Origin of the sequence: Amycolatopsis panacis, assembly GCF_003600245.1 — a bacterium.
In the GTDB taxonomy this organism is placed as follows: domain Bacteria; phylum Actinomycetota; class Actinomycetes; order Mycobacteriales; family Pseudonocardiaceae; genus Amycolatopsis; species Amycolatopsis sulphurea.
The window spans coordinates 1-45033 of the sequence record NZ_QZFV01000103.1 but is presented as its reverse complement, the minus strand read 5'-3'; the positions used below and the strand labels follow the sequence as shown (position 1 = coordinate 45033).

Here is a 45033-nt window from a genome sequence, read left to right as displayed (position 1 = left end):
TCACGGACTCTGAGTCTGTGAAGGGTCCCTTCACAGACCCGAAACCGGTCCGGCGCACGCCACGAGGCGGTCGCACACACCTCCGCATCGCCCACTGCCGGGTCCCCGACCAACTTTGCCGACACCCTGCGGTACGACGACGTGCGCGAGGTGCTCACGAACCCGCACGTGAGTGCGGACACCGAAAACGCGGGGTACCCGGCCCAATCGGCCGGGCTCAAGGCGCGGCGGAATCGCGCCAAAGCGTTCATCAGCATGGACGATCCCGCGCACGCCGCCCAGCGCAGGTTGCTGACCGGCGACTTCATGGTGAAGAAGGTCGAGCGGCTGCGGCCCCGGATCCAGCGGATCGTCGACGAGCTGATCGACGACCTGCTGGCCGGCCCGAAACCGGCCGATCTGGTGCAGGCCTTCGCACTCCCGGTGCCCTCGCTGGTGATCTGCGAGCTGCTCGGCGTGCCATACGCCGACCGCGTGTTCTTCCACCGGGTCAGCAAGATCCTGGTCGCCAAGGACGTGACGGCCGAGCAGTCTCTCGCCGCGATGGAGGAACTGCTCGCCTACCTCGGTGATCTGGTCGAGAAGAAGCTCGCCGACCCGGGCGACGACGTGTTCAGCAGGCTCGCCGCGGAGCAGGTGGCCACCGGTGGGATGACCGTCGGGGAAGTCGCCGCGATGGGCCAGCTGCTGCTGGTCGCGGGGCACGAGACCACGGCCAACATGATCGCGCTCGGTACCGCCGCGCTGCTGCAGAACCCGGACCAGCTCGCCGCGGTGCGCGAAGGTGACGACAAGCTCGTGGCCAACGCGGTCGAGGAGCTGTTGCGCTACCTCACCATCGTGCACACCGGACGGCGGCGGGTCGCGCTGCAAGACTTCGAGGTCGGCGGAACCCATATCCGCAAGGGCGAGGGCCTGATCGCCGCGAGCGACGCCGCGAACCGGGACGCGACCCGGTTCCCCGAGCCGGACAAGCTCGACGTGACCCGCAAGGCGCGCCACCACGTCGCGTTCGGCTACGGCGTGCACCAATGCCTCGGCCAGCCGCTCGCGCGCGTCGAGCTGCAGGTCGTCTACCGCACGCTCTACCGGCGGATCCCCACCCTCGCGCTGGCGATTCCGCTCGACGAAGTGAAGTTCAAGCACGACATGCTGGTCTACGGGGTCCATGAACTCCCGGTGACCTGGTGAACGGAGGGAGCACGATGAAGGTGGTCGTTGATCAGTCCCGATGTGTCGGGGCGGGACAGTGTGTGCTGGTCGCGCCGGAGGTGTTCGATCAGCGCGAGGAGGACGGGATCGTGCTGCTGCTGGAGGAGAATCCGCCGGCGCAGCTGCACGACCGGGTGCGCGAGGCGGCGCGGATCTGCCCGGCGCTGGCCATCGAGCTGGCCGGCTGAGCAGCCGGCGGATGTCGCTCCATTGTGGACTCCCGTGCCCGCTCGGGTTTCGCCGCGGTGGGGTGCCCTCCGCCCGGCCCGGTGCTTTAAGGCTGTACGGAGTTGGTCCGGACGGTCTGCGAGGAGCCGCCAGTGGTCGTGTTCGCCGGTCAGGGTGATGCCCGTCGTTCGCTGGAATTGTTGTGGCGCGCGGGAACCGGGCCACGCACCGCGCCGGGGCCGAAGCCGGGGCTCAGTGTCGATCGCATCGTCGCCGCGGCCGTGGAGATCGCGGACGTGGACGGGATGTCCGCGTTGTCCATGCGCACGGTGGGGCAGCGGCTCGGGCGCACCGCGATGGCGCCCTACACCTACGTGCCCAGCAAGGCCGAGCTGATCGACTTCATGTACGACAAGGTGCTCGGCGAGTTGCGCGCGGAGTACGACCTCGGTGCGGGCTGGCGTCCGGCGATGACCGAGCTGGCGCACGAGCTGTGGACATTCCACTTGCGACACCAGTGGCTGCTGCAGGTTGGGCGAGGATGCCGTACCGCCGCCGGTGGGTGTCCTATTTGGAGCATGAAGCGCGGCGCAGCCTGAACGCCGGAGTCGAGCTGCTCGCGGACGGCGTCGAGGCCGCGCTCAGCCGCCGGGCTTCCGCGCCTCGATGAGGATCCGGGTGGTGGTGGCGACGAACGGGCCGTCCTGCAGGAGCCGGTGCAGGTCCAGAAGGCGCGGCAGGTAAGCATCCACAGTGAACCCTGGAACCATCCAGATCACCTTGCGCAGGAAGTAGATCACCGCGCCGACGTCGAAGAACTCGGTGCGCAGCTTCTCGAACCGCAGGTCGGTCACTTCGAGTCCGGCGCGCTCGGCGTCCGCGCGGGCCTGCTCGGGACTCCGCTTGCCGCGCACCTCGGCGGGCTGCTCGCCGAGGAAGTACTCGACCAGCTCGAACACGCTCGCGGGGCCGACCTGCTGGGACAGGTAACCGCCGCCGGGGCGCAGGACACGGGCGATCTCCGCCCACCACACGGTGACCGGATGCCGGCTTGACACCAGGTCGAACGCGTTGTCCCGGAACGGCAGCGGCGGCTTGCCGGTGTCCGCGACGACCGTCGCGCCGCGGGGCCGGAGGATGGCGGCGGCCTTCGGCACGTTCGGCGGCCACGATTCGGTGGCGACCATGCGCGAGGGCAGCACCGCAACCCCGGCCAGCACCTCGCCACCGCCGGTCTGGACGTCCAGCGCGGACTCGGCTCGGGCCAGACGCGAGCCGAGCAACCGCTGGTAGCCCCAGGATGGCCGTTGCTCGGTCGCCCGGCCCGCCAGCCACGAGAAATCCCAGCCGGTCACCGGAACCGAGGCGGCCTCGGCAACCAGATCGTCGAAAGAGCGGGCCATACGCCCGATCGTCACAGGTTCCGGCGCGCGGTGCGAGCCGTTTTGCCCGGTGGCGGCGGAACCGGCTTCGCGGCGACCACGGCGTCGAGTGGAACCACCACCAGCCCTCGCTTGGTCTCCACGGTGCACGTGGTCGCGTCGCGTTCGCGCAAAGGGCCGAGGGCGTCGGTGAATCCGCCCTCGACGCGGTAACGCACCACGACCCGGGTGCCCAGCGGCAGTTCGGTCAGCCCCTTCAGCGGAAACGGTGTGCTCATGAAGCGACCTCCGAAGGGACGGCAGGGGACGTGTCCTCGGTCGCGCCGGGCTCCGGGTGGCCGAGGAAGGTGAGCGGGCGAGCGGCCCGATCCACCGGGTGAGTACCGGATCCAGTGCGCACGACCCGGCCGCCCAGCTTCGCCCGCGCGGTCGCGTGCCCGAGGAAGTGCAGGTTCACAACGCTCATCCCACGAGTATCGCCGCAGGGGCGGGCGTCGTTCGGCGGAGTGGCGGGTCGCACCCGCCGGGTGACGGTCGGGCCAGGGCTGGTGCGACCGGATGTGGTGCCGGGCGGGGTGCGGATGCCGTGGCGGGTTGCCGGATGGGTGTGGTGTGCGGTGGTGCGGGATTTCGGGTAGGGATCTGGTCAGGGGGCAGGGGTGTGGATCCGCAACGCCGTCGTGCCGAGGCCGGTCGGTCCGGTCGGGAGGGTGACTGGTGTGGCTGACGAGGCCGGTGGTGTGTCGCTGGGTGAGGTTGTGGTTGCCGGTGATGTGGCAGTGGGCGGTGTGACGTCCGGCAAGGCTGCGACTTGTGGTGCAGCATTCAATGGTGCGGCAGCGGGCAGCGTGACGCCCGGTGCGGCTGAGGCGTGTGGTGCGGCTGTGACTGCGGCCGGTATCAGGCTCGCAGCCGGTGTGCCGATCACAGAGATGGCCGCCAGTGGCGAGCCCATCGACGATGTGGCGCCGACCGGCAAGCCGAGACCGGAGGCGCCGGGGACCGCCGGCATCCCGATCACCGGTGCGCCGGAAGAGGCTGTGGCGGAAGCAAAGGGTTCGGCCAGCCGGTCCAGCTCCGCGTCGGTGTAGCGCACGCATTCGCGGTGCCAGTTGACCACTCCGGCGATCCAGTTCCGCAGGTCTTCCGCGTACGCGGTGAGCGTGCGGCGAGCCGCCTCGTCCAGGTTGTGGTCGGTGAACAGGCCGGGCAGGCCGATCTCCGTCGCGTGCCGGAATTCGGCCAGCCGGGCGTGGAGCAGGTCGGTGACAATGCCGAACGCGCGGTCCTGGTCCACGTCGAGGAACGCGCGGACCACGAGCACCGCGTTGTGCAGCTCGCCCTCGTACTCGATTTCCTTGCGGTAGGAGAAGATGTCGTTGACCAGGCCGCCGAAATCGGCCGCGGAGTGTTCGATCGCCTGGATCACCCGGGTCCGGTGCAGATCCGGCGGGACCGTCTCGGCCTGCGTGATCCGGTTGAGGGCCATGGTGAGGTCGGCGCCGAAGGTCCGGCGGCGCATCTCCACGTAGTCGATCGGGTCCGGGATGCGGTTCTGCGCCTGGTTGGCCAGCTCCCACAGCCAGGCTTCGAGCATCACCTCGACGGTGCGGCGGAAGGTCTCCCGCCCCTCGGCGTCCATCGAGCCGGTGGTGCGCGGCCACAGGTCGGCCAGCCCGGCCTCCAGCGGATTCTCCGCGGCCGGTACGGACTCGCCGCGCGTCGGCAGGAACAGTTTGAGCCGTTCGGTCATCGCCTTGGCCGCGGGCAGATCCCGCGTGGCGCCGAAGACCACCGGGTAGTAGTCGTCGCCGTAGGTGCCCCAGGCGAGCCAGCCGCTGGTGAGGTCGAGCTGCTCGGCCGAGGCGTCCGGGTGGATGCCGGCGGCGCACAGCGGCAGGTCGATCCCGCGCATCCGCCGCTCGTCCCAGACCAGGTCGTCGATGATGCCGGTGCGCCGGCACCAGCCGACGAGGTTCTCCCTGGCCTCGGCCAGCCCCGGGTTGAGCCGCAGCGGGAAGGGGATCGCGATCTCCGGCAGGTCGATCGGGCCGACCCGCTCGTAGGGCTGATGCGTGAACGACCGTGCCCGTCGCGGGGCGGTGGCGAGCATCGAGGAGAAGATCCGCGCGGCCGACGTGCCCAGCCCGGTCGGTTCGCCGAACGGGTCCGGCCCGCCGCGGGCGTCGAGCGCGCCTTCGTTCATGTAACGGCTGGAGCGCAGGTGCCATTCGTGCCCGCCGGATTGCCAGTCCTGCAGGCCCTTGACGTAGGCGAAGGTCTCCATCCGCCCCGCCGGATCCACCGCGTGCTCGTCGAACAGCGCGGGAACCTCGGTGAGCGCGGTGTGCTCGAACTGGTGCAGCCGTGAGGTGAGCAGGTCGTTCACCGCGTCCGCGGCCTCCTGCGTACCGCAGCCGAGGAACTTCTCGAACACCAGCACACCGTTGGACAGCTCGCCCTCGTCCTCCACCTCGCGCTGGTAGGAGAACAGGTCGTTACGCAGGTGCACGGCGTCGGCGAAACAGTCCCGCAGCACCTCCATCGGGCGCATCGCGGCGATCTCGTCCGGCACCTCGGCGTGCACCGAATGCTCGATCAGGTTCGCCGACCACGGTGCGCCACCGACCTTCCGGCGCATCTCGATGTACTCGACCGGGTTCGACACCCGGCCCTCGTTGATGTTCGCCAGTTCCCACAACGATTCGTCGAGCAGGTTGCGGGTGCTCTCCCGGAATCGCCGCCGCCAGCCCGCGCTGCGCTGCGGCACCGTGCGGTTCCACAGATCCGCCAGCCCGCGTTCCACCGGATTCCCCGGGATCTCGGTGATCTCGCCGGTAGCGGGCATGAACCGGCCGATCCGGTCGAGGTACCCGCGGGCCTGCTCGATGTCCCCGGTGCGCTTGAACAGTTCGAGGAAGTGATCGTCGAAGTAGAACACCCACACGTACCAGTCGGTGACCAGATCGAGTTCCGCGGCACCGGCGTCCGGATGGGTATAGGCGCACAGCAAGGCGTAGTCGTGCGCGTCGAGATCCCGCTCGGTCCAGATCACCGTGCCGTGCTGGGGCACGTCGATCATGTCCATCTGATAGGCCCACTGCTTGCAATGCGCCCGCGCGCCCGCGAGATGCGGGTTCAGCCGGGCGGGATGGGGCAGATAGAACTCGGGCAGGACGAACGGCTGCACGCGCGGTCCCTTGCCTTCCGGATCGGTGCTCGACGGACCCCATGAGGCAAACAGACCGGGGGCGGACCGGGAAGAGCCCGGACGCCGTGCCACCCCAACGATGCCGAGGCTCGCCCGGCCGGCCCAGCCGGCGCCTGCGAAGGGACCACTCGGCGTGCTGCCGCATCGCTCGTCGGTGTCGGTCAAGCCGACATCCGGGAGGCCTGCGGTGGCCGGATGTGGTGTGCTGGGTGCCCGAACGCGAGGAGCGGTGATGAGCGAAGAGAACCACGTGGTCCGCAATGACGAGAAGAACCGCTACGAGCTCTACACCGGCGGCGAACTCGCCGGCTTCGCCGAATTCTCCCCGCGGGAACGCGAGATCGTGTTCACCCACACCGAGATCGGCGACGAGTTCGGCGGCCGCGGGCTGGCCAAGGTGCTCGCCTCGGCGGCGCTCGACGACGTGGTGTCGCGCGGCAAGACGATCGTGCCGGTCTGTCCGTTCATCGCGGGATACCTGCGGAAGAACGATGGGTACGCCGGACATGTGCGGTGGCCGGGGGAGTGAAACGGGGCATTCACGGGGTGGCGTTGGCCATTCGGTCGGCCAGGATTCCACCGCGAGCGAGCTGAACCTCGCGGGCGCGCGTCGCGGCGAAGCGCAGCAGGCCGAACGGTGCGTGCAGGTGCAGGGTGTCGGTCACGTCGGTGCCGGTGTCGTTCGGACGCAGGGCGAAGCGGTAATCGATCCGGACGCCGCCGGGGGAGACGACCCGGCCGTGCAAGGCTTCGCTGCCGTCGACGTTCAGCGTGACCGCGATCCGGTTGTCGTAGCGAAGAAAACCCAGGAAGCGAAACCGTTCCACCGCGACGTACCGGGTCGGCCCGGGACCGTGCGTCATCTGCCGCACGGCCACCACGAGCGGGGAGAGCCCGACGTAGTTGTCCGGATCCGACAGGTGTGCGGCGACGGCCGCGGGCGGGGCGGCGACCGGGAATTCGTGGCGCAACAGGATTTCGGGCACAGCCGAGGGTAACCGGGATCCGCCCGGCCCAGTTCCGTTGCGCCGGACGGGTGGCCGGGCGCCTGATATGTCCGGAGAATGGTTATTAACCAACCTTAGTCGGTGGTGTAGTGGTTGCCGGGCAACAACAGTGGGAAGTATCCACCCCCGGTGCGCGGCGCGGGCCGCGCGGGGTCGGTCCCCCACCCAGAGAGCACGACTGGAGGAAGATTCGATGACTTCCCGGAAGACGCTCCTCGCCGGATTCACGGCGTTCTCGGCCGCGGCACTGACCGCCGGCCTGTGCATCAATTCCGCCTCGGCCGGCCCGCTCGCCTTCGCGCAGATGCAAGCGCAGGCCGTCACACAGGCCAACAAGGTCGCCGACACGCTTGGCGTGGCCAACGGCGGGATCTACCTCGATCGCGGCAAGGCGGTCGTGAACGTGACCGACGCGGCGGCCAAGGACAAGGCCGAGGCCGCCGGTTTCGCCACCAAGACGGTCAAGTACAGCTTCGCGGCGCTGACCAACGCGAAGAACAGCATGGACTCGGTCAAGAACGTGCCACAGACCGCCTGGGGTATCGACACCAAGTCCAACCAGGTCGTGGTGAAGATCTACGACGCGGCTTCGCAGGCGGTCAAGGACAAGGTCACCGCGGCGGCGGCGAAGCTCGGCGACGCCGCCCGTATCGAGCACCGCAGCGGCAAGCTGGCCACCTACATCGCCGACGGCGACTCGATCACCAACAACCAGGTCATCTGCTCGCTGGGCTTCAACGTGACCAAGGACGGCCAGCCGATGATGCTCACCGCCGGCCACTGCACCAACGAGGGCGGCACCTGGTCCGGCGGCGACGTCTCCGGCGCCGAGATCGTGCAGAGCGACTGCCCCGGTGCGGACTCCGGCCTGCTGACTCGCCCGAACGGTACCGGCGACGGCGCGATCAACACCGGTCAGAGGATCACCAGCGCGGGTGAGCCGACGGTCGGCGAGAAGATCCAGAAGCAGGGCCAGACCACCGGTGGCGGCAGCGGCGAGGTCACCTCGGTCGACGAGTCGGTCAACTTCGACGTGGGCGTGCTGAACCACGAATTCGGCACCACCGCGCACACCGACCACGGCGACTCGGGCGGCCCGGCCTACGACGGTGAGAAGGGCCTGGGCACGCTGTCCGGCGGTGACACCCAGACCAGCTACTTCTACCCGTTGACCCTGGAGTTACAGGCCTACGGCCTCACGCTCGCCTGAGCACGAAGTCCTTCCGGCGGCCCGTCGTCCCTTCCCCGGGACGGCGGGCCGCTGTCGCGAAGCGGGCCTAGAGTCACCTCCATGGAGCCGAATCCGAGCCCGGCACGGCAGTTCTGGACGGCGCTGGAGCCGATGCACGCCGTGGTCTACTTCGCGGCCGAGCCCGCCCAGGCCGCGAAAACGGCTGGACTGCGCGGGTTCTGGATGGGCTACTTCGCCGGCCGCGCCGCACCCCTGGGACCGATCGGCCCGGAGCCGGTCACCGCGATGTTCTTCGGCTTCGCCCCGCGGATGGTCGCCCGTGCGTTGCCCGACGCGTGGGGCTTCGCCGCCCCGGAACACGTGCTGCGTACGCGAATCGAGGCTGTCGAGGCGACGTTGACCCGGTTACTCGGCCCAGCCGATGTCGACGAACTGGTGGAGCTGCTGGAGAAGGCTGTGGCTGGATGCCGCTTCGCGGGCCGTCCCCTCGCTGCGTCGTGGGCGGCGGTGCCACGTCCGGACCGTCCGCTGGCCCGGCTGTGGCTGGCCATCAGCGCGTTGCGTGAGCACCGTGGGGACGGGCACGTGCTCGCGTCTGTGGCTGTCGGGCTTACGGGCCTCGAAGCAAGCCTTACGCACATCGCCACTGGAGCGACTACGCGAGAGTCGGTGCAGCGCGCCCGCGGCTGGACCGATGAGGAGTGGGAGGCAGCGACTGCGCGACTGGTATGTCGTGGGCTGCTCGACGGAGACGGCAGGCTGACTGTCGCGGGTGAAGACGTGCGACGCACTGTCGAAGAGACCACTGACCGCCTTGCGGCCGACCCACTTGAAGCGCTTGGTGCGACTGCCGTGGCACGCGTATGCGAGCTGGCTGTGCCGTTGAGCCGCGCGGTCGTCGACGGGGGCGGCCTGCCTGCGCCGAACCCCATGGGGGTCGTGCGGCCGTGAGAGCCGCGTACGGCTCGATGTCGAGCCCGCCGTACGCCGTTCGACGTAGGGGTGAGAGAAGGGAATCGACATGTTGCTTGAAGGCAAGAACGCGGTGGTCTACGGCGGGGGCGGCTCGATCGGCGGGGCCATCGCCAGGGCGTTCGCCGAGGAGGGTGCTCGCGTCTTCCTGGCCGGGCGAAGCCACGACAAACTGGACCGAGTCGCCGCGGACATCCGCACCGCCGGTGGGGCCGCCGAAGTCGCGGTGTTCGACGCGCTGGACGAGGCGGCCGTGGACAGCCACGCGGACGCCGTCGTCGCCACCGGCGGCAGCCTCGACATCTCGGTCAACGTGATCACCCACGGCGACGTTCAAGGCACGCCGATGATCGAGATGTCGCTTGCCGACTACGAGCAGCCAGTGCTGAATGGCGTGCGTACGACGTTCCTCACGATGCGGGCCGCCGGACGGCACATGAAGCGGCAGGGCTCCGGCGTCGTACTCGTCTTCGGCGGTGACGGCGACCCGGTGCGCGGGCATTCGGTGGGTGGCCTACAGGTCGGCTTCGCGGCGCTGGAGGCCATGCGCCGTCAGCTCGCGGCCGAACTGGGCCGAGACGGCGTACGCACGGTCACGTTGCGCACCGGCGGTATCCCGGAAACGATCCCGGCGGATTTCCCTGGCGGCGCACAACTGGCCGAGGAACTCGCGAAGCCCACCATGCTCGGCCGCACCGCCACCCTCGCCGACGTGGGCGCGGCGGCCGCGTTCGCCGCCTCCGACAAGGCCCGCACCCTGACCGCCGCGACGGTGAACATCAGCTGCGGGGCACTGGTCGATTAGCTTGTGCCTCGGGGCGACCTCTGGTACAGACCATGTGAAGATCATTTTTCCGGATGTGGTCACCGGGTGTTGATCAGCCCGCTACGGTAATCCGTGGCTGACAGTCTGGGCTGCTTCGGCAGTGTTAACGGTGTTATCAGAGGGGTGGATCAGTGTCTCAACCTGCATCGGGGCCGAGTTGGCTCGAGGGGCTCGGTTTCGCGATTACGGACCAGCCTGGCGGGGGAGGCGCCTCCGGCGGGGGTGCCGCGCCGGCGGGGCCTGGCTTCAGTCTGAGCAGTGCGGATGCTCGGAGCATGCTCAACCAGGCCAGGAGCATGCACAGCGACATTGCCAACATGGTGCCTGACGCGGAAGGCCTGACCAGACTCACGCCGCCGGCGGACGACCCGGGGAGTATCGGATACAACAAGCTCTTGGTGGGTGATGGGCAGAATCGTGGCGCGTTCGGCAGCGGTGCGGATCAGGTCAAGTTGTACCGTGACTACCTCGCGGAATTGGTAGCGCGGTTGGAGAAGGCTTTGGGGATTACTGAAGCGTCGGATGCGCAGGCGGGCGCAGATGTCAGGAATGTCTCGTCGGAGGGGGAAGGCAAGGGGTTCGCGTGACGATGCGCAGGTCATTTCTCGCGTTGTCCGGCGCCGTTGTGGCCATTCTCGTGGCCGCGGGATGCTCCGGGAGTGCGCCTGGTGCCGCGGTCAGTTCTCCGATCTCATCGCCGACGGCTGGGGCGTTGCCGCACAGTGGTGCTCCCAAGGTCGAACATCCGTTACCGGCGTCGGTGCTTTCCGGAGATCCGTGCCAGGAAGCGCTGAAGCCGGATCAGGTCGAACAGATCCTCGGTATCGCGCCTGAGGGAAAACGTCACGACAATCCTGCCCTTGGTACGGCATGTGACTGGAATAACGACACAACTGGGGCCGCCGCAACAGTCGGTTATGTGACCCAAGTGCACGACGGTCTCAGCGCGGTGTACAAGAACACCAAGCCACTGAGTTCGGTATGGCGCGAGTTTCCCTCTATTCAAGGGTTTCCCGCTGCTGCGCACACGACAATCAGCTCGGGCACTCAGGGCGGTTTTTGTCAGGTCAGTATAGGCATTTCTGACAGTCTGTCGGTGGATGCCTCGTTGACTGTCCGTCGCGCCAAAATAGGCAAGGCGGACGCGTGTGAGCTGGCTCCGCGGGTGGCCGACATGGTGGTCACCAATCTGCGGAAAAAAGCGGGTATGTGATGGGCTTGTTCGATGGGGTCGGCGAAAGCGTCAACTCAGTCAATGTGAATCGCTCACGGCGACGTCCGGGGGTACGTCGATGATCGGCCTCGTCAGTGGTCCACTGTGGATAGTCAAGGAGCTGGTGCGGTCGGGAGTGGTCGCCGGTGGGCTCGGCTCTGGTCGCATCGAGGGGTGAAGATCATTTTCCCGGATGTGGTCACCGCTTGTTGATCAAGTCCGCTAGTGTAATCCGTGGCTGACAGTCTGGGCTGCTTCGGCAGTGTTAACGGTGTTATCAGAGGGGTGGATCAATGTCTCAACCTGCATCGGGGTCGAGCTGGCTTGAGGGGCTCGGTTTCGCGATCACTGATGGGCCTGGCGGCGGTGGGGCCGCTCCGGGAGGGGGTGCCGTACCGGAGGGGCCTGGTTTCAGTCTGAGTAGTGCGGATGCCCGGATCATGCTCGACCAGGCCAGGAGCATGCACAGCGACATTGCCAACATGGGACCTGAAGCGACAGCGTTGACTCAGCTCAGGCCTCCGGCGGACGACCCGGGGAGTAACGGATACAACAAGCTCCTGGTGGGTGATGGGCAGAATCGAGGCGCGTTCGGCGAGGGCGCGTATCAGGTCAAGTTGTACCGCGACTACCTCGCTGAATTGGTAGCGCGGTTGGAGAAAGCTTTGGGGATCACTGAAGCGTCGGATGCGCAGGCGAGCGCAGATGTCAGGAATGTCTCGTCGGAGGGGGAAGGCAAGGGGTTTGCGTGACTATGCGCAGGTCATTTCTCGCGTTGTCCGGCGCCGTGGTGGCCATTCTCGTGGCCGGAGGATGCTCGGGGGCCGTGCCGGGTGCCTCGGTCGGTCCGCCAGTTTCCTCGCCGACGGCTACAGTGTTGCCGCACAGTGGTGCTCCCAAGGTCGAGCATCCGTTACCGGCGTCGGTGCTTTCCGGAGATCCGTGCCGGGAGGCGCTGAAGCCGGATCAGGTCGAACAGATCCTCGGTATCGCGCCTGAGGGAAAACGTCACGACAATCCTGCCCTTGGTACGGCATGTGACTGGAATAACGACACGACTGGCGCCGCCGCAACCGTCGGTTACGTGACTCAGGTGGGCGAGGGTCTCAGTGCGGTGTATCAGAACACGAAGCCGCAGAGTTCGGTGTGGCGGGTTCTTCCCCTCGTGCAGGGGTTCCCCGCTGTCGGGTACGAGGTAACCAGTGCAGGTACGAAGAGTGGTTTTTGTCAGGTCGCTGTAGGCATTTCTGACAGTTTGTCGGTGGATGCCTCGTTGACTGTCCGTCGCGCCAAAGTAGGCAAGGCGGACGCGTGTGAGCTGGCTCCTCGGGTGGCCGACATGGTGGTCACCAACCTGCGGAAAAAAGCGGGTATGTGATGGGGTTGTTCGATTGGGTCGGCGAAGGTGCCAAGTGGTTGAACGATCGGTTCGACGATGTCGAGCACTGGGTCTCGGACGTATGGCACGGGAATATCGGTGATCAAGCGGTTCCGGCGCCGGAGCTGGTCCAGAAGGTGCTGGCCAGTCAGGGTGCCCAGGATTGGCATCAGGGTGCGGGCCGGGCGACGATGCTGGCGCGGCAGAACGACGAGATGAGTGCCCGGGCGCAGCAGTTGAGTGCCGGATTGGAGTCGGCCTGGACCGGCGGTGGGGCGGAGGTGGCGCGGGCAAGGATAAAGCCGCTGACGGACGCGACGTCGGCCGCTGCTCAGACCTACACCAGCAACGGGCAGAACCTGACGGATCTGGCGCATGGGTTCGACGAGATGAAGGCGACGCTCCAGCCGATGCCGAAAACGCCGCCGCACAAGGATTTCTTCGATACGGCCACGCCGTGGGACACCGACACCGAAGATCAGATCAACACCTACAACCGGATCGCGCGGGAGAATCTGGATCGCTACAACGGATACCAGCAGCAGGCGCAGACCAGCGGCCAGGGTTTGAAGACCGACTACGGGCAGCTGAACAAGTTCGACGGCGAGGTGTCGATCGCTCCGCCGGCCCCCGCTTCGCCCTCGCGGCACACGCCGACCGGTGGGACGAGTAGGCATTCGTCGGCGCGGTCGGAGTTCACCGGTCCTGGCGGCGCCGGGCACACGTCACCGCGATCGGTCGATGGCTCGGTGCCGAATGTGCACACTCTTCCGGCCGGACACCCGCTGCCGGGTGAGAATCCCGGGCCGGGCACTCAATCCGGTGGGGGTGGTACCCGGACTGCGGGTTACGTTCCTCCGTCTCTGCCGGACATGCGGTCTGGTTCGGTGCCGCCGTTTCCGGTCCCGGCTGCTGGGGGTGGTGGTTCGTCGTGGTCGGGTAGTGCGTTCGTGCCGGGTGGGTTCGGCCCCGGTGGCTCGTCATCCGGAGCACCCGGAGCACCACCCGGAGCAGGCGGATCGGTCGGCCGGGGGCTGTCGGGCGGGCCGGGCGGAGTTGACGGGCCGGCGGGTCGTGGGCTGCCCAACGGCCCGGGTGGCGGTGCGCGGTCGGGTACCGGTGCGGGTGTCGGCGTCGGCGAAGAGGGCGCCGTACGAGGGTCGGGAAGTTCAGCCGCGCCGCGCGGTACCACCGGTGCTCGCGGCGGAGCCGGCGTGTCCGGCATGGGCGCTCCTGGTGGCAAGGGCAAGGCGGAGGAAGACAAGGAACACCAGCGCAAATACGGCGTGGACGACGATTCCGCGTTCAGCCTCACCGACGACGACGGTGACCGGCTGGTGGATCCGCGGACCGGCTTGCCGCCCACGCCGCCGACCATCGGAGGCTGAACCGCGCCGATGAACGTCCTCGACAGGCCGGTGCGGGTGCCCCGGCCGGTGTTCCTTGTGTCCTGGGAGCTGGCCGGGCTCGGCGCGCTTCCCGTCGTTCTCGAGCCGGACCAGAACCACCGGACCGAAGACGGCACCACCGTTTTCCGGCAACGTGCGCTCAGCGAACTGGCCCGCCTCGGGTTGACCGGTCCGGACGGCGGGCTCGTTCCGCGGTATCGGGCCACGCTCCGGGTGCTCGCGACCGCTCGGCGCGAGGTGTACCTCTGGAGCAATCTGCGCCGGGCAAGCGTCCGGGCCGCGGCGATGCTGACGGCCGAGTCCGGGCGGGACGCGGTGCGGTTGATCACCGATCACCAGGTCGTCCAGCTCGACCCCATCCGGCCACGGGACCTGGTGACGAGCTTGGTGGGCGCGCTTCCTGATGCTCGCGTGGCGCGGATCAGGCCGTTGTGCGTGCCGAAGGCCCAGTACGAAGACGCCGGCCGGGACTATGGTGGCGACGACCCGCTCACCGAAGCCTCCGCGCAGGTCGACGAGCTGCGCCGCCTGATGCGTGCCGATCGGGACGCGATGCATCAGCTCTACGCCGCGACCCGCGACAGTGCTGGTCAGCGCACGCGCTCCACTCCGTTGTCCGCCATCGACCTCACCCGCGAGGGCCGGGTCCTGAGCTTCGTCAACGACGGCCCCGGTGGTGACCCGCAGATCAACCTGTATCCGGGCGACCGCGCCCTTGTCGCCGACGCACTCGCACTTACGCTCGGAGCGCTCGAATAGGCACGGGAACAGCGCTCTAACCCCGCGCGGAAATCTGTTGCACCGACCAGGTGTTCCCATCCGGGTCGGCGAAGTGCACGAACCCGATGTTGTCCAGATCCTCCGGCCGTCCGGTGCCCGGATCCGGGCCGTACCGCTGGATTTCGCTGACGTCGACGCCGGCTGTCACGAGTGTTTCCCGCGCCCGTGGCAGATCGGCGACGACCAGCTGCAGGCCTCGCAGCGAACCGGGTGGCATGTCCGGCACCATGCCCTTGCCGAGCACGATGGAGCAGCCCGAACCGGGCGGGGTCAGCTGCACCAGGCGCAGGCCAGGGCCGGGTGTGATGTCGTGGTCGAGGTGAAAGCCGACTTGCCCGGCATAGAACGCCTTCGCTCGGTCCACATCGGACACTGGGACGACGACCACCTCGAGAGTCCAGTCCACGCGCACACCACCGATCAAGAACCGTCGAGCAATCGGGACAACGCTTCGCGCGCTTTCGCGTCCCGGCCGGCGAGTGCCTGCAGCTCGTTGGCGAGCACCGTAAGCCATTCCTCCAGCTCCGCGCTACGCCGGCTGATGACCACACCGCGTACGACTTGGCGGATTTCGGCGACGACGCTGCCGTCTCCGGTGGCGGTGAGCACGAGCTGCTGCTGCGGAGTGGACACGCGCACCTCGACCGGTTGCCCGAGCCGCCCGGCGACGCGGTCGGCGAAGCTGCGACGGCGCTCTATCTCGACCATGCCCGGCGGTAGTGCGTCGCCGAGGGTTTCCGACAGCACGCGGCTGTAGGACGCGACGTCTGCGCGGTCTGTGCGTAATGCGGCGAGCAGCAGGTGGAATTCACCGGTCGGGCCGCTCAGCTCCGAGCCGGCCATCAGTCGGTGAGGGGCAGCACGAGCTGCGGCTTGGTGATGTGGTGGTCGGCTCGAAGTGGCTTCACCGCCGTGCCGATCGCGAAGAACTCCGTGGTGTGCCCTCCCCAGCGGTGCGCCAGCGAAAGCAGCTGCACCCCGACGATGCCTTCCGCGTGCAGCTGTTCGGCTTCCGCCTGCATCCGGGACATGGCCAGTTCACGAGCGTCGTAGAGCGCTTCGGTGTACTGCGGGATTTCCACGTTCTGGCCGATATTGCCCAGCGCTTGGCGGAATCGCTGATGCGCGATGTGGTAGACGCACGAACCCATCACCATGCCCAGCGGCGCGTAACCGGCCTGCACGAGCGTCCAGAAATCCTGTCCGGACAGATCGCTGGTGAACGGCTTTCCGGTGTTGTTGCGCCATTCGCCGGGCTGCTCGGCCTGCACGGCGGTGCCCACGGCGATGAACTCGGCCAGGTCGTTGCCGAACTCCTTGAACTCGATTTCCAGCCGGACCGCGACGACGCCGTCCGCGCCGAGCATGTCGGCCTCCGCCTCCATTCGTGACATGGCCAGCTCGCGAGCGTGGTACATCGCCTGGGAAAGCCGGTCCAGCTCCTGATTCTGGCTCCACCGGCCCATCTGGAATCCGACGTGGTAGATGCTGGAGCCGAGCACCAGCCCGAGCGGGCGGAACCCGGCCTCGCGCACCAGCAGGAACTCGTTCACACTCAGATCCGAGGTGAACAGGCTGGTCGGCTGGCCTGGCCGCATTTCGGCGAGCCTGCGCATGGCGTCGTCGGGGAGGTGCTGCGCAGTGGGATCCGCAGTGCTCACGACGTCTCCTTCACGATCGGTTCAGCGGCAGGAGGGTCACTGCCGAGGTCGGTGCGGCCACCCCGGAGTGGAAGCGTGCGATCGCGGTGCCGAACACGCTCGCGACCCCGGACACGCCCACCTCGCCGAGACGCCAGGTGTCCAGCGTCATCCGGGAGACGATCGCGCCGTCGGCACCCGCTGTGCGCACGCCCTCGGCGAACTCGGCCCGCGCCGCGGAGCGGATCGCGGTGACCAGCTCGGTATGCGCGTCGACCTCGGTGTTGCCCGCCCAGGTGTTGGTCTGGAACTGCATGTTGTAGTCGTAGAGCGCGTGCGCGCCGAATCCGGTGATCACCTTCGCGGGCACCCAGCCTGCCTGCACCAGCTTGCCCACGTCGGGCCCGGACAGCTCGGTGGTGAACACGAACCCCGGCCGCTGCGCCGATTGCGCCCGCACCGCGGTGCCCAGCGCGACGAACTCGTGCATCACCTCGTCGAGTGGAGTGATCGAGAGCGCGATGCCGAGCACCCCGTCGGCGCGGATCGCGGCGGCCTCCCGGCGCAGCCGCGCCAGGGCTAGCCGGTAGCCCTCGCGCAGGAACGCGGCCTGCGTCGAGATCTGCTGCCCGGGGGTGGTGGCGATCATGGACGTCCAGCCGATGCGCTGCACGACGCAGCCCATCACCTCACCCGCCGGCTGGAAACCCGCCGCCTCGGCCCCGACCGCGCCCGGCACGCTCAGCAGCGAGGTCCGCAACCCCGATTCGGTGAACCGCTCGACCCGGGCCTGCGCGACCGGCGGCAGCCCCCGCCCATCCCATTCGGGCACCCGGACCACCTCGCCTCCGTCACTTCCATCGTGACACGAGAATCGCCGCCGGTCGCCCGGTCCGGGCCACGGCCGGGGGGTATGCCCGGAGAATCCCGGTTCAGCGGGTGGCCAGCTCGACCCGGTTGCGGCCGGCCTGCTTCGCCCGGTAGAGCGCGGTGTCACTGGCCACGAGCACGTCGTCGATGCCGGTGAGGTGCTCGGCCGGGTAGAGCGCGCAGCCGATGGACACGGTCAGGTCGCTGATCACCGTGTCCCGGTCCGGCAGCGCCACCGAGACCAGCGGAACCCGGCTGCGGATCCGGTCGGCCAGCTGGCCGAGGTGTTCCTCGGTGGGCACGTTCGGCAGCACGACGGCGAATTCCTCGCCGCCCCAGCGCCCGCAGACGTCCTGCTCGCGCACCTCCCCGCGCACCGCGATGGCGATCTCGCGCAGCACCAGGTCGCCGATCGGGTGGCCGTAGGTGTCGTTGATGGCCTTGAAGTGGTCCAGGTCGAGCAGCAGGACACCGACCGTGCCGCCGCCGGTGCGCGCGCGGTCCAGGTACTGCTCGGCGATGGTGCGCCACCACCGTTTGGTGGCCAGGCCGGTGGTCAGATCGGTGCGCGCGTCCCGCTGGAACTGGGTCAGCAGCAGCCCGCGGTGCAACGCCACCAGCGCCAGCACCACGCCGACCAGCACCAGCGGGTTGGCCAGCAGCAGGAGCGCCGCGGTGACCAGGCCGAGGCCGATCGCACCCGCCTCCAGCAGCTGATCCCCGAATCCGGAGAACAGCTCGGACAGCGTGCGCGGCGCACCGGACAGCGCGATCGCGGCCATCACCAGTGCGGTGTTGATCGCCCAGCGCAGTGCGGCGGCGAACACGATGATCACCAGGTCTGCCAGTCCCGGCAGGAAACCGGCGGACGGGATGCCGGGGTAGTGGTGCATGCCCAGCGCGAGCACCACGACCGCGGCCTGCGTGCCGCACAGCACGGTCGCCGCGGAGAAGATCCAGCGGTGCGGCAGCACCGGCCGCTCCCGGGGCCAGATCCGCCACCACGCCACGGCGTAGGTGACCACGACCATCGCGGTGGCCAGCACCGGCGGGAGGGCGATCACCGCCGCGATGCTCCAGACGGCCTTGGTGTCCACGTACGCGACCGTGGGGGCGCGGTTGTATTCGCGCTGCCGCTCGATCCGGCGGGTGGCCTCGATCGCGACCGCGGCGCACACCGTCAGCACGCCGAACCGCACGAGGTCGGTCCGGTCGACCGGCACCAGCCACGCGGTGCTCACCGAAGCGGCGACCGCGACGACGTTGACGAGCAGCACGTAGAGGCGCACGTGGGAAGGCAACCGCCAAAGGCGCCAGCCCGTGAACCACCCGGCAAATCGTCCGCGCACTCTTCACCTCACCCGATTGGCTTCTACCGTAAACGATGAGGCGCTCCAGGTACGGCCCGCTGCCCGCACTCTGGGAGTTGCCAGGGATTTTCGCCCGGACAGCCCAGTGCCGGGCAGGTTGCAGGGGGAGGTGACCACTGTGGGTAAGTGCAATCCCTTTCGAACGTGTGAGTTACCAGCGTGACGGTCCCTTCGACTGGTCCGTTTGGCCCACGCGCTGTCGACACTGTCCGTTATGTAGATCGAGGTAAATCACTCGTAAGTGCAGGTGGAGGGAAGGGGGTGACGACTGTGCGCGACAAGCACTCGGGCCTCGGGCCGTGACCGGCGGGTGACCAGAGCCTCAATCTCGGGTTGAGGCTTGCGTCTTCGCTGGTGAGGGGCGTGTCCCACGCAGCGGGACGGCGTCCGGTGACCGAATCGAGGCGTACCGCACGCCCGAACGTCACCGGAAGCAGGCGAAATGGACTTGCCGGGCGGCGATCGGCCGCGCCGGGCCGGGCGGGTGGCCCGAGAGAGGTGAGCACTCCATGCGTGACAACAACCGGACGGCCTGAGCCACGGTGGTGACTTTCGGCTGCGCGACGGCGACCGGGCGTGCTGAGCCCGGGGCGGCCGGTTTCCTGGGAGGGAGGTGTTCGGGGTGCGGGACAACAACTGGGTGCGGTGAGCCGATCCGGCGTGGGCCGGTTTCGGGTGGTTTCGGCGGGTCTGGTGGGAGAGGAGGTGGCTTGGCGTGCGGGACAACAACTGGAGCCGGTGAGTCGGCTTGGACCGGGTGGTTCGGCGAGATGAGGAGGTGCGTGGTGCAGGACAACAACTGGGCTCGGTGAGGCGGCCGTGGTCGGCAGGTTCTTCGGGAAGGGAGGTGCGTGATGCGGGACAACAACTGGATCCGTTGATCTTGGTTCGTGCCGGGTGGTCCGGCGAGATGAGGAGGTGCCTGATGCGTGACAACAACTGGGCTCGGTGAGTTCGGCTTGGACCAGGTGGTTCGCCCAGGAGAGGAGGTGCTCGATGCCGGACAACAACTGGGCTCGGTGACGCCCGCTCGGATCAGTCGGTACGGCGAGGTTTCGGCGAAGTGAGGAGGTGGCTTGGCGTGCGCGACAACAACTGGGCTCGGTGATCTCGGTCCGTGTCAGTCGGTTTGACCTGGTGAGGAGGTGTGTGCGGTGCGGGACAACAACTGGATTCGCTGACCCGGCACGTGTCAGTCGGCTTGCCGGCGAGAGGAGGTGCCTGATGCGCGACAACAACTGGACCCGCTGACCGGTCCGTCCCGGGAAAGAGCCCGGCGAGGAGGTGAAAGGCATGCGTGACAACAACTGGATCTGAGACGGCCGGGGTTGCGGATCACTGCGCCACCGGTGGCGTGGCCCCGCCGAGCGGGCTTCGGCGGGGCCGCACCGCGCGGGTCCACGCGGCACCGGCCGCGACGGCGCACACGGTGCCGGCGACGGCCGCGATCCCGACCACCGTGGTGGGGGCGAAGGCCTGGGTCAGCGCGCCTGCCGCGGCGATGCAGAGGCCCTGTGCCGCGCGCAGGGCGGCGATCGCCACACCGATCACCTGGCCGCGCTGGTCGGCGGGGGCGGCGAGGCTGTACTGCACTTGCGTGATCAGGTCGTGCGCGGAGAAGGCGCCCGAGAGCGTCCAGAGCACGACCACCACCGGCAGCGCGGGCGTCCAGCCGGTCGGCAGCAGCACCAGGCTGCTGGCCACGGTCAGCGGGCTCAGCCAGCGCATCTGCCGGGCCTGGGGCAGCCGGCTGATCAGCAGCGCGCCCAGCACCGTGCCGATCGGGTTGGCGATCAGCAGCCAGCCGAGCACCCCGGTTCCGCCGAGCTGGGCCGCGACCGGGACCGCCAATCCTTCCGGCACCACGTAGAACCCGCAGCAACAGGCGATGGCGAGCAGGGACCGCAGCTTCCGGTCCCGGGCGACGAGGCGGCAGCCGGCCACCAGGGAAGCCCATTGCGGCGCCCGTTCGGTCACCGAGGTGACCGGGTACGGCCGCAGTCCCCAGCGCAATGCGATCGCCGACACCGCGAAGGTCGCCGCGTCCGCCCACAGGGCCCCGGATACGCCCAGCCAGGTCACCACGGCGGCGCCCGCGCCGAAACCCACGACCAGCGCGGCCTGGTACGTCGAAGACAGGATCGCCTGTCCGGTCGGCAGTTTCTCCTCGCCGAGCAGGTCCGGCAGCACCGCCTGCCGCGCGGCCTGGAACGGGCCGGCTGCCAGCTGCACGACGACCAGCAGCCCGGCGGCGACCGGCCAGGGCACGGCTGGGATCCCCATCACCGCGACGAGCCCGGCGCGCAGCACGTCCGCCGCGACGAGCACGGTGCGACGCGGGAACCGGTCGGCCAGGCCACCGAGCGCCCCGCCGAGCAAATCCGGCAGGTAGGTCAGCGCGTACGTGCCGGCCGCCCAGCCTGCCGAGGCGGTGCGGTCGAAGACGAGCACGGTCAGCGCCACCCTTGCCAGCTGATCACCCGCCACGGAAAGCAGGTGTGCCAGCCACAGCGCCCGGAACTCACCGACCCCGAACACGGTCCGGAAGGAGGGCGCGGTCATGGTCATGTGCTCAGCCTGTCCCGGCGCGGCCACTCGGAGCAACCCCCCGCGGGGCCGGGGTGGGTCGTCCGCGATGCCCTTGCCGGTTCGTGGAAAACTGGGAGACCGCCGTCCGTGAATCGTCGTATCGAGGGGTTTTTCCGTTGACCGAGGAGAGCCGGCAGATCGCCGGTCGCTACGAGCTCGTCGAACTCGTCGGCAGCGGTGCCATGGGCATGGTGTGGCGCGGCGAGGACAAGATCCTCGGCCGGGTCGTCGCGGTGAAGGAACTCCTCATGCCGCTGAACCAGGGCGAGGACAAGGTCGCGGAGGCCAAGAACCGCGCCATGCGCGAGGCGCGCATCGCCGCCCGCCTGCAGCACCCCAACGCGATCTCCGTGTTCAACGTGGTCGAGTACGAGGACCGGCCGTGGCTGATCATGGAGTATCTGCCCTCGCGCAGCCTCTCGGTGAAGCTGCACGACGACGGCCCGCTGACCGTCGACGAGGTGATCCCGATCGCGGTGCAGCTGGCCGGCGTGCTGGCCGCCGCGCACCGCGCGGGGGTGGTGCACCGCGACGTGAAACCGGGCAACGTGCTGCTCGGCGACGACGGCACGGTCAAGGTGACCGATTTCGGTATTTCCCGTGCGATGGGCGACGTGACCCTCACCGCCACGGGTGAAATCTCCGGTACACCGGCGTTCCTCGCCCCGGAAGTCGCGCGCGGTGAGGACGCCACCTTCGCCTCGGACGTCTTCGCGCTCGGCGCCACGCTGTACATGGCCGTGGAGGGCGCGCCGCCGTTCGGCACCGCGGACAACCCGATTGCGTTGCTGTACCGCGTTTCCAGCGGATCGATCACACCGCCGAAGCAGGCCGGGAAGCTCGAACCGCTGCTGCTGAAGCTCTTGGAACTCAAGCCGGTGGACCGGCCGACGATGGCCGAGGTGGCCGCCGAGCTGAGCGCTCTCGACGGCGGGGCCACGCCGGTCGTGACCGTGCCCGAACCCCCTACGCTGCCGGAGACCTCGCCGATGAAGGCGGCCGAGCCTCCCGCCGCGGAGCCGGTCGCCGCGGCGGCCACGCCGCAGGCGCCCGAGGCCGCCCCGCCGGCCGACCGAAGACGCCGCGCGATGATCTTCGCCGGGGCGGGCGCACTGATCGTGGTGCTCGCCGTGATCCTGATCGTCGTGCTCACCCGCAAGCACGACCAGCCGAACCAGGCCGCGAACACGCAGTCCGCCACCACGTCGGCCGCGGCACCCCCGTCGCCGGGCAGCCCGTCCCCGAGGACGTCCCCGGCCTTCGCCGCTTCCTCACCCGAGGCGATGTCCGCCGCGCTGCAGACCTATTTCTCGCTCATCCCCGGTGACCTGTCGCAGAGCTGGACGATGCTCAGCCCCGGTTTCCGCGCGGCGAGGAACCAGAGCTTCGAGAGCTATCAGGACTTCTGGCAGAACTTCTCCTCGGCCTCCGCAAGCGACGTCAAGGTCACCGGCGACAACACGCTCAGCGCCCAGATCACCTACCGCCGCAAGAACGGCAGCACGACGAGCGAACACCACACCTACGTGATGGTGCAGCAGGACGGGCTCTGGCGGATCGACCAGGAGAGCAAGTAGCCCGTCAGCGTGGTTGGGCCGCGGTGTGGAGTGTGCGGGCGATGGTGCGTAGCTGTGTGCGGCAGGTTTGGGTGTTGCGGTCCGGGTTCGCTGGGGTGTAGTCGATGCTGAACAGGGCGTTGTGGTCGAGGAAGAGCACTCCGCAGGATTCCCGGTTGCTGCCTGGCAGCCAGCGTGCCTGGTCCGCGAAGTCGAGCCCGACGGGGCTGTGGTCTTTGCCGCGGAAGGAGAATCCGGTGAAGAGGCCTGCTGTGCGTTTGGCGCCGGATTCGGTGTTGCGCGGCCCGTGCCAGTAGACGTCGAGTGAGACGTACTGTGCTGTCGGGTCGTTCGAGCCGAAGTCGCAGACGAGGAGGCCGGATTGGAACTTGGGAGACCAGTTGCGTGCCAGTTCGGCGGAGCGTGGCGGGATTGCGGAGGTGCGCTCGGTGAACTGGTCGCAGGTGGCGAAGTCGGTTTCGTGGTACTTGTCCAGTGTGCTCGCCCCGTCGAGGAGGATCGCATCGAGGCCGAGCCGCGCCCAGGCCACGGCCAGCGTGAGCACGGCGACCGCGACCAGAATGCCCGTCCCCAAGGCGATCTCGGAGCCCGTCTGCCACCGGGGCGAGGGCGCCGGCGGGCGGTTCGCGGGTACTGTCATGCGCCGGCCGGGTGGACAGCTTGGGGCCAGCGGGCCGCCGGTAGTGCTTTGTCGTTCATCCAGCTGTTCGTGTCCCGGATGCGCTCGAGTGTTGTCATGAACCGATTGGCGACCCGCACCAGCAACTCGATTCCGTTGGACACCAATGCGCTGATGGCGTCCGAGAGGGAGCTGACGGAGAACGGAATACCGATGACGGTGGCGGCATCGATGGCGGCTTCGGTGATCGCTTTCAGGAAATCACCGACCATCGTGGCGAGCCCGGACATGTACTCGACGTTGGTGTGAGCGATCTCCATGAGCCACTGGCTGATGTCGTCCGCCTTGGTGGCCATCGCATCGACTGCGTTGACCTGCGCGGTGACCTTTCCGTCGTAGACGGTTTTGGCGGCGCCCTCCCAGGTGGCGATCTCTTCGTTGTGATAGGCGGGCCCCTGCGGGATACCCGGATCCTGGTGCGAATAGACCCCGTTGAGCGGGCGCTGGACCTCGTGGACCCAGCGGAATGCCTGGAAGACCAGCGAGACCACCGGAAGCTGGTGCCGCAGTGCGTAGTCGATGAGCTTGGCGAGCTTGTCCAGACCTTCCTTGATGCTGTCCATCCCTTCCTTGACCAGCAGGAGGACGGGGCTGAGCAGGAAGGCCCAGTCGCTGATGTGGTCGATCGCGGCGGTGTACCTGTCCACGACCTCCCGGAAGTCGGACTCCATCCTGGAAAAGATCGCTCCGAACCTCTTGACCTGGTACTCCGGGTCCACCGGCATGGTGATCGGGCTCCCCTCGACTACTTCTTCTCGTAGGCCTTGCGGAGGTCGATCTCGGCCACCGCTTCGGCCTCTTCGTACTTCCGGGCGATCTTCTCCAGCACCGTGGCCAGCTCGTGGAATTGCTCGGTGCCTTGCCGCAGCGTCGACTCCACCCAGGCCCGGAACTCCTCGTAGGCGGCGCTCTCCGGTGCCGCGCTCACCGCGGACAGGGCCAGCGTGACCGGATCACCGGTGAAGAACGCGGAAGTGGCCAGGGTCGTGCCCTGCACGGCATTCGCGATCTCGTGCACGTGATCCGCGCGGAGTTTCCACCACTTGGCTTCCTCGCGAAGCGCCTCGGTGACCACCCGATATCCGGCCATCGCGAATCACCCGTCGACCCGGAAGCCGGTGAAATAGTCGTCATCGGATTCCGGTGTTCCCTCGGAAGGGTCGTTGCCGCCGTCGGGAAAACCCGGGCCGGACATCTCGAACAGTGCGGCGATTTCGCAGGACAGCTGCGCGGCGGAAAGCTGCCGGATCCGTTCGGGGACCCCGGTCATCGCGGTCGCCACGCCGCCCCGGGAGCGCAGGTGAAGGCTTCCTTGCGGGCTGGTGAATCCGCGTTCCCCGGCCGGGCGAACCGGGGCGGCCGACCTTCGGACTTCGTCCATCCGGTCGGCGCGCTTCTCGATTTCGTACTGGGCTCTTTCCAGCGCCTGTTCGAGTGTCAGCGAACTCCAGTCCGGGCTGTTTTCCCTTGCCGGTTCCGGCGGCCCGGCCGGGCGGGGACGTTGCGCTTCGAGCAGCGCTGCGCGTTGCAGGGCGGTCGAGTAGGTGCGGAACACCGTGGCCGCGAAGCGCTCGGGCGGGATTCTGCGCGCCCAGTCCAGGGCCACTTCGACCTGCGTGAGATGCGCCTGGCGGTCGACGGTGAGCCGGATCGCTGCGCTGGCGTCCTCGGCGGGGTAGGTCTCCGCCGGCGTCAGAATCGCGCCGTTGTGCCGGGTGAGTTCGCGAAGCCGGCGGCGAGCAGTGGCTTCGTCCGGAATGTTCAGGCCGGCGAGGTCGAACTCGGGAATGAGTCCGGTCGGCGGTTGACTCCGGACGTTTTTCTGCACGGCTAACGCCTCCCCTGCGTCGATTCCCGGAAACCGTAGCAGCGCGGAGTGAAACGGGCACTGTGCGCGGTGGTGAAACACCCGATTGGAGTCGCAGTCGGCATTTGGCTACAGGCCGATCGCCGCAGTCGGGTACCGGCGAAAATGGCCGTTCAGCAGGGAATTATCGGCCTTTGGCCATTTTTCGTCAAGTCTGTCGGGTCGCCGGATTTCGCGTAGTGGTGGCCCCGGAGGGCCGGTTCGATCTGTTTCGGGTAGGGCCATGGATTCCGGGATCAGCCCACCCGCCCGCGGCGACCAGGACCTCAGGGTGTCGGCAAAGTTGGTCGGGGACCCGGCGGTGGGCGATGCGGAGGTGTGTGCGACCACCTCGTGGCGTGCGCCGGACCGGTTTCGGGTCTGTGAAGGGACCCTTCACGGACTCAGAGTCCGTGAAGGGTCCCTTCACGGACCTCTATACCGACTTTGCCGGAACCCTGACCAGGGCCTGCACCGTCCGCACGGTGCGGGCCGCCCAGGAAACATCGGCATCCGAGCCGCCACGCCGCCGTCCCCGCCGGGCGGCGGTGGACGACGACGATTTCGAGGAAGCCGGCCGGTCCGGCGGCGGACCCGCGTTCTTCAGTCGCGGCCGGGGTCAGGCGTTCCTGATCGCGGAGACCTCGAATTCGAGGGTGATCTTGTCCGAGACCAGCACGCCGCCGGCCTCCAGCGGGGCGTTGAAGGTGACGCCGTAGTCGCTGCGGTTGATCGAGGTCGCGCCTTCGAAGCCGACCCGGTCGTTGCCGAACGGGTCCTTCGCCGCGCCGCCGAACTCGAACGGGATGGTCAGCGACTTGGTGACGCCCTTGATGGTCAGGTCGCCGGTCACGTCGAAGCTGCTCTCTCCGGTCTGCGTGATGCCGGTGGAGACGAAGGTAATGGTCGGGAACTCCTCCGCGGCCAGGAAGTCGTTGGTGCGCAGGTGGCCGTCGCGGTCCGCGTTGCGGGTGTCGATGCTCTTCGCCTGGATGGTGATCCGGGCGCTGGAGAGGGCCGGGTTCGCGCCGTCCACGGCGAAGCTGCCCTCGAACTCGTTGAACGAGCCGCGGACCTTGGTCACCATGGCGTGGCGGGCGACGAAGCCGATTCGGCTGTGCGCGCCGTCGATGGTGTATTCGCCGGTCAGTTCGGTGTAGGCCGGGGCGGTGGTCATGGCTGGAGTCCTCCGGGTCGCGAGATGATTGAGTGTTCAACCAACACTATAACTGATTGCGCGGGCAAGCGTCGGATAGACTGCCCGGTGTGCAGAACAGACCCCCGCTGACCGGCGCGGAACAAGCCCTCTGGCGCCCGCTGACCCGGATCATCACGGTGCTGCCGCGCACGCTGGAGGACCAGTTCGTCCAGGACCACGGCATCTCGATGACCGACTACACGGTGCTGGTCTCGTTGTCCGAATCGCCCGAGTGGCGGCTGCGGCTGACCGACCTGGCCTCGGCCACCGCGCTGTCGCTGAGCCGGATCAGCCGGGTGGTGGAGAGCCTCGAACGCCGTGGCCTGGTCCGCAAGGTCAAGTGCCCGCAGGACCGGCGGGCCGCGCACGCCACCCTGACCGACGAAGGATGCGCGACGCTGCGTGCCGCCTATCCCGGGCACCTGGAGCGGGTGCGGACGCACCTGTTCGACCATCTGTCGCCCGAGGAGGTCCGCGCCGCAGGCCCGATCCTCGAACGGCTCGCCGCGGCGTTGGAGCCACCGTCACGGAAGCCGGAGACATGACCGAGCAGGGCACCTTCACGCGGGACATGCACTACCTTCCCGACCGGATCACCGCCGACGGCCGCGACGGCTGGCCGCTGGAGCCCGGCCGCTACCGGCTGGTGATCGCCCGCGCCTGCCCTTGGGCCAACCGCGCGGCGATCGTCCGGCGGCTGCTCGGGCTGGAGGACGTGCTGTCGATGGGCATGTGCGGTCCGACGCACGACGAGCGCAGCTGGACCTTCGACCTGGACCCGGGCGGGCGGGACCCGGTGCTCGGCATCGAACGGCTGCAGCAGGCGTTCTTCGCCCGTGATCCGCACTACCCGCGCGGGGTCACCGTGCCCGCGATCGTGGACGTGCCCAGCGGCAAGGTGGTGACCAACGATTTCCGGCAGATCACCCTCGATTTGTCCCTTGAATGGCGCGCTCACCACCGTGCCGGCGCGCCCGAGCTGTACCCGGAGCCGTTGCGGGCGGAGATCGACGACGTGGCGGAGAAGGTCTTCCGCGACGTGAACAACGGCGTCTACCGGGCCGGGTTCGCCGGTTCGCAGGCCGCGTACGAACATGCGTACCGCGATGTGTTCGGCAGGCTGGATTGGTTGTCCCAGCGGCTGGCCGGACAGCGTTATCTGGTGGGCGACACGATCACCGAGGCCGACATCCGCCTGTTCACCACGCTGGTCCGGTTCGACGCGGTCTATCACGGGCACTTCAAATGCAATCGGCAGAAGCTCACGGAGATGCCGGTGCTGTGGGCGTACGCCCGTGATCTGTTCCAGACGCCCGGGTTCGGCGACACCATCGACTTCGCCCAGATCAAGAAGCACTACTACGTGGTGCACCGGACGCTGAACCCGAGCGGGGTCGTGCCGCTCGGGCCGGACCTGTCCGGCTGGCTCACCCCGCACGGCCGCGAGGACCTGGGCGGCCGTCCGTTCGGCGACGGCACGCCGCCCGGTCCGCCGCCGGACAACGAGCGGGTGCCATCGGTGGGGTAGCCGCGGGTCAGGATTCGCCGGGCAGGCCCACGTCGTGTGCCTTGCGGAAGTCGGTCAGGGTCGACCATGCGAGGTGCGGGTCGAGCGCGAGGTGGCGGCGGGCGATCGCCAGCTGATGCAGGGAAGGCGTGAGACGGTCTTCGGTCAGCGCGTCGGTGAACAGCTCCAGCACCGTCGCGCAGAAGAACACGAAAGCGCTGCTGTGGTGGCGGAGCAGGTTCACCGGGTCGCCGATGTCGTTGGTGGCGCCTTCGTGCAGTTCCGCGGCGAGTGCGGCCAATTCGACCGACTCGTGCGTTTCCGGGATGCGTAACAGGTTCGTCCACAGTTCGGCGAGTTCGGTGGTCTGCTTCAGGACCCGGGCCTGTCCGATGAACGCGTTCGCCTTCGCCTTCAGCTCTTCCCGGATCAGCAGCGCGGTGACGGCCGACAGCGAGGGCTGGTACCGCTCGGCGGTCACGTCCACCATGTCGATCGTGGTGCGGCGGAGGTCACGGGGGAGTCCGCCGGACAGGCAGTGGCCGAGGTGGCAGAACTGCTCGGGGACGCCGGGCAGCCGCTGGGTGATCCACAGCCTGCTCTCGTCGAGGGTGAACGGTTCCAGCCGTACGAGTTCGGAGAACGCGCTGTCCAGGGCGTCCCGCACGGCGAGGCCGCGTTGTTCCAGGCTGAGCACCGCGTCGTCGGACACCGCGACGAGGTAGAGGCAGCCGGGTACGCCGAAGATTCCCTTGATGTCGTTGATCAGTTGCTGGGCTTTGTCCTGTTCGCCGATCTTGTCCAGCTCGTCGATCGCCACCACGACCCGTTCGGTGATCCCGCCCTCGCGCAGCTGTTCGGCGGCCTGCTCGGCGAACGCCCGGAATTCCGCCACCACTTCGGGATGGGTCAGCTGTTGCTCGGCACGCTGTGTCGAGCGGGTACGGCCGAAGTCGGCGCCGGCCGGGAAGAGCAGCTTCCCGGACCAGCCGCTGGTGTGCGTCTGCAGGTACCGGATCCGATCGAGTTGCCGGTGCGCGTCGGCGTGCAGTTCGTGCAGGCCCGCGTTGCGTTTGCGCCGCACGGCGGCGGTCAGCGCGTCGATGGGCAGGGCCAGCAGTCTCCCTGTCTGGTAGAGGGTGAGCAGGGCGAGCACGACCAGCGCGATCCGGTTTCCGGTCGGCTGGACTGTCCACAAAGGATCAATGAGGTCCGGGAAATGCACCTGTCGCAGCAGGTGCCACAGCTCGGCGGGGAAGTGGAGGAACGGGCCGTCCCACAGCCATCCGCCGAGCCCCCAGGCCGCTGCGGCGGAGGCGATGAGGCCGGCCAGCCGGCGTACGCCGCGTCGCAGCCAGGTACGCCAGTCCGCGATGAACGGCAGGTCTTCGCGAAGCCGGTCCAGCACCGTCCGGCACAGCAAGCCGTGCAGGTGCAGCACGAAGTCGCGGGCGTCGTAGTTGGCCGGGGCCGAGGCGACGACCACCAGCGGCGCCGGGTTCTCCGTGCCGTGGATCAGGCCGCGCCGCAGGGAATGGATCGCGGTCGTCTTGCCGGACCCGCGTTGCCCGCCGAGCGCGACCGCCCCGGAGCCGGCGCGGTCGAGGATGCGCCGCAGCCGCTTCGCCGCCGGCGTGGGCACGATGCGGTCGCTCTCCTCCTCGTAGAGGTCGCGCTGCTCGCCGAAGACCAGCTTGGTGCCGTAGTGCAGACGGCGGTGCGCTACGACGTAGTTCCGGATCTCCGGGAGCACGATCTCCTGCAACGCGAATTCGCGGCGGTGGCCGAGCCCGAGCTGTTCCTCACCGAACTCGACCGTGCCGGTGGTGAACCGTGCGCTCAGTGCGGAAACCCGCCTGGATACCCGGGCAAAGACCGCGGCCACGCCGCCGGGCAGGGCCAGCGTCGTGAAGATCTTCAGGAACAGCGGCATTGCTTGCCAGGCCAGCACCAGCATCGTCAGATAGCCGACGGCGAACAAGACTGGGAGGATCAGCCAGCCCACTTCGCCGAGGTTCGCCGGCCGGGTGCGCGGACGGAATGCCGCGCTGCCTTCGGCGGCGACCTGGTCCTGCAGCATCCGGAGTTTCGCGAGCAGGGATTCGTTCGCCTGCAAGGCTTCGCGTGCGTCCTCCGGGGACAGGTCCTCACGGCGGAGCCCGCGGCGGATGAGCGCGTCGCCCAGTGCTTCGTCCACCAGCGATTCCAGCGCGGCCCGAGTGGTCCACAAGTCGAAGTCGTTCAGCGACTCCTCGTCGAACGAGCGCGGGTCACTCCACTCACCGGCCACCGGCGGATGATCCCACAAGGCCGGTGCCGGGGTGATCGGTTCAGGACAACTCGGCGCCCGTGTCAGCGCGGTGTCAGCGCGAACACCACCCCTGTCAGCCCGTGCGCGCACGCTGCCGTCATCACGAACGAAAGGGGGATCCGTGTCCACCACTTCGGCTATCAGCGTCACGGGGCTGCGCAAGGCCTACGGCGACAACACCGTGCTCGACGGCATCGATCTGGACGTCCAGCCCGGTACCGTCTTCGCGTTGCTCGGTCCCAACGGCGCGGGCAAGACCACGACGGTCCACATCCTCTCCACCCTGCTCGCCCCGGACGGTGGCGAGGTGCGGGTGGCCGGGCACGACGTGCGACGGGAGCCGGACGAGGTACGTGCCGCGATCGGCGTCACCGGGCAGTTCTCGGCGGTCGACGATCTGCTCACCGGCGAAGAGAACCTGCGGCTGATGGCCGATCTGCACCATCTCGGCCGCGCCGAGGGCCGCACGCGGGTCGCCGGGCTGCTCACGCGGTTCGACCTCGCCGACGCTGCCGGGCGGCTGGCCAGTACCTACTCCGGCGGGATGCGGCGACGGCTCGATCTGGCGATGAGCCTGGTCGGCGTGCCGCGGATCATCTTCCTCGACGAGCCGACCACGGGGCTCGACCCGCGCAGCCGGCGGACCATGTGGTCGATCATCCGGGACCTGGTGGCCGGCGGCGTCACCGTCTTCCTCACCACGCAATACCTGGAGGAAGCCGACCAACTCGCCGACCGGATCGCCGTGCTCGATCACGGCAGGCTGGTCGCCGAGGGGACCGCGGACGAGCTGAAGCGGCTCATCCCGGGCGGGCACGTGCAGCTGCGGTTCGCCGATCCCGTCTCGCTGGACGCGGGGGCCCGCCTGTTCGACGGAGCCGTTCGGGACGACGACGCGCTCACCCTCCAGATCCCGAGCGACGGCGGCGTCCACTCGCTGCGGACGCTGCTGGACCGCCTCGACGCGGCGTCGGTCGAGGTCGGCGAGCTGTCCGTGCATCTGCCTGATCTCGACGACGTCTTCCTGGCCCTGACCGAACGGAGCGTGGCCGCAGATGCGTGACTCGATGATCATGGTGCGCCGCAACCTCAAGCACCTGCTGCGATACCCGTCGATGACCGTGATGCTGGTCGCGATGCCGGTGATCTTCCTGCTGTTGTTCGTCTACGTCTTCGGCGGCACGCTGGGCGCCGGCATCGGCGGCGGTTCCGGCGGTCGCGCGACCTACATTGACTACGTGACCCCCGGCGTGCTGCTGATGGCGATCGCCGGTGCGGTGCAGGGGACGGCGGTGTCCGTGGCGATGGACATGACCCAGGGCATCATGGCCCGCTTCCGCACCATGGCGATCAGCCGCGGGGCGGTGCTCACCGGGCATGTGGTGAGCAGCTGTTGCCAGGCGATGCTGTGCGTCGGCGTGACGCTGGGGCTCGCGGTCGCGATCGGCTTCCGTCCGTCGGCGAACCTGCTGCAATGGTTGGGAGCGCTCGGCATGCTCCTTCTACTCGCGTTCGCGCTGACTTGGCTGACAGTGGCGCTCGGCATGGTGACCAAGAGCGTTGAGGGGGCGAGCAATCTCCCGATGCCGCTGATCCTGCTGCCGTTCCTCGGCAGCGGATTCGTGCCGACCGATTCGATGCCCGCGGGCCTGCGGTGGTTCGCCCAGTACCAGCCGTTCACCCCGGTGATGGAAACGGCGCGGGCACTGCTGCGGGGGACTCCGGTGGGCTCGAACCTGGTGCTGGCGCTGGGTTGGTGCGCGGTGCTCAGCCTGGGTGGCTACCTGTGGGCGCGCCGGTTGTTCGAGCGGAACCTCATTCGCTGAGCACGTCGCGAGCCAACGCGATCGGGTCCGGGTCTCCGGCTGGCGGGTGCACGCCGGCGGCCCGGACCGCTGCTGCGACTGCGGCGACGTCGGGGGAAGCGTGGTCCGGGCCGCCGCGAAGCTGCTCGGCGGCGCGGAGCAGAAGGGCGGCGTCGTTCACGCGGCCGAGACGCAGCGCGTGGTCCGCGATCCCCACGACGGTGTGGGCCAGGTAGACCACGTCGCCCACCTGGACGGCCAGCTCCAGCGCCTCGCACCGGCGGACCCGCGCGGTGGCCAGATCACCGGCGGTAGCGTCCAGGTATGCGTGGGAATGTGCCAGCATCACGCGGAAAACCGGGTGAATCGTGGTGTGTTCGAGCAGGGCCGCGGCCTGTTTCAGGCTCAGCCGGGCAGCCACAGGATCGCCTTGCCAGCGTGCCAGATCGCCCTTCGCGTGCGCCACGCTCGCCAACGCGTCGGGGAAGGTCACCGTCGCGGATTCACGGTCGGCCGCGGCGATCGCGGCGGCGGCGCCGGCATCGTCGCCCAAGCGCATCAGCAGCTGGGCTTTTCGGCCGTACGCCCAGATGGCGTCTTCCATTGCGCCCAGCTCGCGTACGGCGTCGACCGATTCCTGATACAGCGCAGCGCCTTCCGCGAGCGCACCGCGCCGTGCGACGAGTTCGGCGTACTCGCTCAACGCCAGCGAAGTCCCCCAGCGCTCGCCGCTGTGGCGGAACAGCCGCACCGATTCGCGGATGTCCGCCTCCGCCGCGGCCACGTCCCGGTTGACGTTCACTTGCAACCGGGACCGGTTCAGCAGCGCGTGCGCGCGCAGCCACGGATCCGGGTCGGCGATCAGATCGTCCAAAGCGGACAGTTGCGGGGGACACCCGTCCCGGCCGCTGCGCAGCAACTGGTGCAACGGGACCATGAACCGCAGGATCGGATGCCGCCCGGCCCGATCACCGGCCAGCTCCAGCGCTCGGCTGACCCATTCGTCGGCGGTGCTGTCGTCGGCCAGCCCGGCGGTCATCAGCAAGGCGTACATCGCGCACGCGGTGGCTTGTTCGCCGGGGTCGACTTCGCCGGGTACCGCCAGCGCGGCCGCGATCAGTTCCATGCCCTCGGTCTTGTGGCCGGTCAGCAGCCAGAACCACGAGCAGCGGACGACCAGCCGGACGGCCATCGGCGCGTCGCCTGCGGTCAGAGCGCCCCGGACGGCGGCCATCAGGTTCCCGTGCTCGGCGTTGAGCCGGGCCAGCCAGCCGAGCTGTTCGGCCCGGCGCAGGTGCTCGTCGGCGCGCTCGGCCAGCTGCGCGAACCACTCCGCGTGCGCCTGCCGGACGGACTCGCGTTCGCCCGCTTCGGCCAGCCGTGCCAGCCCGTAGGCCTTGATCGTCTCCAGCATCCGGTACCGCGGTTCGGCGTCGGCGGAGGAGGTCAGCAGCGATTTGTCGACCAGCGAGACGAGCAGGTCGGCGCCTCCGGGGCAGACCGCTTCGGCGGCCTCGGCGGTCGCGCCGCCGGAGAACACCGCCAGCCGGCGCAGGAGCCGCCGTTCGCCCGGCGTCAGCAGATCCCAGCTCCAGTCGACGACCGCACGCAAGGTCCGGTGCCGGGCCAGCGCGGTCCGGCTGCCCGCGGTGAGCAGCCGGAACCGGTCGTCGAGCCGGGCGGCGAGCTGGGCCACGGTCAGCGCACGCAGCCGTGCCGCGGCCAGCTCCACCGCCAGCGGCATACCGTCGAGCGCCCGGCAGATCCGGACCACATCGTCCACAGTGGACTCGTTGATGGCGAAACCCGGCCGTACCGCGGCGGCACGGTCGGCGAACAGCCGCACCGACGCACAGGCCATCGCCTCCGGAACGCCCGCGCGCTCGTTCGGCAGGGTGAGCGGTTCCACCGGCCACAGCGCTTCGCCGGTCACCGCGAGCGCTTCGCGGCTGGTGGCCAGGATCCGCAGCCGGGGACATTCGCCGAGCAGCTGCTCGGCAAGCTCCGCGGCCGGATCGAGCAGGTGTTCGCAATTGTCCAGCACCAGCACGGCTTCCCGGTCGCGCAACGCGGCGATCGCCCGTTCCCGCACCGTCCCCCCGGCATGTCTGCTGACGTGCACCTGGCCGCGTGTTTCGAGTGCGGACAGCAACGCCTGCGCCACGTCCGCACCGGAGGTGACCGAAGCCAGTTCCACGAACCACACGTCGCCGCTGGTCTCGTTGAGCAGCCGGCGTCCGGTCTCGGTCGACAGCCGGGTCTTTCCGGCCCCGCCCGGCCCGATGAGCGTGGTGAGCCGGTATTCGCCGACCAGCTTCACGACTTCGGCGACGTCCGCGTCCCGGCCGACGAAGCTGGTCAGCCCGGCGCGCAGGTTCGTGCGCGGCCCGGGCGCGGGATCCTCCTGCAGCAGCGAGGTGTGCACCTCGGACAGCTCGGCGGACGGATCGACGCCCAGCTCCTCGGCCAGCGCCATCCGGACCCGGGCGAACACCCGCAGCGCCTCGCCCGGCTGCCCGGCCGCTCGCAGGGCACGCATCAACGCGGCCGCCAGCCGTTCCCGCAGCGGGTGCTCGGCCAGAAGCCCGGACAGCTCCGTGGTCAGGCCCGCCCCGAGACCGAGACGCAGCGCGGCTTCGGCGTGTTCCTCCGCCGCGGTGAGCCGGAGTTCGGTCAGCCGTGCGATCGGGGCCTGGAAGAACTCGCCGTCCGCGACGTCGCCGAGCGCCGGTCCGCGCCACAGATCGAGCGCTTCGCGCAGCAGCCGCAGCTTGACGCGGTCGTCGCTGGTGGCGCGGGCCGTGGTGACCAGCTCCTCGAAGCGCGCAACGTCCACGGTCGCCTCGGGGAGCCGATAGCCCGCGGGCGTGGAATCGAGCGTCGCTCCCGCTCGCCGCAGCCGGGAGACGAGGGCGTGCAAGGCATTCACGGTGGTCGGCGGGTGTGCGCCCCACACCGCGTCGACGAGCCGGCCCGACGTGACGATCCGCCCGGGCTCCAGCGCGAGCGCGCTCAGCAACGTCCGCACCCGGGCGCCCGGGACGGTCATCTCGGCGCCCGAGTCGGTCTGCACCTCCAGAGGTCCCAGCAAGCCGATCCGCACCACCCGATTCTGCCGCGCGCCCGCCTCCGCCGCGTCGGGGTTTTCCCGGATTCCTTACCGGAGGCCGATCTCGCCGGGTGCCCGAATGCTGACGCTCGGTGATCAGCCGGAAAATGGAGTCGACTCCAAAAATAGAGTGTGCTTCAATCAACCGCATGGGACTGCGGGAGCGGAAGAAGCGGGAGACCGTCGAGCGGATCACCGGTGCCGCGCTGGCCCTGTTCGTCGAGCGGGGGTTCGACGCGGTGACGATCGCCGAGGTGGCCGAGGCGGCGGACGTCGCGGTCAACACCGTCTATCACCACTTCCGCGTCAAGGAGGACCTGGTGCTGCCGCCGGACGAGGCCTCGGCCGGGAGGCTGGCCGGGATCGTGCGGCAGCGGGCGCCGGGGGTCTCCGCGGCGGGGGCGGTCTTGGCGCACCTGCGTGGCGAGATCCGCCGGCGCGAGCGGACGATCGGGCTCACCCCCGGGTTCGGCCGGGTCCTGCCGATGATGCTGGCCGCGCCGACGCTCGCCGCGCGGCTGCGTGACCTCGGCGAGCAGATGGTCGGCGAGCTGACCGAGGTGCTGTTCGAGGAGACCGGCGCGGATCGAGCGGATCCCGTGCCGGGGCTGGTTTCGGCGCAGATCGGGTGGGTGCACAGCCTGCTGTACGCGGAGATCGGCAAACGCACCGTCGCCGGCGAGCAGCCGGATGACATCGCGAAGGCAGCCGAAGACCTCCTCGATGCGGTGGAAGGCCTGCTCGGCGCCCGAGTGCTCACCTATGCGACACGAAAAGGAACCTGACATGGACGCGTTCCGCGTGATTATCCGCGGCAAGTTCGACCACCTCGATGAAGCAGGGCGTGCCGCGCTGGCCGCGAAGGGCGGCGACCTGATGTTCAGCGAGGCAGGCACTTTCACGCACGACGTCAACGTCACGGCGTTCACCTTCCGCTGCCAGGTGCCCGCGCGGGCGGACGACGATGAGAAGGCCGCGAAGGCCCGTGCCACGGAGGCGTTGCACGCGCATGGTTTGCCGTGCCGGGACTTGGACTACGGGGTCACAGACATGCGCGCAGTGCGCGTACGGCGCAAGAAGCGGTAGCCGGAGGTCGCGTCGGTCCACGGGTTCGACGCGCTTCGTACCTACAGTGTGCGGGTGACTACGCCTGCAGAAGACCAGCGCGACCATGCCGAGGCGCGGGTGTCCGCACTCCGGCGGCAGCTGCGTGCGGGCCTGGCCGAGCTGCCTGCGCTCGCGGACGCTGAACGTAGGAAAGCACTCGACGTGCTGGTCACACGTGCGGAGGACCTCCTGCGTACGGAACAGGAAGCGGAAGTTGCCGCCGAGCAGGTGCGTCTGGCGAGGCTTGAGACGAAGCGCACCGGCATCCAGCGGACGGTGCTGTACCTGGCGATCGTGCCGGTGGCGGTGGGCATGGTCAGTGGCGCGTTGATGCTGTTCGGTGTCCTGAGTGCGGTGTGGCTGCTGCTCGTGCTGCCGTTGCTCGCGGGCGGTTTGCGGATCGCGTTCGGCCCGGTCGGGCCGACGCCGTTGATGGTCGGCCGCCGGCTCCGTGCCGCTTATCTCGGCGTCCTGGCCTCGGTGTGCACCACGCTCGCGCTGCTGGTGCCCAGCGGGGCCGCGGAAACCGTGCTGGTGATCCTCGCCACGATCGCCACCGCGGCGACCGCGGCGTTCCTCGTGCAGGAGGTCCGGTGACGCATTCCGAGTACTACCCCGAGACGGACTACTACACGGCCGAGGGCGATCCGGAGGGCGAGCACGACCCGGAGCTGCTCGCGCTGTCCGACACCGTCGGCGGGATGCAGGAAACGGTCGAGGATCTCGAATCCCGCACCGCCCGCGACCTCACCGAGCTGCGCGAAACCGTCGAGACCTTCTCCGATACGCACGCCCGGCACGAGTCGCGGCTCGACCACACCTCGCGGCAGCTCGAACGGCTCCGGCAGCGGCTGCTGGTCCTGGAGCGTGCCGTGCGGGTGTCGGAAAAGGTGCCCGTGGTCGATCTCGACGACGTGGGGCCGGAGTTGCGCAAGCTGGCCGCGGAAGCGGAGCGGCGGCACGCGCTCACCGCGCAACTGCTCACGCCGAGCCAGCGAAAGCCGTACGAGGAGGACATGGCTCGGCTGCCGCAGGCCCAGGAAGCGCTGGCACGCTGTGACGAAGCCTTGATCGCGGCGCTCGGGGTGGTCGCGGCGACCGAACGCGACCGGGCCGAAGCCGCCGAGCGACTGTCCGAAGTGGTCAGTCGACGGCGTGCCGTGCTGGACCGGCAGCTGCCCGCCGCGGTGCAGGATGCCGAAGCGGCACACCAGATGTTGTCCGCGGACGAGGTCACCCGTACCCGGGTCCTGCCGCAGATCGAAAAGTCCGAACGTGACTGGGAGGAACTGCACTCCCGGCTGCGTGAGCGGATCACCGGAGCCATCGGTTCGAGCGCACTGCTGCCGGTGTGGTTCACGCACGCGTTCGGTGTCGCCCCGCCCAGCGGCACGGCGGGGGACCGCTGGATCCGCGCCGCGACTTCGGCGCTGGCCTACCGCGTCACCCACGGCGTGACCGATCAGGCGTTACCGCTGGGCGAGCCGCCCGCCGGGGACACCGACTGGACCGAGCCGAAGTGGGCTTGGCGCGCCCGGATCGAGCACGGCATCGAAGAACTCGACGTCGGCGGGGACTGACCACCCCAAGGCAAAGGGCTGTGAAGGGACCCTTCACGGACGCAGAAGCTGTGAAGGGTCCCTTCACAGCGGAGCGAGGCGCAGCCGACCGCGGTGCTGCTGAGCAGGCTGGCCACCGCGCTCGGGCTGCCGTACCAGCCGCCGCCGATGCCCATCTCGACCCGGCCGCCGGAGATCACGTCGACGGTCGCGGCCACCTTCGCCAGATACGCCGGGTTGCGGTAGCCCATGCAGGTGCACATCTGGCCGAGCCGGACGCGGCTGGTCGCGGCGCCGTAGGCGGCCATCAGGCTCCACGCCTCGTCGCTGGGCACCGGGACGGTGTGGAAGTGGTCGAACACCCAGATCGACTCGTAGCGCTGCGCGTCCGCGTAGCGCGCGAGATCGAGCATCGTGGTCCAGTGCCGGGCGGGGTCGATGCCGACGAGATCGTGCCGCCAGCCCTGGGGAATGAAGAGTCCGAATCGCAGCCCCGACCGTATGCCTGGAGCAGCTCCAGCTTCTACAGCCGCGGAAGCCGTTGCGCCAGGTTCAGCAGCGCGGCGAACGGATCACCGGCGCGGGCGACCCGCTCCGGCACGGTCCGCACCGTCCACCGGTCCGGCGTCAGCTCCGGATCGTCGAGTTCGTCCCAGTTCAGGGGCACCGACACCGGGGCACCCGGCCGCGGCCGGACGCTGTAGGGCGCCACCAGGGTCTTGTTCCGCACGTTCTGCGTGTAGTCGAGCCGGGCCCGGCCGTCGCGGCGGTCCTTGTGCCAGGCCCAGCTCACCAGATCCGGGACGGTGCGGCCGATCGCCTTCGACACGGTTTCGGCCCAGCCACGGGTTTCGGCGTAGCTGTAGCGCGGTTCGATCGGCACCCAGATCTGGATGCCGCGCTGGCCGGTGGTCTTCGGCAACCCGGTCAGCCCGAGGTGCGCCAGCGCCGTGCGGTGCAGGCGGGCGAGCGTGAGCACGTCGTCGAACGAGGTCTCGGTGCCCGGGTCGATGTCGAACAGCACCCAGGTCGGACGCTCGACGTCAGCGGTGCGCGAAGTCCAGGCGTGCAGCTCCAGCGCGCCGAAATTGGCCAGCCAGGCCAGATCCGCGACCCCGGAGGGGACGAGGTACTGCTGCACCTCGTCCGGCTCGGCCGCTTCGTGGTGCCAACGGTGCAGCCAGTCCGGCGCGTGGCCGGGGACCTCCTTGTGCCAGAAGCCGGGTTTGCCGATCCCGCCGGGGAACCGGTTCGTGTTCAGCGGGCGGCCGGCCAGGTAGGGCAGCATGACAGGGGCGATCCGGGTGTAGTACTCGATGAGATCGCGTTTGGTGATCGGCTTTTCGCCGTCCCGGCCCGGGATCAGCACCTTGTCCAGGTTGGTCAGCTTCAGCGTCCGCCCGGCGACGGTCCAGCTGCCGTTCGCGCCCAGCTCGTGCAGCGTGGTCAGCTCTTCTTCGGGGGCAGGCGCGAACTTCAGCGGCACTTCGGCTTCGGCGGCCGGCAGGTCGCTGCGCCACAGGGCGGGCGGGGCGGCGGCGATCTCGTCGTTGGTGAGGCCGCTTTTCACCGACTTCGGGTGGTCCTCGGCGTCCCAGCCCGCCGCGGCGTGCTCGTCCTGCTTGTGCAGGAGGAACCATTGCCTGCCGTCGCCGTCCCGGCTCGGGTGGATCAGCACGAACCGGCCGGCGAGCTTCTCGCCGAACAGGTCGAAGTGCAGATTTCCGTCCGCCAGCGCCTGTTCCGGGTCTTCGGTGTCCACGGCCTCCCAGGTGCCGTGGTCCCAGACGATCACGTCGCCGCCGCCGTACTCGCCGCGGGGGATCACGCCTTCGAACTCGGCGTATTCGAGCGGGTGGTCTTCCACCTGCACGGCCATCCGCCGGGCCTGGGGATCGAGCGTCGGTCCCTTCGGCACGGCCCAGCTGACCAGCACGCCACCGAGTTCGAGACGGAGGTCGTAGTGCCTGCGCCGGGCACGGTGGCGTTGCACCACGAACCGGTTGCCTGCCCCGGTGACGGCGGCGCCGGAGGGCTCGTCGGTCCTCGTGAAGTCGCGCATGGCGCGGTACTTCGCGAGCCGCTCCGCCGCCGGGTCCATGCCCGGCAGTCTATGCGACCTCCGTCACCCCCGACCTGCCCAAGCCCGCTTCGCCCGCCGCCCCGGGCAAGGCTGTGAAGGGACCCTTCACAGCCGCAGAGTCCGTGAAGGGTCCCTTCACAGCCCTTGGCCCGCCGCAAAACCGTTAGACGAGGTCGCTGTGGCGGATGCGGTAGACCTGGAGGCGAAGGTCGTAGTACTTCGTGGTTTCGCCGACCCATTGCATGCCGAGACGTTTGGCGGTGGCTTTCGCACGGGTGTTGGCGGGGCGAGCGACGGCGAAAAGCTCGTCGGTGTCGTCCTGGTCGAAGGCCCAGGCGATCAGCGCGCCGGCGGCTTCGGTGGCGTAGCCGTGGCCCCAGACGTCCGGGTGCAGCTGCCAGCTCAGCTCCAGGTCTTCCTGGTACGGCGGCAGCAGCCGGATGCCCAGCCCGCCGACGACCTGGCCGTCGGACCGTTGTTCCACGGCCCATCGCCCGCGCGGCGGGATGAGGTTCGGCTGCGCTTCCTGCCACGCCTGCAGCACCGAGCGCATGGCGGCGACGTCGGCGACCTGGTCCATCACCGGGGTCAGCCAGTGGGTGACTTCGGACGAGCCGTAGATCGGGTACGCGGCTTCGGCGTCGTCTTCCGACCACTCCCGGATCACGAGGCGGTCGGTGGTCAGCGGCATGCTCATGGACAAACGGTACGCCGGTAGGTGCCCCTTTCGGCAGTGATCCGGGACGCAGTGCCCGCTCCGGTCCTCAGTGGACGGATCGGTGGCGGTCCCCGGGTAGGGTGGAGTCCGTGGAAATCTGGGTGAACCCGCGGTGCTCGAAATGCCGTTCGGCCGTGTCCCTGCTCGACGAGGCGGGCGCGGACTACACCGTGCGCCGGTACCTGGAGGATCCGCCGACCGAGGCGGAACTCACCGCGGTGCTCGAACGGCTCGGCCTCGAACCGTGGGACATCACGCGCACCGGTGAGAAAACAGCCGGTGAACTCGGGCTGAAATCCTGGCCCCGCACGCCTGAGGAGCGGCCGCGCTGGCTCGCCGCGCTCGTCGCGCATCCGGACCTGATCCAGCGCCCGATCATCACCGCGGACGACGGCACCACGGTGGTCGCCCGCGACGAAACGACCGTGCGATCTGTGCTGCCGCGCTGAACCGCCGCGGTTCGTGGCGGAGACGGCGCGATGGTTGCGAGGCGTGACGGCGAGGTGTGGCACGTGGGTGATCCGTCCGTGCGATCGCTGCGGTTCGTGTTCAGCTGCCGAGTGCGACTGCGAGCAGTGCGGTCGCCAGCAGTAGTACGTAGGCGATCGCGTGCACTCGGTCCGGCAGCCTGTCCGCGACCCGGCGGACGAGCGCGATCGTCGGCAGGGAGCCGGCGAGCAGGGCGGCTCCGGCGAGCGGATCGAGGTAACCCACGGGTCCGCTGCCCGCGCTCGCGTACACCGCCGTGCCGATCACCGCGACCGGCAGGCTGAGCGGGTTGGCCATCGCGGTGGCGTCCGCCATCGCGAGCCCCTTGCGGCGCAACAGCGGTACGGTCAGCACACTGCCGCCGACGCCGAGGAAGCTCGCCACGGCGCCGATGCCGGCTCCGCCCGCCGTCGTCGTGATCGGGCTGAGTGGTCGTGGATCTCCTTGGGAGCGAAGGAAACCGCCACGCAACACACTGTCCACAATGGTCACGCCGAGATAGGTGGCGAACAGGACGCGCAACGTCGGGTCGCCGGTCTCGGCCGCCGTCACCGAACCCGCCACGGCGCCCATCGCGATGAACGCTGCCAGCGGCCACAGGTACTCCCGCCGCAGCCGTCCGGCGCGGGCCTGCACGACAGTCGCGGTCGCCGAATTGACCACCATCACCGCGGTGGACGTGGCGACCGCGATGTGCATGGGGTCGACGCCGGTGGTCACCGCGGCGACCACCGGGACGGTGACGAATCCGCCACCGAACCCGAACAGCACCGTCGTCACCCCGCTGAGGCAACCGAAAAGGACCAGCACGAGAGTCGGCACCGGTCCCACGCTAGGCCGGTCGAGGTGCGGCGTGCATTCGAAGGTTTGCCAGATTCATTCGCGGAACGGACACTCCATCCCATGCGCAACGTTCCGCTCGCCGAGGTCGACGGCGTCGCACGCGCCGTGCTGGCGATCAGCACCGACTACCCGCCGAACCACGTGCTGCCGCGGCACCGGCACCGGCGCGCCCAGTTTCTCTACGGCGCCACCGGTTCCATGCAGGTCGAAACGGCCGATGGCACGTGGACCGTCCCCACCCGGCGCGCGGTGCTGATCCCGCCGGAGACCGACCACGGCGTCGTGCTGACGAACGTGACCACGCGCAGCCTGTACCTGGAACCCTCGGCCGTACCGTGGTTCCCCCGGCGTTGCCGCGCGGTGGACGTCTCACCGATGCTACGGGAGCTGGTGCGAGAAGCCGTCGGGATGCCGGTGGAATACGCCCGCCGCGGCCGGGATGCCACGCTGATTTCCTTGCTGCTGCACGAGATCTCCCGGTGCGTGCCGTTGCCGCTCGAACTGCCGTGGCCCGCCGACGACGGGCTGCGGGCCCTGTGCAAGTCCTTTTCGGACAGTCCGGACGTGCACGACCCGCCTTCTCGCTGGGCGCGCGAGCTGCACTTGAGCGAACGAACGCTGCATCGCCTGTTCCGCACGGAGACCGGCCTGAGCTTCGCCCGCTGGCGCGAACGCGCCTGCGTGCTGCACGCCCTGCCGCTCCTGGCCGCGGGGTACCCCGTCGCCACCGTCGCGGCCCGGCTGGGATACGGGAGCCCGGCCGCGTTCAGCACCAGGTTCACCCGGTTGCTCGGCTCGCCTCCGCGGGACTATCACGGGCCGGACTGAGCGTCGCCGGGATCCGCTCAGTCGCCGACCGCGTCGATACCGCGCTTGACGATCAGCGGATCCGGTTCGCCGACGACCTCGTGATCCTTGCCCGGGTAGTCGAACCGGGACAGGAAGTACCGCATGGCGTTGATCCGGGCGCGCTTCTTGTCGTTGCTCTTGATCGTGGTCCACGGTGCCCAGTCGGTGTCGGTGCGGCGGAACATCGCCTCCTTGGCGGCGGTGTAGTCGTCCCACTTGTCCAGCGACTGCAAGTCCATCGGGGAGAGTTTCCACTGCCGCACCGGGTCGACCTGCCGAATGATGAACCGGGTGCGCTGCTCGGCCCCGGTCACCGAGAACCAGAACTTGGTCACCGTGATCCCGCTGTCCACCAGCATCTGCTCGAACAGCGGCGCCTGGTGCATGAACCGCTCGTACTGGTCCGGCGCGCAGAAGCCCATCACCCGCTCCACGCCCGCCCGGTTGTACCAGGACCGGTCGAACAGCACCATCTCGCCCGCGGTCGGCAGATACTGGACGTAACGCTGGAAATACCACTGGTGCGACTCGCGCTCGCTCGGCTTGGTGAGCGCGACCGTGCGCGCGTATCGCGGGTTCAGGTGCTCCATGAACCGCTTGATCGTGCCGCCCTTGCCCGCCGCGTCCCGGCCCTCGAACAGCAGCACGTGCCGGCCGCCGGTTTCGCCGGTCCAGTTCTGCAGCTTCAGCAGTTCCACCTGCAGCAGGTACTTGGTCTCGTCGTAGTCGTCGCGCGCGAGCCGCTCGTCGTACGGGTAGTTCTCCCGCCAGGTGTCCACCGCCTTGCCGGCCGGGTCGAGCAGCACCGGATCGTCGTCGTGGTCGGCACCGATGGTGTGGCCATCGATCTCCAGCCGGTCGATGTATTCGCGCACGTCCTCCAACATGCGCGCGAGGCTAAGCGGACAAGTTGAACATCAGATGACCGGCGCGTCCGGGCTCCGCCTAAGATCGGCGGGGCCGACGGAAAAGGAGGCGGTCGTGCTCTTCCGCCAGCTGGAATACCTGGTCGCGCTGGCCCGGGAACGGCACTTCGCCAGGGCCGCCGAGCACTGCGGGGTCTCCCAGCCCTCGCTGTCGGAGGCGATCCGCAAACTGGAGGACGAGCTGGCGGTCCCGCTGATCCGGCGGGGCAGGCGGTTCGACGGGCTGACCCCGGAGGGCGACCGCGTGGTGGCCTGGGCCGGGCAGATCCTCGCCGACCGGGATGCGCTGCTGACCGAGGTCGAGGCGATGCGCACCGGGTTGACCGGGCGGTTGCGGATCGGCACCGTGCCCAGTGCGGCGGTCACTGCGCCCCGGCTGATCGAGGCGCTCGGCGTGGTGCATCCGCTGCTCACTGCGGACGTTGCCTCGGACCTCACCTCCGTGACCATCGTCGACCGGCTCCGGGACTTCTCGCTCGACGCCGCGCTGACCTATCTCGACGCGGAGATGCGGGCCGAATTCCGGGTTCGCACGCTGTACCAGGAGCGCTACATCCTGCTCGTGGGCGCCGATCGCGCAGCCTCGCTCGGCCCGTACGCGACCTGGTCCGAAGCCGCTGCGCTGCCGTTGTGCCTGCTGACCCCGACGATGCGGGGGCGGCGGATGATGGACGCCTGCTTCGCCGAGGCAGGCACCGCTCCGGTGGCCGAAGTGGAGACGGATTCTTTCGCCACCGTGCTCGCGCACGTCGCGAGCGGGCGCACCGCCGGGGTTGTGCCGCTGGCCTGGCTGCACGCCCTGGGCGTCCCGGCGGGCGTGCGCGCGGTGCCGCTGACCGCGCCGTCCACCCCGGTGGAGATCGGCCTCGTGGTGCGCGCGCGGGATCCGCTGCCACCGGCCGTGGACGCGCTGCTGTCCGCCGCCGACCGCACAGATTTCCAAGACCTGGAAGGCGGTCCGGGGGCGCTGGCGACGGGCACCCGCGGCCGGTCGGTGCGGATGTAGGTGCCCGCGGTCGGCTGCGCTGGAAACCACTACAGGCTGTGAAGGGACCCTTCACAGCTTCAGCGGCCAGGGTGTCGGCAAAGTTGGTCGGGGGCCCGGCAGTGGGCGATGCGGAGGTGTGTGCGACCACCTCGTGGCGTGCGCCGGACCGGTTTCGGGTCTGTGAAGGGACCCTTCACAGACTCAGAGTCCGTGAAGGGTC

Annotated in this window: 45 protein-coding genes and 3 pseudogenes; 25 read left to right on the top strand and 23 right to left on the bottom strand. The window is 69.1% G+C overall.

Going from position 1 to position 45033, the window contains the following annotated elements:
* Nucleotides 1-129 precede the first annotated feature (129 nt).
* From D5S19_RS22345 to D5S19_RS22335, 3 genes and pseudogenes are all read left to right on the top strand, one after another.
* Nucleotides 130-1191: pseudogene (locus D5S19_RS22345) on the top strand (cytochrome P450); the annotation flags it as partial.
* Nucleotides 1192-1205: 14 nt separating this feature from the next.
* A complete protein-coding gene (locus D5S19_RS22340) occupies nt 1206-1400 on the top strand; it encodes a ferredoxin (protein WP_120025358.1) in 195 nt (64 codons plus the stop codon).
* 132 nt (nt 1401-1532) lie between these two features.
* A pseudogene (locus tag D5S19_RS22335) lies at nt 1533-1913 on the top strand (TetR/AcrR family transcriptional regulator); the annotation flags it as partial.
* Nucleotides 1914-2021: 108 nt separating this feature from the next.
* On the opposite strand, the gene D5S19_RS22330 reads toward D5S19_RS22335, so the two are convergent.
* The 4 genes from D5S19_RS22330 to D5S19_RS22315 form a co-directional block, all read right to left on the bottom strand.
* Nucleotides 2022-2783: a class I SAM-dependent methyltransferase gene (locus tag D5S19_RS22330; protein WP_120025357.1), complete on the bottom strand. Its 762-nt coding sequence runs from the start codon at nt 2781-2783 to the stop codon at nt 2022-2024.
* A gap of 11 nt (nt 2784-2794) precedes the next feature.
* Entirely contained in the window at nt 2795-3040 is a 246-nt protein-coding gene (locus D5S19_RS22325) for a putative acetyltransferase (RefSeq protein WP_233574085.1), read from the bottom strand.
* On the bottom strand, nt 3037-3228 hold the full coding sequence (locus D5S19_RS22320) for a hypothetical protein (RefSeq protein ID WP_120025356.1): 192 nt from the start codon (nt 3226-3228) through the stop codon (nt 3037-3039). Before D5S19_RS22320 ends, D5S19_RS22325 begins: the two co-directional genes overlap by 4 nt.
* Before the next feature lie 180 nt (nt 3229-3408).
* Nucleotides 3409-5952 carry a terpene synthase family protein gene (locus D5S19_RS22315; RefSeq protein WP_233574084.1) on the bottom strand — a complete coding sequence of 848 codons (2544 nt, stop codon included), beginning with the start codon at nt 5950-5952 and terminating at the stop codon, nt 3409-3411.
* Nucleotides 5953-6205: 253 nt separating this feature from the next.
* Here D5S19_RS22315 and D5S19_RS22310 point away from each other — a divergent pair, with 253 nt between their 5' ends.
* Nucleotides 6206-6502 (top strand): GNAT family N-acetyltransferase, encoded by a 297-nt coding sequence (locus tag D5S19_RS22310; protein ID WP_120025355.1) that lies wholly within the window; start codon nt 6206-6208, stop codon nt 6500-6502.
* A 10-nt stretch (nt 6503-6512) separates the two neighbouring features.
* Here D5S19_RS22310 and D5S19_RS22305 read toward each other — a convergent pair whose 3' ends face one another.
* Nucleotides 6513-6959 (bottom strand): SRPBCC family protein, encoded by a 447-nt coding sequence (locus tag D5S19_RS22305; RefSeq protein ID WP_120025354.1) that lies wholly within the window; start codon nt 6957-6959, stop codon nt 6513-6515.
* A gap of 214 nt (nt 6960-7173) precedes the next feature.
* Here D5S19_RS22305 and D5S19_RS22300 point away from each other — a divergent pair, with 214 nt between their 5' ends.
* From D5S19_RS22300 to D5S19_RS22260, 9 genes are all read left to right on the top strand, one after another.
* Complete coding sequence (locus D5S19_RS22300) at nt 7174-8190, top strand: S1 family peptidase (protein ID WP_120025353.1); 1017 nt, start codon at nt 7174-7176, stop codon at nt 8188-8190.
* An 81-nt stretch (nt 8191-8271) separates the two neighbouring features.
* A complete protein-coding gene (locus D5S19_RS22295; RefSeq protein ID WP_120025352.1) occupies nt 8272-9123 on the top strand; it encodes an SCO6745 family protein in 852 nt (283 codons plus the stop codon).
* A gap of 70 nt (nt 9124-9193) precedes the next feature.
* Nucleotides 9194-9949: an SDR family NAD(P)-dependent oxidoreductase gene (locus D5S19_RS22290; RefSeq protein ID WP_120025351.1), complete on the top strand. Its 756-nt coding sequence runs from the start codon at nt 9194-9196 to the stop codon at nt 9947-9949.
* Between the two features lie 296 nt (nt 9950-10245).
* The gene (locus D5S19_RS22285; RefSeq protein WP_120025350.1) at nt 10246-10557 is read left to right on the top strand and encodes a hypothetical protein; all 312 of its coding nucleotides are present in this window, start codon (nt 10246-10248) and stop codon (nt 10555-10557) included.
* Between the two features lie 2 nt (nt 10558-10559).
* On the top strand, nt 10560-11183 hold the full coding sequence (locus D5S19_RS22280) for a DUF3558 domain-containing protein (RefSeq protein WP_120025366.1): 624 nt from the start codon (nt 10560-10562) through the stop codon (nt 11181-11183).
* A gap of 440 nt (nt 11184-11623) precedes the next feature.
* Nucleotides 11624-11935, top strand: a complete 312-nt coding sequence (locus tag D5S19_RS22275) for a hypothetical protein (RefSeq protein WP_120025349.1) — start codon at nt 11624-11626, stop codon at nt 11933-11935.
* A gap of 2 nt (nt 11936-11937) precedes the next feature.
* Nucleotides 11938-12561 (top strand): DUF3558 domain-containing protein, encoded by a 624-nt coding sequence (locus tag D5S19_RS22270; protein ID WP_120025365.1) that lies wholly within the window; start codon nt 11938-11940, stop codon nt 12559-12561.
* Between the two features lie 38 nt (nt 12562-12599).
* Entirely contained in the window at nt 12600-13949 is a 1350-nt protein-coding gene (locus tag D5S19_RS22265) for a hypothetical protein (RefSeq protein WP_233574083.1), read from the top strand.
* A gap of 9 nt (nt 13950-13958) precedes the next feature.
* Nucleotides 13959-14729: an ESX secretion-associated protein EspG gene (locus tag D5S19_RS22260; protein WP_120025347.1), complete on the top strand. Its 771-nt coding sequence runs from the start codon at nt 13959-13961 to the stop codon at nt 14727-14729.
* A 16-nt stretch (nt 14730-14745) separates the two neighbouring features.
* Here the strand turns inward: D5S19_RS22260 and D5S19_RS22255 are convergent, their stop codons facing one another.
* From D5S19_RS22255 to D5S19_RS22230, 6 genes are all read right to left on the bottom strand, one after another.
* The gene (locus D5S19_RS22255) at nt 14746-15156 is read right to left on the bottom strand and encodes a VOC family protein (RefSeq protein WP_120025364.1); all 411 of its coding nucleotides are present in this window, start codon (nt 15154-15156) and stop codon (nt 14746-14748) included.
* A 14-nt stretch (nt 15157-15170) separates the two neighbouring features.
* Nucleotides 15171-15593: a hypothetical protein gene (locus D5S19_RS22250; RefSeq protein ID WP_120025346.1), complete on the bottom strand. Its 423-nt coding sequence runs from the start codon at nt 15591-15593 to the stop codon at nt 15171-15173.
* On the bottom strand, nt 15593-16411 hold the full coding sequence (locus tag D5S19_RS22245; protein ID WP_233574082.1) for a heavy metal-binding domain-containing protein: 819 nt from the start codon (nt 16409-16411) through the stop codon (nt 15593-15595). The genes D5S19_RS22250 and D5S19_RS22245 overlap by 1 nt, the downstream gene beginning before the upstream one ends.
* A gap of 10 nt (nt 16412-16421) precedes the next feature.
* A complete protein-coding gene (locus tag D5S19_RS22240) occupies nt 16422-17222 on the bottom strand; it encodes a heavy metal-binding domain-containing protein (protein WP_120025362.1) in 801 nt (266 codons plus the stop codon).
* Between the two features lie 100 nt (nt 17223-17322).
* Nucleotides 17323-18549 (bottom strand): GGDEF domain-containing protein, encoded by a 1227-nt coding sequence (locus D5S19_RS22235; RefSeq protein ID WP_120025345.1) that lies wholly within the window; start codon nt 18547-18549, stop codon nt 17323-17325.
* Nucleotides 18550-19965: 1416 nt separating this feature from the next.
* Nucleotides 19966-21198, bottom strand: a complete 1233-nt coding sequence (locus D5S19_RS22230; protein WP_120025344.1) for an MFS transporter — start codon at nt 21196-21198, stop codon at nt 19966-19968.
* Between the two features lie 137 nt (nt 21199-21335).
* Here D5S19_RS22230 and D5S19_RS22225 point away from each other — a divergent pair, with 137 nt between their 5' ends.
* The gene (locus D5S19_RS22225; RefSeq protein ID WP_120025361.1) at nt 21336-22796 is read left to right on the top strand and encodes a serine/threonine-protein kinase; all 1461 of its coding nucleotides are present in this window, start codon (nt 21336-21338) and stop codon (nt 22794-22796) included.
* A 4-nt stretch (nt 22797-22800) separates the two neighbouring features.
* Here the strand turns inward: D5S19_RS22225 and D5S19_RS22220 are convergent, their stop codons facing one another.
* The 5 genes from D5S19_RS22220 to D5S19_RS22200 form a co-directional block, all read right to left on the bottom strand.
* Nucleotides 22801-23436 carry a hypothetical protein gene (locus tag D5S19_RS22220; RefSeq protein WP_147397487.1) on the bottom strand — a complete coding sequence of 212 codons (636 nt, stop codon included), beginning with the start codon at nt 23434-23436 and terminating at the stop codon, nt 22801-22803.
* A complete protein-coding gene (locus D5S19_RS22215; protein WP_120025342.1) occupies nt 23433-24200 on the bottom strand; it encodes a hypothetical protein in 768 nt (255 codons plus the stop codon). Before D5S19_RS22215 ends, D5S19_RS22220 begins: the two co-directional genes overlap by 4 nt.
* Nucleotides 24201-24220: 20 nt before the next feature.
* Nucleotides 24221-24565: a hypothetical protein gene (locus D5S19_RS22210; RefSeq protein ID WP_120025341.1), complete on the bottom strand. Its 345-nt coding sequence runs from the start codon at nt 24563-24565 to the stop codon at nt 24221-24223.
* 6 nt (nt 24566-24571) lie between these two features.
* Nucleotides 24572-25303 carry a hypothetical protein gene (locus D5S19_RS22205; protein WP_120025340.1) on the bottom strand — a complete coding sequence of 244 codons (732 nt, stop codon included), beginning with the start codon at nt 25301-25303 and terminating at the stop codon, nt 24572-24574.
* Nucleotides 25304-25940: 637 nt separating this feature from the next.
* Nucleotides 25941-26498, bottom strand: a complete 558-nt coding sequence (locus tag D5S19_RS22200) for a YceI family protein (RefSeq protein WP_120025339.1) — start codon at nt 26496-26498, stop codon at nt 25941-25943.
* Between the two features lie 89 nt (nt 26499-26587).
* Here D5S19_RS22200 and D5S19_RS22195 point away from each other — a divergent pair, with 89 nt between their 5' ends.
* Together D5S19_RS22195 and D5S19_RS22190 are read left to right on the top strand one after the other, a co-directional pair.
* Nucleotides 26588-27064: a MarR family winged helix-turn-helix transcriptional regulator gene (locus D5S19_RS22195; protein ID WP_120025338.1), complete on the top strand. Its 477-nt coding sequence runs from the start codon at nt 26588-26590 to the stop codon at nt 27062-27064.
* Nucleotides 27061-28047 (top strand): glutathione S-transferase family protein, encoded by a 987-nt coding sequence (locus D5S19_RS22190; protein ID WP_120025337.1) that lies wholly within the window; start codon nt 27061-27063, stop codon nt 28045-28047. Before D5S19_RS22195 ends, D5S19_RS22190 begins: the two co-directional genes overlap by 4 nt.
* Nucleotides 28048-28054: 7 nt before the next feature.
* Here D5S19_RS22190 and D5S19_RS22185 read toward each other — a convergent pair whose 3' ends face one another.
* The gene (locus D5S19_RS22185; protein WP_120025336.1) at nt 28055-30316 is read right to left on the bottom strand and encodes a P-loop NTPase fold protein; all 2262 of its coding nucleotides are present in this window, start codon (nt 30314-30316) and stop codon (nt 28055-28057) included.
* A gap of 142 nt (nt 30317-30458) precedes the next feature.
* Between D5S19_RS22185 and D5S19_RS22180 the strand changes: the two genes are divergently transcribed.
* Both D5S19_RS22180 and D5S19_RS22175 read left to right on the top strand, forming a co-directional pair.
* Nucleotides 30459-31400, top strand: a complete 942-nt coding sequence (locus D5S19_RS22180; RefSeq protein ID WP_120025335.1) for an ATP-binding cassette domain-containing protein — start codon at nt 30459-30461, stop codon at nt 31398-31400.
* A complete protein-coding gene (locus D5S19_RS22175) occupies nt 31393-32163 on the top strand; it encodes an ABC transporter permease (RefSeq protein ID WP_098511042.1) in 771 nt (256 codons plus the stop codon). The genes D5S19_RS22180 and D5S19_RS22175 overlap by 8 nt, the downstream gene beginning before the upstream one ends.
* Here the strand turns inward: D5S19_RS22175 and D5S19_RS22170 are convergent.
* On the bottom strand, nt 32153-35245 hold the full coding sequence (locus tag D5S19_RS22170) for a BTAD domain-containing putative transcriptional regulator (protein WP_147397486.1): 3093 nt from the start codon (nt 35243-35245) through the stop codon (nt 32153-32155). The genes D5S19_RS22175 and D5S19_RS22170 overlap by 11 nt on opposite strands.
* 155 nt (nt 35246-35400) lie before the next feature.
* Between D5S19_RS22170 and D5S19_RS22165 the strand changes: the two genes are divergently transcribed.
* The 4 genes from D5S19_RS22165 to D5S19_RS22150 are packed head-to-tail and all read left to right on the top strand — an operon-like array spanning nt 35401 to nt 37938.
* Nucleotides 35401-36036: a TetR/AcrR family transcriptional regulator gene (locus D5S19_RS22165; RefSeq protein ID WP_120025333.1), complete on the top strand. Its 636-nt coding sequence runs from the start codon at nt 35401-35403 to the stop codon at nt 36034-36036.
* Between the two features lies 1 nt (nt 36037).
* Nucleotides 36038-36337, top strand: a complete 300-nt coding sequence (locus D5S19_RS22160; protein ID WP_199730629.1) for a DUF6204 family protein — start codon at nt 36038-36040, stop codon at nt 36335-36337.
* Between the two features lie 54 nt (nt 36338-36391).
* Nucleotides 36392-36955, top strand: a complete 564-nt coding sequence (locus D5S19_RS22155) for a hypothetical protein (RefSeq protein ID WP_147397485.1) — start codon at nt 36392-36394, stop codon at nt 36953-36955.
* Nucleotides 36952-37938 carry a hypothetical protein gene (locus D5S19_RS22150; RefSeq protein ID WP_120025330.1) on the top strand — a complete coding sequence of 329 codons (987 nt, stop codon included), beginning with the start codon at nt 36952-36954 and terminating at the stop codon, nt 37936-37938. Before D5S19_RS22155 ends, D5S19_RS22150 begins: the two co-directional genes overlap by 4 nt.
* Nucleotides 37939-38069: 131 nt before the next feature.
* Here D5S19_RS22150 and D5S19_RS22145 read toward each other — a convergent pair.
* The 3 genes and pseudogenes from D5S19_RS22145 to D5S19_RS22135 form a co-directional block, all read right to left on the bottom strand.
* Nucleotides 38070-38408: pseudogene (locus D5S19_RS22145) on the bottom strand (LLM class flavin-dependent oxidoreductase); the annotation flags it as partial.
* A 32-nt stretch (nt 38409-38440) separates the two neighbouring features.
* Complete coding sequence (gene ligD / locus D5S19_RS22140) at nt 38441-40018, bottom strand: non-homologous end-joining DNA ligase (RefSeq protein ID WP_120025329.1); 1578 nt, start codon at nt 40016-40018, stop codon at nt 38441-38443.
* A gap of 145 nt (nt 40019-40163) precedes the next feature.
* Nucleotides 40164-40697 (bottom strand): GNAT family N-acetyltransferase, encoded by a 534-nt coding sequence (locus D5S19_RS22135; protein ID WP_120025328.1) that lies wholly within the window; start codon nt 40695-40697, stop codon nt 40164-40166.
* A gap of 110 nt (nt 40698-40807) precedes the next feature.
* Here D5S19_RS22135 and D5S19_RS22130 point away from each other — a divergent pair, with 110 nt between their 5' ends.
* Nucleotides 40808-41167 (top strand): ArsC/Spx/MgsR family protein, encoded by a 360-nt coding sequence (locus D5S19_RS22130; RefSeq protein WP_120025360.1) that lies wholly within the window; start codon nt 40808-40810, stop codon nt 41165-41167.
* Nucleotides 41168-41267: 100 nt separating this feature from the next.
* Here D5S19_RS22130 and D5S19_RS22125 read toward each other — a convergent pair whose 3' ends face one another.
* Complete coding sequence (locus D5S19_RS22125; RefSeq protein WP_199730628.1) at nt 41268-42029, bottom strand: sulfite exporter TauE/SafE family protein; 762 nt, start codon at nt 42027-42029, stop codon at nt 41268-41270.
* 81 nt (nt 42030-42110) lie between these two features.
* Between D5S19_RS22125 and D5S19_RS22120 the strand changes: the two genes are divergently transcribed.
* Nucleotides 42111-42878 carry an AraC family transcriptional regulator gene (locus D5S19_RS22120; protein WP_120025326.1) on the top strand — a complete coding sequence of 256 codons (768 nt, stop codon included), beginning with the start codon at nt 42111-42113 and terminating at the stop codon, nt 42876-42878.
* Nucleotides 42879-42895: 17 nt separating this feature from the next.
* Here the strand turns inward: D5S19_RS22120 and ppk2 are convergent, their stop codons facing one another.
* Nucleotides 42896-43786: a polyphosphate kinase 2 gene (gene ppk2, locus D5S19_RS22115; protein ID WP_120025325.1), complete on the bottom strand. Its 891-nt coding sequence runs from the start codon at nt 43784-43786 to the stop codon at nt 42896-42898.
* A 94-nt stretch (nt 43787-43880) separates the two neighbouring features.
* Here ppk2 and D5S19_RS22110 point away from each other — a divergent pair, with 94 nt between their 5' ends.
* Nucleotides 43881-44831, top strand: a complete 951-nt coding sequence (locus D5S19_RS22110) for a LysR family transcriptional regulator (RefSeq protein WP_120025324.1) — start codon at nt 43881-43883, stop codon at nt 44829-44831.
* Nucleotides 44832-45033 lie beyond the last annotated feature (202 nt).

Bases quoted from the DNA above. Each gene is read 5' to 3' on its own strand.
- D5S19_RS22250 (WP_120025346.1), bottom strand. From the start codon at position 15,593: ATGGCCGGCTCGGAGCTGAGCGGCCCGACCGGTGAATTCCACCTGCTG.
- D5S19_RS22200 (WP_120025339.1), bottom strand. From the start codon at position 26,498: ATGACCACCGCCCCGGCCTACACCGAACTGACCGGCGAATACACCATC.
- D5S19_RS22310 (WP_120025355.1), top strand. From the start codon at position 6,206: ATGAGCGAAGAGAACCACGTGGTCCGCAATGACGAGAAGAACCGCTAC.
- D5S19_RS22330 (WP_120025357.1), bottom strand. From the start codon at position 2,783: ATGGCCCGCTCTTTCGACGATCTGGTTGCCGAGGCCGCCTCGGTTCCG.
- D5S19_RS22280 (WP_120025366.1), top strand. From the start codon at position 10,560: ATGCGCAGGTCATTTCTCGCGTTGTCCGGCGCCGTTGTGGCCATTCTC.
- D5S19_RS22260 (WP_120025347.1), top strand. From the start codon at position 13,959: ATGAACGTCCTCGACAGGCCGGTGCGGGTGCCCCGGCCGGTGTTCCTT.
- D5S19_RS22210 (WP_120025341.1), bottom strand. From the start codon at position 24,565: ATGGCCGGATATCGGGTGGTCACCGAGGCGCTTCGCGAGGAAGCCAAG.
- D5S19_RS22190 (WP_120025337.1), top strand. From the start codon at position 27,061: ATGACCGAGCAGGGCACCTTCACGCGGGACATGCACTACCTTCCCGAC.
- D5S19_RS22295 (WP_120025352.1), top strand. From the start codon at position 8,272: ATGGAGCCGAATCCGAGCCCGGCACGGCAGTTCTGGACGGCGCTGGAG.
- D5S19_RS22230 (WP_120025344.1), bottom strand. From the start codon at position 21,198: ATGACCATGACCGCGCCCTCCTTCCGGACCGTGTTCGGGGTCGGTGAG.
- D5S19_RS22175 (WP_098511042.1), top strand. From the start codon at position 31,393: ATGCGTGACTCGATGATCATGGTGCGCCGCAACCTCAAGCACCTGCTG.
- D5S19_RS22290 (WP_120025351.1), top strand. From the start codon at position 9,194: ATGTTGCTTGAAGGCAAGAACGCGGTGGTCTACGGCGGGGGCGGCTCG.
- D5S19_RS22300 (WP_120025353.1), top strand. From the start codon at position 7,174: ATGACTTCCCGGAAGACGCTCCTCGCCGGATTCACGGCGTTCTCGGCC.
- D5S19_RS22165 (WP_120025333.1), top strand. From the start codon at position 35,401: ATGGGACTGCGGGAGCGGAAGAAGCGGGAGACCGTCGAGCGGATCACC.
- D5S19_RS22275 (WP_120025349.1), top strand. From the start codon at position 11,624: ATGCTCGACCAGGCCAGGAGCATGCACAGCGACATTGCCAACATGGGA.
- D5S19_RS22160 (WP_199730629.1), top strand. From the start codon at position 36,038: ATGGACGCGTTCCGCGTGATTATCCGCGGCAAGTTCGACCACCTCGAT.
- ligD (WP_120025329.1), bottom strand. From the start codon at position 40,018: ATGGACCCGGCGGCGGAGCGGCTCGCGAAGTACCGCGCCATGCGCGAC.
- D5S19_RS22320 (WP_120025356.1), bottom strand. From the start codon at position 3,228: ATGAGCGTTGTGAACCTGCACTTCCTCGGGCACGCGACCGCGCGGGCG.
- D5S19_RS22120 (WP_120025326.1), top strand. From the start codon at position 42,111: ATGCGCAACGTTCCGCTCGCCGAGGTCGACGGCGTCGCACGCGCCGTG.
- D5S19_RS22270 (WP_120025365.1), top strand. From the start codon at position 11,938: ATGCGCAGGTCATTTCTCGCGTTGTCCGGCGCCGTGGTGGCCATTCTC.
- D5S19_RS22285 (WP_120025350.1), top strand. From the start codon at position 10,246: ATGCTCAACCAGGCCAGGAGCATGCACAGCGACATTGCCAACATGGTG.
- D5S19_RS22215 (WP_120025342.1), bottom strand. From the start codon at position 24,200: ATGCCGGTGGACCCGGAGTACCAGGTCAAGAGGTTCGGAGCGATCTTT.
- D5S19_RS22340 (WP_120025358.1), top strand. From the start codon at position 1,206: ATGAAGGTGGTCGTTGATCAGTCCCGATGTGTCGGGGCGGGACAGTGT.
- ppk2 (WP_120025325.1), bottom strand. From the start codon at position 43,786: ATGTTGGAGGACGTGCGCGAATACATCGACCGGCTGGAGATCGATGGC.
- D5S19_RS22325 (WP_233574085.1), bottom strand. From the start codon at position 3,040: ATGAGCACACCGTTTCCGCTGAAGGGGCTGACCGAACTGCCGCTGGGC.
- D5S19_RS22135 (WP_120025328.1), bottom strand. From the start codon at position 40,697: ATGAGCATGCCGCTGACCACCGACCGCCTCGTGATCCGGGAGTGGTCG.
- D5S19_RS22220 (WP_147397487.1), bottom strand. From the start codon at position 23,436: ATGACAGTACCCGCGAACCGCCCGCCGGCGCCCTCGCCCCGGTGGCAG.